Below are 55,450 nucleotides of genomic sequence, written 5' to 3'. Positions count from 1 at the left end.
AAGGTAATCGGCGAGGCCATCGCTGCGCACCTGGGCGCGGCGGTAATCGCCGGCCATGCCCAGCTGTTCCAGCCAATAGCTGTGGATCACCGGACTTTTGGACTGGGCAATCGGATCACCGATCACCTCGGCATAGGGGAGTGGCGCCTGGCTCATTCCGGCAGTTCCCCGGCGGTGCGCAACGCGGCGAGCAGCGCCAGCAGCGGCATGCCCAGCACGGTGAAGTGGCTGCCCTCGATGCTCTCGAACAGCTGCACGCCCAGCGCCTCGATCCGGAACACGCCGACGCAGCCCGAAACCGCCGGCCATTCCTTGTGGAGATAGCTGTCGATAAAGCTGTCGGAAAGCCGGCGAACCTTGAGCCTGGCCGTTTCGCAATGGCGCCAGGTCACCTGGCCATCGCGCATCAGCACGGCGGCGCTGTGCAACTGCATGGTCTGTCCGGAAAAGAACCGCAGGTGTTCGGCCGCCTGCTCGCGGCTTTGCGGCTTGTCGAACGAACGGCCGCACACCTCCACCAGCGAATCCCCGCCCAGCACCAGCCGGCCCGGCATGGCGGCAGACACCGGCATCGCCTTGGCCTCGGCAAGGATCTGCGCCACCTGGCAGCCCGGCACGCCGATCAGCTCGCGCTTGATCTCGCCTTCGTCCACATCGGAACTGCGCGCTTCAAACGGCACGCCAGCGGCATCGAGCATGGCCTTGCGCGAGGCGCTTTGCGAAGCAAGTACGATCATAGAGCCTTCATTCCCGGATTGGCGTCCCCGGCGACCTTGCGCTCGTTGTAGAGCGTGATCACCGCTGCGGCCGTCTCCTCGATGGATCGGCGCGAAACGTCAATCACCGGCCAGCCATTGTCGGCAAACATCCGCCGCGCATATTGCACCTCGCGCGCCACGTGCTCGCTGTCGACATAGGCGGTCTCGGGTGCCTGGTTGAGCGAGAGCAGGCGGTTGCGGCGCACCGCGATCAGGCGTTCGGGGCTGGTCGTCAGCCCCACGATCAGCGGCCGCCGCACGGTATAGAGCGTGGGCGGTGGCGGGCTTTCCACCACGATCGGGATATTCGCCACCTTATAGCCACGGTTGGCAAGATAGATTGAGGTGGGCGTCTTGGAACTGCGCGAGACACCGGCCAGCAGGATATCGGCCTCTTCCCAGTTTTCCCAGCCGACGCCATCGTCATGGGCAATGGTGAACTGGATGGCATCGACGCGCTGGAAATAGGCCTCGTCCATCATGTGCTGGCGGCCCGGCCGGCCCCGCGCTTCCTGGCCCAATTGCTGTTCCAGCGCATTGGTCACGGCATCGAGCGCGGCCACGCAGGGCAGGCCCAGCGTGGCGCAGCGCTGCTCCAGCCGATCGCGCGTTTCGGTGTTGACCAGCGTAAACAGCACCAGGCCAGGGTTAGCGGAAATTTCACCCAGGATGCGGTCAAGATGCTGCTGCGAACGGACCATCGGCCAGAAATGCCGCACAACATCGGCATCCTCGAACTGGGCAAGGGCCGCTTTGGCAATCATTTCAAGGGTTTCGCCTGTTGAATCTGACAGCAGGTGAAGGTGCAGACGCGGCATGGGAACCCTTTGTGAACAAGCCGGCGCACCGCGTTGCAGGGCCGCCGGGGTAACCCTGTGGAAAGCGCTAGGATAAACCACGGGATGAAACTGGCGACAAGTTTCGCCCCCGATTTCACCCCCGAAGCGAGTCATCCACTGGCCGTTTCATCCCCATGGGGACAGCCTTACCCACAGCCTGTGGGTAACGGGCACAAGTTTGTCTTGCATCGGGAGTCATCGGGATTCGCACCACGCGAATTTTGTGGAGCATCCGGGACAAATCGGGCAGAGCTTGGCTATCCCCGGTTTCCACAGGGCCAACTACCTTCATCATCCCATTTAATAAGATTCTATTTTTTTGATTGGATTGGAAAAACAAGAACGATGCCCGGTCCCATTCTCGAAACGCTCAGCGGCCAGAACCTTTCCCGCCGACCGATCTGGCTGATGCGCCAGGCGGGGCGCTACCTGCCGGAATATCGCGCCTTGCGGGCCGAAAAGGGCGGGTTCCTGGAACTGGTCTATGATACCGAGGCTGCCGCCGAGATCACGCTGCAGCCGATCCGCCGCTTCGGGTTTGACGGGGCGATCCTGTTTTCCGACATCCTGATCGTGCCCTATGCCATGGGCCAGGATCTGACCTTCACTGCCGGCGAAGGACCGCGCCTCGCCCCTCGGCTTGTGGATACCGCGCTCAGTGCCCTCCAGGCCGTGCCAGAGCGTCTTGCGCCGATCTACGCTACCGTGGGCAGGGTCAAGGCAGCCTTGGGCCCACAGACCACCCTGCTGGGCTTTGCTGGCAGTCCCTGGACCGTGGCGACCTACATGGTGGCGGGCGAGGGCAGCCGTGATCATCACGAGACGCGCAGCTATGCCTATCGCGATCCGCAGGCGTTCCAGGCGATCATCGATGCCATCGTCGAGGTGACGATCGAATACCTCGCCGGCCAGGTCGAGGCCGGCGCCGAAGGCTTGCAGCTGTTCGACAGCTGGGCCGGCAGCCTGGCACCCGCCGAATTCGAACGCTGGGTGATCGCGCCCAATGCCCGTATCGCCGCGGCGATCCAGGCGCGCTATCCCCACGTTCCGGTGATCGGTTTTCCAAAGGGCGCGGGCGAAAAGCTGGCCGCCTATGCCCGCGAAACCGGGGTCAACGCGGTGGGCGTGGATGAAACCATCGATCCGCTGTGGGCCGCGCGCGAATTGCCGGCGGGCATGCCGGTGCAGGGCAATCTCGATCCGCTGCTGCTACTGGCCGGCGGGGCCGAGCTGGACCGCCAGGCCCGGCGCGTGCTCGATGCCTTTGCCGATCGGCCGCATGTGTTCAACCTGGGCCACGGCATCGGCCAGTTCACCCCGATCGCCCATGTCGAACAGCTGCTGGCGACGGTCAAGGGTTGGCAGCGCCCGTGAAGCGGGGGGCGCTGGTCCTGGCCTTGGCGGTGGCCGCGCTGGGTGGCGCAGCCACGGCACAGGCCGCGCCCGATCGCTTGCCACCTTTGGCCACCACCACGCTGGATGGCGCGCCGTTTGCGATCAATCCGGCCGCGCATGACGTGGTGGTGGTGCATTTCTGGGCCACCTGGTGCGCGCCGTGCCGGCATGACATGCCGATCCTCGATGCCGCGTGGCAGCGATATCACGCCCAAGGCGGCAGCGGCCAAGGCCTGCGCATGGTCGGCATCGCGCTCGATACCGCCGCCAGCCGCAGCCGCATCCTGGCGGCGGGCATGGGCGTGCATTTTCCCCTGATCCGCGCCACCGATACCCATGTGCGGCCGCGCGACTTGCCCACTGCCTTGCCCGAAACCCGCATCTATGGGCGCGATGGCACGATCGTGGCGCGTTTTGGGCCGCTCGATGCCGCGCGGTTCGACCAGGCGCTGGCCAAGGCGCTGGCCGGCTAGCGCGGCCAGCTGAGGCGCCTGCTGCATCGTTCCCTCTTGCGCTGGGCCGGGGGCAGGGTACCCATGCGGCCCATGAACAAGCTCACCCACACGCTTTCGCTTGCCGCACTGGCCCTTGGCGCGGCCCCTCTCGCCCTGGCAGCGGCGCCCGCTCCGGCCGTGGCATCCGCATCGGCCGCCGCCGCACCGGCGATGACCGCGCAGGATCTCGTCACGCTGCCGCGCCTGGGCAGCTTTGCTGTGTCGCCCGACGGGCGCCTGGCGGCCTACACCGTCACCACCACCGATCCGCACAGCTACAACCGCAGCACCGCGCTGTGGCTGCTGCCGCTGGGTGGCAAGGGCGCCACGCCGGTCAAGCTGGCCTGGCAGGGCAGCATCAGCGATCCCGCCTTTGCCCCCGATGGGCGGCTGTGGTTCCTGTCTGACAAGGATAGCAAGACCGCGCAGGTCTGGTCGGTCCTGCCTGGTGCCGATGGCAGTGCCGGTGGGCCGATCAGGGTTACCGATCTGGCTGCCGAGGTGGCCGGGTTCAAGCTTTCGCCCGATGGCACGCGGCTGGCAGTGTGGGGCGATGTCGCCCGCGCCTGTCCCACGTTTGGCGGTTGCGCCGATCTGCCCCATGGCGATGGCAACACCGGCCTGCCCGGGCCGGGCAGCGGGCGCCTCTATCGCGATGGCGCCGGCTTCGTGCGCCATTGGGATACCTGGGAAACGCCGGGCATCCACAGCCGCATCTTTGCCTTCGCGCTCAAGGGCGGGCAGGTCGATCCGGCATCCGGCCACGCGCTCGATGGCGATCCGGCCAAGGGCGGCCTGGTCGGCGACGCGCCGAGCAAGCCGTTCGGTGATGGCGGCGAACTGACCTGGAGCGCGGATTCCAGCGCGGTGATCTATGCCGCGCGCCAGGCCGATCGCGACGAGCCGCGCTCGACCAATCTCGATCTGTGGTGGGCACCTGTCGATGGCAGCGCGCCGCGCAACCTGACGGCCAGCAACCGTGGCACCGATACCACCCCGGCGGTATCGCCCGATGGCCACTGGCTGGCCTGGGCGGCAATGGCGCGCCCGGGGTACGAGGCCGATCGTCTGGTGATCCAGTTGATGGACCTCAAGACCGGGCAGAGCCGTGCGTTGACCCAAGGCTGGGATCGCTCCGCCGGCTCGCTGGCCTTCACGCCTGACAGCAAGGCCCTGATCGTCACGGCGCAGGACCTGCTCGATACGCCGGCCTTCCGCGTCGATCTCGCCACGGGCAAACCCACGCGCCTGGCCTTCCAGAAGGGCCGCGAAGGCCACGTTTCGCAGATTGCGATGCTCAAGGGCGGGGCGTTCCTGCTCAAGCGCGATGCCATCGATGCCACGCCCGAACTCTATCTGGGCAAGCCCGGCCAGCAGGCCACGCGGCTGACCGATCTGGGCACCACCGCGCTGGCCGGCATGGCCCCGGTGGCGGTGGAGCGCTTTGCGTTCGCCGGGGCCAATGGCGATACGGTGTGGGGCCAGATCCTCAAGCCGGCAGGTGCCGTGGGCAAGCTGCCGACTGTGCTGCTGGTTCATGGCGGGCCGCAGGGCTCGTTCAGCGATGGCTGGTCCACCCGCTGGAACCCGCGCCTGTGGGCAGCGCAGGGCTATGCCGCGATCACCATCGATTTCCACGGATCGACCGGTTACGGCCAGGCCTTTACCGACAGCATCAACCAGGATTGGGGTGGCAAGCCGCTGCAGGACCTCAAGCTCGGCATGGTGGCGGCCGCGGCCAAGGATGGCGCGGTCGATCCCGGCAATGCCTGTGCGGCCGGTGGCAGCTATGGCGGCTACATGATGAACTGGATCGAGGGGCAGTGGCCCGATGGCTTCAAGTGCATCATCCAGCACGATGGCGTGTTTGATGCGCGCGCCATGGCCTATGAAACCGACGAGCTGTGGTTCGACGAATGGGAACACGGTGGGCACCCTTACTACGAGGCGCCCGAAGCCTTTGAAAAGTGGAACCCGGTCAACCACGTGGCGCAGTGGAAGACGCCGATGCTGGTGATCACCAGCGAGAACGACTTCCGCATTCCCTATACCCAGGGCTTGGCCAGCTTTGCCGCGCTGCAACGGCGGGGCATCCCGTCCGAACTGCTGGTCTTCCCCGATGAAAACCATTGGGTGCTCAAGGCCAAGAACTCGCTGCAGTGGCACCAGACCATCTTTGGCTGGATGGCCCGCTGGCTCAAGCCGGCGCAGTGACCCCGGTGTCCCGGTGGCGCCCCATGGCCGCCACCGGAAACCCGTTCAGAACCGCGCGGTAAGCCCTGCAGCCAGGTTGACGCGGGGTGCCAGCTGCCAGCCCACCACGCGCTGGTATAGCGGCAGCTGGACATGGGCAAAGGCAGAAACCCGCGCCGCCAGGGGCATGCTCAGCCCCGGCGCAAGATAGACCTGCTCGCCTCCGCTGTTTTCGACGTCGGCATTGAGGCCGCTGTCCTGCACGTTGATCCGCGCATTGATCTGCAACTGCGGCACCACGCGGCCCAGGCCCATCCACTGCACCGCCAGCGAGGCTTCACCGATCGTACCGGGGCGATAGTCCTGCCGCGCATTGAGCGCGATCTGCGCCTGGGCCTGCACCATCAGCGCCCAGTCCCGGCCCAACCGGCGATAGTGATAGGCGCCGATCACCGCCTGAGTGGTGCCGGTGCCCGGCTGCAACCCGCGATCCACTTCCTCGCCCTGTGCCGGGCCGCTGCGGAACGTCTGGTGAAAGCCGCCGGTGGGCAGGATGAGCCCGAACTGCAGCCCGGTCACGCCGCTGGGTGTCGACAGGCCCTGCCAGCGCGCCGTCACCCGGATATCGCCCAGGCCATGGGTGCGGGAGCGGCTTTCTCCGTCGGTATCTTCGGCGATCGTCGCATGGGGGCGGATGATCAGCGGCACGGCCACGTTGATGCCCCAGTCGCTGGCAAACTGCCGGTCATAGCTGGCGGTGACATAGACATTGTCGGTCCAGCGTTCGATCTCGCGATCGTTGGGGATGGTCAACTGGCTGGTATCGACCTTGCTGGTGCCGGTGCGCAGCTGGCTTTGCGGCACATAGTCCACCCGCAGCGTGGCGGCCTGGCCAGGCTGGGTGACCAGGCCCTGGTTGAGCCAGTCAGAGGTGAACGTGCAGCCGCAGCTGGCACAGGCCAGCGCTGGGGTGGACGACAGCGCAAGGGCAAGGGGCGCAGCCGCAAGGGCGCGCGAAAACAGGCGTGGCATGGATCGGATATCCCGACAGGCGGCTCCGCCACTGTTGCAGCGCGGGCCGGAAAAACAAAAATGCTCGGTGTGCTTGGCTTAGCCGAAGGCGCTTTGCGGTGGCGCACGTGCCGGCGGCCGCGTGCGGGCAATCGCCGCCAGCATCAGGGCCGCCACCAGTGCCGGCGCGATGGGTGCCATCAGCGAGGGCGCCAGGGGCAGGGCGGGGGCCTCTCCACCCCCCATCATGGCATTGGCCAGCACGCCGAAGGCGCAGGGACCGGGATTGGCCGTGCCGTCGGTCTTGCCGGGATGGCTGGTGGGCAGAATGATCGTGCGCCGGTTCGCTTTGCTCACGTCAGCGCCAAGTGGGCCGCTGCCATCACACAGCGCCACGACGATGCCGCGCGCGCCGTTGGGCACCGGCATCATCCCCGGCGGGATCAGCACGCGCAGGCCGAGCACCAGCGCCAGGATCATCAGACCCAGGCGCGGATGGCGCATCAGCAATCGGCGGCCTGCCTGCAACACGTGGCGTCCCCCTCATTGGCTCGCCTGCTTGCGCCCCTCCTACCCGAGCGGGCAAGGTTCTTGCAATCATCGCCGCAAAGGCCGAGATGCGGTGGAGCCGTTCGGCGTGCCGCACGTTGCCCGTCGAAAGGCCCGTTCCCGTCCCCCTCGCGCAACGCTAGAAGACCCTCATGCTCCAGGTGCTCTCGATGCTCTATCTCTGGCTCAAGGCTGGCCACGTCATCTTCGTGATCTTCTGGATGGCCGGGCTGTTCATGCTGCCCCGCCTGTTCGTCTATCACCAGGAAACGCCGGTCAATTCTCCCGAAAACGCGGTGTGGACCGATCGCGAGCGCAAGCTGATGAAGATCATCATGGCGCCCAGCGTGGCGGTGGTGTGGATTCTCGGGCTTGCTATGGCGATCACCGGCGGCTGGTTCACCCAGGGTTGGCTCCATGCCAAGCTGCTGCTGGTGGTGGCGCTGACTGGCTATCACATCTGGCTCGCCCGTTATCACCGCGCCCTGGCGCGGGGCGAACGTCGGCTTACCGGCAAGCAGCTGCGCCTGCTCAATGAAGTGCCCGGCGTGCTCGGCGCGATCATCGTCATCCTGGTGATCATCAAGCCGTTCTGAGCGACGGCGTACATGGCGGCGGCCAGGCCCAGCGCTGGCCGCAAGCCCCGCACCCTTCACCAATCCTCAATTGACGCCGGGCTTTTCCCGGCATAACGCACATCTCGACCGGCACATACCCGGGCGCGCACTGGCGCGCTCACGGCCTGCTTTCTCCAAGCCCATCGGCCCGCCGGCCATTTTTCCAGCCTATTTCCGCTGACGGAACACACGCAATGCATCTGAAAGAACTCAAAAAGAAAACCCCCGCCGAGCTGGTCGAAATGGCCGAAGAGCTGGGCGTGGAAGGCGCCAGCACGATGCGCCGCCAGGATCTGATGTTCGCCATCCTCAAGGAAGTGGCCGAAGACGGCGAGGAAATCCTCGGCATCGGCACGATCGAGGTTCTGCCCGACGGCTTCGGCTTCCTGCGCAGCCCGGAAGCCAACTATCTCGCTGGCCCGGACGACATCTATGTCTCGCCCAACCAGGTCCGCAAATGGGGCCTGCGCACGGGTGATACCGTGGAAGGCGAAATCCGCGCGCCCAAGGATGGCGAGCGCTATTTCGCCATCACCCGCCTGATGAAGGTGAACTTCGACGAGCCGGAGGCCGTGCGCCACCGCGTCAACTTCGACAACCTCACGCCGCTTTATCCCAACGAGCGCCTCAAGCTCGATACGCTCGATCCCACGGTCAAGGACAAGTCCGCCCGCGTGATCGACCTGGTCAGCCCACAGGGCAAGGGCCAGCGCGCGCTGATCGTGGCGCCGCCGCGCACCGGCAAGACCGTGCTGCTGCAGAACATGGCCAAGGCGATCACCGACAACCACCCGGAAGTGTTCCTGCTCGTCCTGCTGGTCGACGAACGCCCCGAAGAAGTGACCGACATGCAGCGCTCGGTGAAGGGCGAGGTCATCTCCTCGACCTTCGACGAACCGGCCACGCGCCACGTGCAGGTTGCCGAAATGGTCATCGAAAAGGCCAAGCGTCTGGTCGAACACAAGCGCGACGTGGTGATCCTGCTCGACTCGATCACGCGTCTTGGTCGTGCCTACAACACCGTCGTTCCTTCGTCGGGCAAGGTGCTGACCGGCGGTGTTGATGCCAACGCCCTGCAGCGCCCCAAGCGCTTCTTCGGCGCCGCGCGCAACATCGAGGAAGGCGGCTCGCTTTCGATCATCGCCACCGCGCTGATCGACACCGGCAGCCGCATGGACGAAGTGATCTTTGAAGAGTTCAAGGGCACCGGCAACTCGGAAATCGTGCTCGACCGCAAGGTCGCCGACAAGCGCATCTTCCCCGCGCTCGACGTGGGCAAGAGCGGCACGCGCAAGGAAGAACTCCTGGTGCCGCGCGACCAGCTCAGCAAGATGTGGGTGCTGCGCCGCATCCTCATGCAGATGGGCACGGTCGACGCGATGGAATTCCTGCTCGACAAGATGAAGGATTCCAAGACCAACGAAGACTTCTTCGCCACGATGAACCAGTAATCCCGCCAAGGGTTTGCTGCGCAAAAAAGGGGTGGGAGGCAGCCAGGCCTTCCACCCCTTTTTGCGTCCGCCTGGCGATGGGGTGAGGGCTTCGACAAGCTCAGCCCGAACGGCAATAGCAGCCGCCGTTCCCCAACGCTCCGTTCGCCCTGAGCCTGTCGAAGGGCGCTGGCACAAACGCCCCGATCATTCTCAACCGTCTTCCAGCGCCTCGGCCATCTTGCGCCACAGCAGGTCTGCCGCAGCAAACGGACGCACCATCACTTTGGCATCGACGATCCGCCCTTCCAGATCGAAGCGCAGCAGGTGCACGCCGTTCACCGCCACACCATCGAGCGTCGCCTCGAACTCCAGCGCCGCTTCCGGGCCATCGGCCAGTTCGCGCACATAGGCAAAGCGTCCCAAGGCCAGGATGCGGCAGGCGGCCGACAGGTGCAGTGCCACCGCCTCGCGGCCCACCTGCGGGGTGTGCAGCACCGGCGAGTGAAACACGGCATCGTCAGCCAGGAGTTCGGTGAGCAGGTCTTCGGGGCATCCCGCAAGCATGGCGCGGTGCCAGGCGGCCAATCCAAGCTGCATGATACGTCTCCCAGCCAAGGGCGCGCGACTGCCGGCACCCGGCATGTTCCACGTGAAACAACGCGTGGCCGGGCGCATTGATCCGGCGCAACGCGGCATGGGCAAGCCTGCAGCGGTTGATCGTTCGCGATACCGTTTCGGTCGATCATGGGCTTGGCGTGCCTGGCCGACTGTGACACCTTCCGTGCCGCAAGCCACGACAAATTCCCGGGAGCAGGCCATGAAAGTGAATGTCGAGATCGAATGCAGCCCGGAAGAGGCCCGCCGTTTTCTCGGCTTGCCAGACGTTTCCAAAGCCAATGACGTCTATGTCGATGCCGTGGCCAAGGCGATGCAGGGCGTAAGCAGCGTGGACCAACTCCAGGGCTATGCCAAGCAACTGGCGCCGATGGGCGAAATCGGCCTCAAGCTGTTCCAGCAGTTCATGGAGCAGGGCGCCGGGGCGGCCATGGCTGGCTTCAAGGCCGGCATGGGCGGCGACAAGAAGTAGGCACCGCCGAGATGTAGGCACTAAGCCCGCCGCGTGATAAGCGGTGCGGCATGAGCGACAACCCGACGATCTTCGCCCTCAGTTCCGGGGCGCCGCCGGCCGGCATTGCCGTGGTGCGGATCAGTGGCCCGGATGCTGGCACGGCCCTGTCGGCTCTGGCTGGCAGCTTGCCCCCGCCACGCCGCGCCACGTTTCGCCGGCTGGTCGATCCGGCCGATGGCGCCTTGCTCGATGCCACGATGGTGTTGTGGTTGCCCGGCCCGCACACCGCCACCGGCGAAGACAGTGCCGAGCTTCATCTCCACGGCGGGCGTGCCGTGGTTCAGGCCGTGCTTGCCGCGCTCGCTCGTTTGCCTGGCCTTCGCGCGGCCGAGGCGGGGGAGTTCACCCGCCGTGCGTTCCTCAATGGCCGCATCGATCTCAACGAGGCCGAAGGTCTCGCCGATCTGCTCAATGCCGAAACCGAATTGCAGCGGCGCAGTGCTCTGGCGATGGCCGATGGCGCGCTGTCCCGTCAGGTCGAGGATTGGCGCCAGGGTGTCTTGATGCTTTCTGCCCAGCTTGAGGCACTGCTCGACTTTTCCGATGAGGATGACGTTGGTGAAGGCGTGGCCTTGCTGCCGCCCGGCTTTGCCGATCAGGCCGCAACGCAGGCGGCGCAGGTGGCCGCGTGGCTAGACCGCCCACGTGCAGAGCCGTTGCGCGAAGGGTTTCGCGTGGTGCTGGCCGGCCCGCCCAATGCCGGAAAGTCCACGCTGTTCAACGCGCTGGTCGAGGCAGAGGCCGCCATCACTGCGGCGGAGCCCGGCACCACGCGCGATGTTCTGACGCGCAGCGTGGCAATCGATGGTGTGCCTTTCACCTTTGCCGATACCGCCGGGCTGCGTGACGAGGGTGCCGGCGAGATCGAGCGGATCGGTATTGCCCGTGCACGCGCCGAGGCTGCGCGGGCCGACCTGATCCTCTGGCTCGGCCCTGAGGGGGAAGGGCCGGCTGACGCTACCGTGCCGCTGTGGGAACTGGCTGCGCGCGCCGACGATCCGGCCGCCCCGGCCAAGGCTGCGCCCCGCCATCGTCTCTCAGTTCATGCCGGCGAAGGGCTCGATGCCTTGCGTCGCGATCTCGTCAGCCATGCCCGGGCTAGCTTGCCAGGGCCGGGTGAGGCGGCGCTCAATGCCCGCCAGCATGCACTTCTTTCGCAGGTGCACAACAACCTTGCGGCAGCGACGCTGGAGTTCGACCCGCTGCTGGCGGCCGAGCACTTGCGCCTGGCCCGCCGCGCGCTGGATGGGTTGACGGGCCGTGCTGGCACCGAAGACATGCTCGATGCGCTGTTCGGGCGCTTCTGCATCGGCAAATAGGCGAACGGGTTTTTCACGCGGCGCAAATCTCCCCTCCGCATGTTTCACGTGAAACACAAGTTTGACCCAAGGCGCGCAGAGCGATAGGGCAGAGCGCATGCATTCCTTCGACATCATTGTGGTCGGCGGCGGCCATGCCGGCGTCGAGGCGGCCTGCGTGGCGGCGCGCATGGGGGCGCGCACCGCGCTGGTCAGCTTCGATCCCGACAAGATCGGCGCGATGAGCTGCAACCCGGCGATCGGTGGCTTGGGCAAGGGACACCTCGTGCGCGAGGTTGATGCCTTTGATGGCGTCATCGCGCGGGCGGCCGATGCTGGCGCTATTCATTACCGCATGCTCAACCGCTCGAAAGGCAGTGCGGTGCAGGGACCGCGTGTCCAGGCTGATCGCAAGCGATTCAAGGCGGCGGTCCAGGCGGTGGTGAACAGCCAGCCTGGCCTTACCGTCGTGCCGGGGGAAGCAGCCGCGCTGCGCCTGGCAGGTGGCCGTGTCGTCGGCATCGAGCTGGCCGATGGATCCATTTTGGAGGGATCGGCCGTGGTGCTGTGCACCGGCACGTTCCTGGGCGCGCGCCTGTTCCGTGGCGAAGAGCGGATGGAAGGTGGCCGCATCGGCGAAGACGCCGCCCATCGTCTGGCGGCCCAGCTGCGCGATGCCGCCCTGCCGATGGCCCGGCTCAAGACCGGCACACCGCCGCGCCTGGATGGCCGCACCATCGATTGGGCCCGGCTGGAAGAGCAGCACAGCGATACCGATCCATGGACGATGTCGCCGCTCACGCGCGCGCGCCCGCTGCCGCAGATCTTTTGCGGGATCAGCCGCACCAATGCGCAGACCCACGATATAATCCGCAGCGGCCTGGATCGCTCGCCGCTGTTCACCGGCGCGATCGGCGCGCGCGGTCCGCGCTATTGCCCGTCGATCGAAGACAAGATTCACCGCTTTGCCGATCGCGACAGCCATCAGGTCTTCCTCGAACCCGAGGGGCTGGACGATCATCTGGTCTATCCCAATGGTCTGTCGACCTCGTTGCCTGCCGATGTGCAACTGGCGATGATGCGTTCGATGGAAGGCCTGGAGCAGGTGGCCATCGTCGTGCCCGGCTATGCCGTGGAGTACGATCATATCGATCCGCGAGCGCTGCGTCCCAGCCTGGAAGTGCGCGCCATGCCTGGCCTCTATTGCGCCGGGCAGATCAACGGCACCACCGGCTATGAAGAGGCCGCCGCGCAGGGACTGGTCGCGGGCATGCATGCCGCTGCCGCCGTGCTGAGCACCGCGCCCGCAGCGCTCGATCGCGGATCGAGCTATATGGCGGTGATGATCGATGACCTGACGCTGCATGGGGTGAGCGAGCCCTATCGCATGCTCACCGCGCGGGCCGAATATCGCCTGCGCCTGCGCGCCAACAATGCCACCACCCGGCTGACGCCATTGGCCATCGCGGCGGGCTGTGTCGGCGATGAGCGCCGCGCCTGGTTCGAACGCCGGCTCGACGCGCGGGCCCGGCTGGAAGAGGGACTGGCCCAGGAAACCACGCCGAGCGAGATGGCACGCGCTGGCCTGGCGGTTCGCGCCGATGGTGCGCGGCGCAGCCTGATGGAGTGGTTGCGCTTCCCCGAAGTGACGCTGGCCGGGCTGGCGCCTTGGCTTGCCGAGGCCATGCCCGACGACGCCTTGCTGGTCGAGGAAGTGGAAGAGGACGCTGCCTATGCGCCCTACCTCGCGCGGCAGGAAGCGGAGCTGCGTGACCTGCGCGCCAACGAGACCGTGCCGCTGGGCGAGGATTTTCCCTATAACCGCGTGCCCGGGCTTTCCGCCGAAATGGTCGAACGCCTGAGCGCGGCCCGGCCGGAAACCTTGGCAGCCGCCGGCCGTTTGGCGGGGATCACCCCGGCCGCGCTGGCCAGCCTGCTCGTCCATGCCCGTCGCCGCATGGTGGCAGCATGACCACCATGATCGAAAGCGAGGCGCAAGCGCAGGACTGGTTGCGCCAGACGCTCGGCACCGATGACGCCACGATGGCGCGCCTGGACCGGTTGGTTGAGCTGCTGGTGGTGGAGAACGAGCGTCAGAACCTGATCGCGCGCGGCACCATTCCCATGGTGTGGCAGCGGCATATTGTCGACAGCGCCCAGCTGCTCACTGTTCCACGTGAAACATTGCCCAACGGCGCATGGCTCGATCTGGGCACCGGGGCCGGGTTTCCTGGCCTGGTGATTGCCGCGCTGCAACCACAGCGGTCGGTTACCCTGGTCGATTCGCGCCGACTGCGAACCGAATGGTTGGCGCGCGCGGCGGCGGAGCTTGGGTTGTCGCACGTCAACGTCGTGCTTTCACGCGTCGAAGACTTGCCCGATCAGACCTATGCAGTGCTTTCCGCGCGCGCATTTGCGCCGCTCGACAAGTTGCTGAAGATTTCTTCGCGTTTTTCCACACCGGAAACGATGTGGTTGCTGCCAAAAGGGGCGAAGGCAGCGCAAGAAGTGGCTATACTGCCTGAAACCTGGCGCCACGTGTTTCACGTGGAACAATCGCTGACCGATCCCGCCGCTGGTGTGATCGCCGGTCGCTTGCTGGGTGGCCATCCCCCGAAGCCTGCCCGCCAGTCGGGCGCAGCTTCCCAACGAGGCTCCCGTCGATGATCACCATCGCCATTGCGAATCAGAAGGGCGGCGTGGGCAAGACCACCACCGCTATCAATATCGCGACTGCGCTTGCCGCTACTGGCTGGAAAGTGCTGCTGGTTGACCTTGACCCGCAAGGCAATGCCTCCACCGGGATCGGCCTCAACGCCGCCGATCGCGAGCGGTCTTCTTATGACATGCTGATCGACGGGGCAGGGGTGGCGGAATGCGCCGTTCCCACCCGCATTCCCGGCCTCGATATCATCCCCGCCACGGTGGACCTGTCCGGCGCCGAGGTGGAGCTTGTCAGCGTGGATGATCGCACCGGCCGTCTGCGTGCTGCACTGCACCGTGACACGACGCACGAAATCTGCCTGATCGATTGCCCGCCCAGCCTGGGCCTGCTGACCCTCAATGCCATGGCCGCAGCCGATAGCCTGATGGTTCCGCTGCAGTGCGAATTCTTTGCGCTGGAAGGGCTTAGCCAGCTTTTGCAGACGGTGGAGCGGGTGCAGGAGCGCTTCAATCCCGATCTGGGCATCCTGGGCATCGTGCTGACGATGTACGATCGCCGCAACCGGTTGACCGACCAGGTGGCCGACGATGTGCGGTCGTGCCTGCGCGATCTCGTGTTCGAATCGGTGATCCCGCGCAACGTGCGCCTGTCCGAGGCGCCCAGCCACGGGCTGCCGGCGCTGATCTATGACCATGCCTGCTCGGGATCGCAGGCCTACATGAAACTGGCGCGCGAGCTGATCGGGCGCCTGCCGGAACGGAGGAAGGCGGCATGAGCGGCGAAGACGGCGTCAAGGCACCGGTAAAGCGCGCCGCACTGGGCCGGGGGCTGGGCGCCTTGCTGGGCGAGACCCGGCGCGAGGAATCGCTGGTCCGTCCGGCGCCCGCCGCAACCGGTGGTACGCCTGCGGCCGCAGCCCCGGCGCGGGCCACCACCGGCGTCGCGCTGCTGTCGGTGGCCGAGATCGAGCCGCACCCGGATCAGCCGCGCCGCCATTTCGATGAAGAGGCGCTGGACGAACTGGCCCAGTCGATCGCCGCGCGCGGCGTGATCCAGCCGGTGATCGTCCGCCCTATGGCCGGTGGCCGCTATCAGCTGGTGGCGGGCGAACGCCGCTGGCGTGCGGCGCAGCGTGCCCGCGTGCACGAAATCCCCGCGATCGTCCGCCAGCTCGATGAGCGCGAGGTGACGGCGCTCGCCCTCATCGAGAACCTGCAGCGCGAAGATCTCAACCCCGTGGAAGAGGCCCGCGCCTATCAGCGCCTGTCCGACAACGACGGGCTGACCCAGCAGGAAATCGCCCGCTTTGTTGACAAGTCGCGCAGCCATGTCGCCAATCTCATGCGGCTGCTCTCGCTGCCTGAGGAAGTGCTGGACATGGTCCAGCGCGATGACCTGTCGATGGGCCATGCCCGTGCCTTGGCGGTCGTGCCCGATCCACTGCCGCTGGCGCAGGAAATCATCGCCAAGGGCCTTTCGGTGCGCGATGCCGAGCGCATGGCCAAGCGCGCGACCAAGCCGGAAAGTGGCCCGCGCCGCGCCCGCGCCGAACGCGATCCGTCAGACAGCGCCGATATCGCCGCCGTGCAGGCCCATGTGGAGGAATTCCTCGGCCTCAAGGTGACGATCAATGCCGATGCCGATCCACGCACCGGCAATGTCGTGATCCGCTACAAGACGCTCGACCAGCTTGACCTGATCTGCCAGCGGCTGACTGGCGGCGCGATTTAAACCGCGCCGGCCAGCACGGCCGCCAAGGCCTCGATCCCGCGCGCGTCTTCCTCGTCGAACCGCGCCACGGTCGGGCTGTCGAGGTCGATCACCGCGATCACCACGCCATCGCGCTTGATCGGCACGACCAGTTCAGAGGCGCTGGCCGCGTCGCAGGCGATATGGCCGGGGAAGGCGTGGACATCGCGCACCAGCTGCGTTTCGCCGGTAGCCGCGGCGGTGCCACACACGCCCTGGCCCAGTGGAATGCGGATGCAGGCGGGCTTGCCGGCAAACGGGCCCAGCACCAGGGTATCGCCGATCAGGCGATAGAACCCGGTCCAGTTGCAATCGGGCAGGGCCAGCGCCAGCAGCGCGGCGACATTGGCCATGTTGGCCACGCCATCGTTTTCACCATGGATTAGCCCGCGCACGGCCGCGACGAGATCGGCATAGAGGGTGGGCTTGTCAGCGCTATCGAATTGAAAATCGTACATGGCGGTGGGGCTTAGCGCATTTCCCGCAAGCTGTCATTGCAGCGAAGCCCTGGCCGCCCTAGTTTGCCCGGCATGAGCACCCTCAAGAAGTTCCTCATCGCCCTTGGCCTGCTGGTGATCGCGATTGGCGCGTTCCTGGTCTGGGCCATCCGTGGCCCGGCCGGCCAATACACCACCGACGAAACCTCGGGCCCCCATCCCAAGATGGCCGAGCCTTCGCCGCAGACCATTCCCGGCGTCGGCATTGCCAAGCCGATCGGTTGGCAGGCGGGCGAAGCGCCGGTGGCCGCGCAGGGGCTGGTCGTCACCCGATTTGCCGATGGTCTGGACCACCCGCGCACACTGGCGGTCCTGCCCAATGGCGACGTGCTGACCGCCGAAACCAATGCGCCCGCAGGTGATCATGGTGGTGGCGGCCTCACCGGGCTGGTGGCAGGCTTCCTGTTCAGCCAGGCCGGTGCGGGTGAACCCTCGCCCAACAAGATCGTGGTGCTGCGCGATAACGGCAGCGGCAAGGCGAGCCAGCGCTTTGTCATGGAAAATCCGGCGCTGGATTCGCCGTTCGGCATGGTGTGGCGCGAGGGGCGGCTCTATGTTGCCAACCACAATGGCGTGGTGTCTTGGCCGTTCCAGCCGGGGCAGACCACCCTGCCGGGCAAGCCGGAAAAGCTGATGGATCTGCCGCCGGCCGGCATGCACTGGGCGCGCAACCTGGCGCTCAGCCCCGATGGCCAGCGGCTCTACATCTCGGTCGGTTCGGGCAGCAATATCGCTGAAAACGGCATCGATGCCGAGGCGCAGCGTGCCGCGATCTTCGAATATGATTTCGACAAGCACCGCGTGCGCCAGTTTGCCGGCGGGATGCGCAATCCCAACGGGATGGATTTCAATCCCTACACCGGCGAACTCTGGGCCGTGGTGAACGAGCGCGACATGCTCGGTCCCGATCTCGTGCCCGATTACCTCACCAACGTGCCGCTCGGCGCGCAGTATGGCTGGCCCTGGGTGTACTGGAAGAAGTACATCGACTGGCGCGTAAACGAGCCGATGCCCGAGTACCTGATGGAATACGTGCGCAAGCCAGAATACGGCCTGGGCGCCCATGTCGCGCCGCTCGGCCTGGCCTTCGCGCGCGGCGGCAATACCATGGGCGATCGCTTTGCCGGGGGCGCCTTCATCGCCCGTCACGGTTCGTGGAACCGTCGCCCACTCGCTGGCTATGACGTGGTCTTCGTGCGGTTCGACAGCCACGGCAATGTGCTGCCGGCCCCGCCTGCGCCTGTGCTCACCGGCTTCCTCACCAAGGACAACAAGTCCCATGGCCGTCCCACCTGGGTGGCCTTTGCCAAGGACGGCGCTCTGCTGGTCAGCGACGATGTGGGCGGCGTGATCTGGCGCGTCACCGCGCCGGGCGCCAAGCCGGCCCCGGCGATTACCCAGATCGCCGATACCCCGCTGCCGCCCAAGCCGCCGATGGGCAAGATCCGCATCCAGGAAAACCCGGATTCGGTGCTCAACAAGCCGCAGCCGTAAGCCACGCTTCCCTCTATAGCCCCCCTCCCGCGAGCGGGAGGGGTTGGGGGAGGGCGTGTTGTTTTTTCAGAACGCGGGTTGGCAGGGCCAAACATTCCCTCCCCCAGCCCCTCCCGCTTGCGGGAGGGGAGCAAGAAAAAGGGGGCGGTGCCGCATTGGCACCGCCCCCTTTTTTCGTTCCGAAATCCGCGATCAGTGGCGGAAGTGGCGCATCCCGGTAAAGACCATGGCCAGGCCCGCTTCGTCGGCGGCCTTGATCACGTCTTCGTCGCGGATCGAGCCGCCCGGCTGGATCACCATCGTCGCACCCGCTTCCACCGCGGCCATCAGGCCATCGGCAAAGGGGAAGAACGCGTCAGAGGCCACCGCTGCGCCCACCGTGCGGGCTTCGCTCCAGCCATGGGTCTGGGCGGCTTCCTGGGCCTTGGCGGCGGCAATGCGGCTGCTGTCGCGGCGGTTCATCTGACCCGCGCCGATGCCGGCGGTCACGCCATCCTTGGCATAGACGATGGCGTTGGACTTCACGTGCTTGGCCACGGTCCAGGCGAACAGCGCGTCCTTGAGTTCCTGTTCGGTCGGCGCGCGCTGCGTCACGACCTTGAGGTCGTCAGCCGTGATCGCGCCATTGTCGCGGTCCTGCACCAGCAGGCCGCCGGCGATTGGCACGGTCACCAGGCCGGCGCGATGCGCGTCGGGCAGTTCGCTGACCAGCAGCAGGCGCAGGTTCTTCTTGCGGGCAAACGCCTCGCGCGCGGCGGCATCGGCACCGGGGGCCACGACCACTTCGGTGAAGATTTCGCAGATCGCGTTGGCGGTGGGGCCATCGAGCGGCTGGTTGACCGCCACGATGCCGCCAAAGGCCGAAACGCTGTCACACGCCAGGGCAGCCTGCCAGGCGTCGAGCAGCGTATCCGCGCTGGCGACGCCGCAGGGGTTGGCGTGCTTGACGATCACCACGGTCGGCTTGTCGGTGGCAAATTCGGCCACCAGTTCAAGCGCGGCGTTGGCATCGTTATAATTGTTGTACGACAGTTCCTTGCCCTGGATCTGCTCGGCCTGGGGCAGGCCAGGAACCGTGGCGCGGCGCGGCACATAGAGCGCGGCGGACTGGTGCGGGTTTTCGCCATAGCGCAGCGTCGTCACCAGGCTGTGCGCGCTGGCCAGTGTGGCGGGGAAATGCTGCTGCTGGTCCACGGTGGCAAACCAGGTGGCAATCGCCGAATCATAGGCGGCCGTAGTGGCATAGGCCTTGGCCGCCATCGCGCGGCGGAACGGCAGGGTGGTCTTGCCGCCGGTCTGCGCCAGTTCGGTCATGACCGTGGCATAATCGGCCGGATCGGTCAGGATCGTGACGTAATCGTGGTTCTTGGCCGCCGAACGCACCATCGAGGGGCCGCCGATGTCGATGTTCTCGATCACTTCGTCGCGGTCCGCGCCCTTGGCCACGGTCGCTTCGAACGGATAGAGGTTCACGACGACAAGGTCGATCGCGCCGATTTCGTGTTCGGCCATGCTGGCCGCATGCTCGGCATTGTCGCGCACGGCCAGAAGGCCGCCGTGCACCTTGGGGTGCAGCGTCTTGACGCGGCCATCCATCATTTCGGGAAAGCCGGTCAGTTCCGAAATGTCCTTCACCGCCAGGCCCGCCTCGCGCAGCGCCTTGGCCGTGCCGCCGGTGGAAACCAGTTCCACGCCGTGTGCGGCCAGTGCCTGGCCCAGGTCAACCAGGCCGGTCTTGTCAGACACCGAAAGCAGCGCCCGCCGGATCGTCACATCGCTCACGTTGAAAATTCCTATCTCATCTTCTTGAGCAGCCAGGAGAAACTCTCTCCGCTGCGCGGGATCTTGGCCGTGATGACAAGCTGGCGCGTGCCCAGCGGGCGGCCCAACCCATCGGCCCAGAGCGATTCCTCGATCGTCACCGGCTCACGCCCCGAACGGAACTGCCACAGGCCGCCATCGGGCAGGGCAAGGGTAACGCCAAGGCCGTCCTGGCCCTGCGCCAGCTCGATATGCGGGCCAAGGTGGAAGCGCAAGGCAACACCGATCATGCCACGCTTGCCTTTCTTGCCGTGCGGCACCAGCAGGTCTTCACCGCGCAGTTCGGTGCCATCATCGCGCAGGATCAGGATGCGCTGGTGCATCAGGCCATAGCGGCTGACATAGCCGTTGTGGCTCGCCTCGATCCGGGTGGCAGACTGGCCCATCGGGCCGGGCGCCGTGGCGGCATAGCTGCCATCGGCCTGCAGCGTGCGGCGGTCCACTTCCACTTCGGAAACGCCGCTGCCCAGCTTGCCGTTGATCAGCACGGCAGTGGAATTGAAATCGTCGATCGTCAGCGTGGAATGGGCCGCCGTGGCGCGCAGGCCCTGCGCGAGGCGCAGCGGGATCAGCCCGCCGGCAAAGGCCGCGCCGCCGCAATTGACGATCAGTCGCTCGGCGCCATGGCTGAATTCGAACGCCAGGGTAGAGGCACAGCCTTCGCGCGCGTGGCGGGCGATCGGCGGCGGCGCGGCATCGAGCAGCAGGACCGACTTGCCCGCCGTAATGCGCTGGTAGCCCCATTGCCGGGCATCGCGCAGCGGCCGGGTGCGCACGCCACTGGCCTTGATCAGCGTGGCGATATGGTCGGCTTGTACCGCGCCCGCGCCCTGCCAGCTGCCCAGCGCGCCATCGCCATGCAGCAGCGCGAGCAGCGGCGGGACCAGCAGCGACAGGATCGTTTCAATCTGCTGGGGCGGATCGCGGCGCACGGCGGCATAGCAGGCCTTGAGCCGCACCAGGATGGTAATCGCCTCGATCTGGCCCAGCGGGCTGCGCGACAGCACGCCGCCATCATCGCCCACCATGTCACCAAGTGCGCGGATCAGCCCGGCCTCGCCAAACAGGCGGCGCGGGCCACCATCGGCCATCAGCAGCCCGGCGGCGGTGATCGCCGCCCAGCCGGCCACTTCGCCCAGCTTGTCATCCGCACGGGTGACATGGCGATCGAGCCAGCGGGCGGTTTCGGCCATGGCGTGCAGCACACGGCTGCGAAACTTCTTGTCGTTGCCCGACAGCAGCAGCGGCGCGTGGATCAGCCAGGTGAGCAGGCGGTGGCCGGTATGCCCCACATCCCACGCCGGGCTGGCATTGGGCTGGGGATTGGCATTGAGCCACATGCCCAGCACGCGTTCGGCCACGGGGGTGCATTGCGCGCGTGGTCCACTGGCCTCCAGATCGGGCAGCCAGGCAAAGCCATGCACCATCCGCTCGAACGGCGGCGGCAGGCGTGGCCCGGTGAACTCAGTATCGGCAATCGGGGTCTTCATGCCGTGGACCAGGAAATGCCCCGCGCGCAATGCCTTGCCTGCGCAGGAATCGCCCGGAAGCGGGTTGCTGACCGTCGCCGTCAGGCGCGGGCGAGAACGCTTGCGAAAGGGTTGCAGCGCGGCGGCCGGCAGCCCCAGGCGATAGGCAAAACGCATGAAGCGTTCACCCGCGCTGACCGGGGGCGGCGAAAAATCCGCCAGCGCCAGGGCGCGGCCGGGCTCCACCACTTCGGGGCGCAGCGGCATGTCTTCGTCGGCGGGCATCGGCGGCAGGGGGCGGACCACAGCAGCGGCGGCGGCCGCATCGCGCCGCAAGGGTTCGTTTTCCAGCCCCAGGGGCAGGGCGGGGCTGGCTTCGTCCGCCGAAATGGCCTTGCCCTTGGCGGGCTGGCCGGGTGCGATGGAGAAGCCTGGTTCGCCCACGGGGTCAGTCGATCCTTTTCAGCGCGGCGATATTCGCGGCATAGTGATCGGGCCCACCCTTGAAGGTCGCGGTGCCGGCGACCAGGGCATCGGCGCCGGCGGCCACGCACAGCGGCGCGGTTTTGGCATCCACCCCGCCATCCACTTCCAGGTGGATCGGCCGGCCGGTCTTGTCGATCATCTTGCGCACCGCCTCGATCTTGCGCAGCTGGCTGGAAATAAAGCTTTGCCCACCAAACCCGGGGTTCACGCTCATGATCAGCACCAGGTCGATATCGTCGATCAGGTAATCGAGCATCTTGGCTGGCGTTGCGGGGTTGAGCGCGATCCCGGCCTTCTTGCCCAGCGCCTTGATCGCTTGCACGGTGCGGTGGATATGCGGCCCGGCTTCGGGATGCACGGTGATGATATCGGCCCCGGCGTTGGCAAACGCCTCAAGGTAGAGATCGACCGGGCTGATCATCAGGTGCACGTCGAACGGCTTGGTGGTGTGGGGGCGCAGCGCCTTGACCACGGCCGGCCCGATCGTGATGTTGGGCACGAAGTGGCCATCCATCACGTCCACATGGATCCAGTCAGCCCCGGCGGCATCGATCGCGCGGATTTCCTCGCCCAGCCGGGAAAAATCGGCGGATAGGATCGACGGGGAAATTATCGGCAAGGCAGTCATCGACAACGGGTCCGATCGCAATTCTGGGCAAGAAATAGCCCGGCCCGGCCAAATCGCCAAGCGGGCGCCGTTCGGCGCTTAACCGCGCCGAATCGGGGCCACAAGCGCTCTTTGCAGTATTTTCCACACGCGTTGTGCAGTTTCGGGCCGGTCTGGCGCGGGTTTGCTCCGAAAGCGCGCGGATTTGTCCAGGCCGGCGATCAACCCATGCAGCAATGCCACGGTCGCGCCGCGAACGCGCCCTGCGGCCTTGCGCCCCCTTGCCATTGGCGGCCGGGCTTGTCATCGAAGATGGGGTGAAGACGCTGATCGAATCCCTCAAGACCACGCTTGGCGCCTTGGCGCTGGGTGCAACGCTGGCCCTGCTGCCGGGCACCGCGATGGCGGCCAAGCATGGCGTGCATCTGCCGCCGCTCGGCTGCGCCGGCCCGCCCAGCGATACCTGGCTCAATGTCACGATCGACAAGGTGCGATCCGATCGCGGCGTGATTGCGCTCACCGTCTATCCCGATGACCAGCGCAAGTTCCTGATCGATGGTGGCTCGCTCTATGTTGCGCGCGTGCCGGCCCGTGCGGAAAAGACGCATATGTGCCTGTTCCTGCCGCAGCCGGGCATCTATGCTCTGGCCGTCTATCATGACGAGGACAATTCCGGCTCGCTCAACCGCATCGGGCCGATGGGCCTGCCGGCCGAAGGCTTTGGCTTTTCAGGCAATCCCGGCTCGATCGAAAGCCTGCTGGAATTCCGCGCGGTGCGCCTTTCCGTGCCGCGCACCAACCTGTCGACGCGCATTCGCCTGCGCTATCCTTGAGCGATTGCCGGGATGAAGGGCTGACTTTTCAACCGTTCGCGCGCTAACATGCGCGGCATGACCAAACCTGCCGTCCTCGCCGCCGCGCCCTTTCCGCCGTTCACCATGCAGCCGCTGGAAGCGGCCTTTGCCGTGCACCGCCTGTGGGACGGGCTGGACGATGCCGCCGCCGGATCGATCCGCGCCCTGGCGACCAACACCCTGTTCGGCCGCCTGGGGGCAGAGGTGATGAACCGCCTGCCGGCGCTGGAAATCATCGCCAACTTTGGCGTGGGCTATGACAATATTGACGTGGCTGCGGCCGCCTCGCGCGGCGTAATGGTGACCAACACCCCCGGCGTGCTCGACGAGGAAGTCGCCGATCTGACCCTCGGCCTGCTGCTATCCACGATCCGCCGCCTGCCCCAGGCCGAGCGGCACCTGCGCGCCGGGCTGTGGGAACAGGGCGCCTTTCCGCTTTCGCCCACGCTGCGCGGGCGGCGCGTGGGCATCCTGGGGCTGGGGGCGATCGGCAAGGCGGTGGCGCGCCGCCTGGAAGGCTTTGGCGTGGCAATCGCCTATCATGGCCGCACGCGGCAGGAGGGCGTGGCTTATCCCTGGTATCCCACGGCGCTCGCCCTGGCCGAGGCGGTCGATGTGCTGGTGGTGGTGGTGCCCGGCGGTGCTGCCACGGCGGGGCTGGTCGATGCCGCCGTGCTGCGCGCGCTGGGGCCGCAGGGCGTGCTGATCAACGTATCGCGTGGCAGCGTGGTGGATGAAGCAGCGCTGATCGCGGCCTTGCAGGATGGCACGATCCTGGCGGCCGGGCTCGATGTCTTTGCCCGCGAACCCCATGTGCCTGCCGACCTTGTCGCGCAGGATAACGCGGTGTTGCTGCCCCATGTCGGCTCTGGCTCGGTCGCCACGCGCACGGCCATGGGGCAACTGATGATCGACAACCTTTCCGCATGGTTTGCCACGGGCCGGGCGTTGACCCCGGTGGCCGAAACCCGCCATCTGCAAGGGTAAACAGGGCGTTTCACAGGGTGTCTGTCCGATAACGGTTCGTCGCATCGCGCTGGGCCTTGCGGCGAACGCTTGCAATAGTGCCACGGATTTGCAACTTGCGCGGTTCACGCACCAAGATAGGGATGCCTGTCCATAATGAATTCGACCCAGGCGGCGCGCGCTCCTTTGCATCAGCGGGTCCGGCGCAAGGCGGAACGGATGTTCGGTCCGGCAGGCATTTTCTTCAAGGGCTTCATCAAGCACCCGGTGATGGTCGGCGCGATCGTGCCGTCCTCGCGCCGCACGATCGCGCGCGTGCTGTCCAAGGTGGATTGGGAAAACTGCGATCTGTTCGTGGAATATGGCCCCGGCGTGGGCACGTTCTGCCAGCCGGTGCTCGATCGCCTGCGCCGTGACGCGCGGCTGATCGTGATCGACACCAACCCCGATTTCATCAACTACTTGGCCCGCACCATCGGCGACAGCCGCTTCATCGCGGTGCACGGCTCTGCGGCCGAGGTGGAAAGCATCGTGCGCCAGCATGGCTTTGACCATGCCGACTATGTGCTGTCGGGCCTGCCGTTCACCACGCTGCCCGAAGGCGTGGGGCCGGCGATCATGGCCGCGACGCAGCGCGTGCTGCGCCCGGGCGGGGCGTTCCTGGTCTATCAGTACACAGCCCGCGCCCGCGCGCTGATGAGCCGCTATTTCCACCGCATCGACAAGGGTTTCGAGCCGATCAACGTGCCGCCCTGCGTGATCTCGTGGGGCTGGAAAGACTGACCACCCGGCGCGCCCTTTCCACAATGGAACGGGCGCGTTTCATTTTCTGAGTTACAGAAACGGGCGGGGCAGATCGGCAGTCAGCTGCCCGTGAATGCCAGCCAGCATGGCCACGAAATAGGTATAGCCCACCGAATAGAGCAGCGCGGAGATCGCTTCGTTGATCAGGCGCGCGCTTTCGTTTTCGGCGCCAAGCAGCTGCGTGGTGATCAGGCCCACCACCATCATCACCACGCTCATCGCCACCAGGAACACCACCATGGCCAGGCCCAGAAACGCCAGGATGCGCGCAGTATTGCCCCGCGTCAGTGCCACGCTGGCGCGGATCGCCATGATCGGGTTGTGGGTGCGCCCCACGCCCAGCACCGGGCCGACCATGATCGTGCGCAGCAGCGGATAGACCACGGCTGCCAGCCCGGCGCCGGCGGCCAGCGGCGCCGGCACGCGCAGGCCCAGCAGCACGCCGCTGACCACCATCATCAGCAAGAGCGCGAAGAGGCCGATCAGCACTTGCGCCAGGAAATAGGCGGGCACCCGCGCCGCGCAGTTGCGCAGCGCCTGGCCCACCGTGGGGCGCGAGCGATCGAGCACGCAGACCAGCATGGTGATGAAGCCGACGATCTGGAACAGCGACAGCGGCAGCAGGTAGGGCAGGTTGCGCGTGTAATAATCCTGCATCACCTGCGCGAGTTGCTGCTGCGTCACCTGCGGGGGAATCACCGGCGGCGCGATGAACACCGCGCCAACCAGCAGCGGCAGCAGGAAAAACACCCCGGCAATCGCGATCAGCAGATCGGCATTGGCCGAAACGATGCGCGTGGCGCCCTGCCAGGCGGCCATGCTGTCCAATGGGGCGATCAACGGTTTGGTCACGTATAGTCCTCGGGGCTTGTTATCTTTTGTTCCTAGCAAAGCCTGCGGCCCGGCGCACCTCCCTTCCCGGTGTCTTGCCCCCTTGCTTCGGGCGGCATTCGGGGCCAAGTCGCAAGGCATCATGACTGCGCCCGATACCATCGAGATCGTCCGTGAAACCGCCCCGGTGCCCTATCGCTCCGCGCTGGAGGCGATGGCTGCCCGCAACGCCGCGATCGCCGATCGCACCGCATCAGACATGCTGTGGCTGCTCGAACATCCGCCGGTCTATACCGCCGGCACTAGCGCCGATCGGTCCGAATTGCTCGATCCCCGGTTCGAAGTGGTCGAGGCCGGGCGCGGCGGGCGTTATACCTATCACGGGCCGGGCCAGCGCATCGGCTATGTCATGCTCGATCTGCGCAAACGCGCGCGCGACGTGCGCGGATTTGTCCATGCCGTGGAAGGCTGGGTGATCGATACGCTGGGCGATTTCGGCGTGGAAGCCTGGCGGGCAGAGGGCCGCATCGGCATCTGGTGCGCGGGGGCCGATGGGCGCGAAGCCAAGATCGGCGCGATCGGCGTGCGCATTCGCCGCTGGGTGACGATGCATGGCTTTTCGGTGAACCTGTCGCCCGATCTTTCGCATTTCGGCGGGATCGTGCCGTGCGGGATCGAGGAGTTCGGCGTCACCAGCCTGAAAGACCTCGGCCGATCGGTCAGCAGCGCGCAATGGGACGATGCGTTGCTGGCGCGCCTGCCGGCGTTCCTGTCCAAGCTCGACGTGCCATGCCCTCCGGTGGAGATGGAGCCATGAAGACCCTGCTTTCCCTATCGGCGGTCGCCCTGCTGCTTGCCCTGGGCGGGTGCCAGAAGGGCAGCGAACCGGAAAAGGGCGCGGCCAAGGCCACCGGTGGCGAGGTTCTGCCCGGCAGTGTCAGCGATGCGATGATCGATCTTGATGGCGCCACTGGCACTCCGCCGTTGCAACCCGCGCCCAAGGCCAAGGCCAGCGGCGCTGCGCCACAGGCAGCATCGAGCGATGCGGCCGAAAGCGCCACGCCCGATGCTGCAGGGGCTGCAGGCGGCACAGCCGCGCCCGCAGCACCTGCCCCCGCTGCCCAGAGCCAGGCACCGGCGCAATAACGCGCCGATCCTGGCCGCTGGGTGATTGGCGCGTCAGACGGTTTCTTCGGCCAGCGTGGGATAGTCGGCATAGCCTTCGGGCACGGGGAAGTACCACGATTCGGGCACGTTGCGGTTGGGCGCCAGCGGGGCGTCCTTGGCGATGCGCGCGGGCAGGTCCGGGTTGGAAATGAACGGGCGGCCAAAGCTGATCGCATCGGCCCGGCCCGAGGCAATGTCGGCCGCGGCAGACTGCGGAGTGTAATCGCTGTTGAGCACCAGCGGGCCGGTATAGATCTTGCGGATCAGGCCATCCTGCTGCGGCACGTCGGTGGCGCCAAAGGTGCCATTCGGGCCGGGCTGGCGCAGTTCCACAAACGCCGGCTTGAGCGTTTCGAGAACCTGGGCGGCCAGGCCGAACACGGCCTCGGGGTTGCTGTCATCCACCCCTTGCGAATCGCCGTTGGGCGAAAGGCGCACGCCGACGCGCTCTGCCCCCCACACGCCGATCAGGCGTTCCATCACTTCGCGCAGCAGGCGCACGCGGTTTTCCGGGCTGCCGCCATATTCGTCGGTGCGCAGGTTGGCCGAATCGCGCAGGAACTGGTCGATCAGATAGCCATTGGCGGCGTGCAGCTGCACCCCGTCGAACCCGGCCTTCTTGGCGTTTTCGGCCGCGCGGGCATAGTCATCGAGCAGGCGCGGCATTTCATCGAGGCGCAGCGGGCGCGCTTCGACCGCGTCCTTGCGGCCTTCGAAGGTATGGACATGGCCCGGCACGCGCGTGGCCGAGGCAGAGACCGGCGGCTGGCCATCGTTGAGATCGGGATGGCTGACGCGGCCCATGTGCCACAGCTGCGCGACGATGCGTCCGCCGGCTTCGTGCACGGCTTCGGTCACCGGCTTCCACGCTTCGACCTGGGCGTCAGTCCACAGGCCGGGGGCATAGGGCCAGCCCAGGCCTTCACGGCTGATGCCGGTGGCTTCGGAAATGATTAGGCCGGCGCTGGCGCGCTGGCGATAATACGTGGCCATGATCGGCGTGGGCACTCCATCGCGCCCGGCGCGGCCGCGGGTGAGCGGGGCCATGAGAATGCGGTTCGGCGCATGGATCGCGCCCAGATCGATCGGCTGGAACAGCGCGGCGTGGTGGGGCTGGCTGGAAGTCTCGGTCATGCAGGCCTCTTGCTGGAAATGCATTATGGGTTTTTCTTTGCAACGTATATTGGCCGCGACCGTTCCGCCGCGCAAGGGGGCACGGGCAGGGCGGCGGCAGGTTTTCTTGAAACCGGCAAAGAAAAAGCCCGGAAGGCCATAAAGGCTCCCGGGCTTTCGCGGATCAGCAGGTCAAGGCGTGCGCCCGGCAGGCTCAAACCCCGCTCAAGGCCGGCCCAGATCGCCCTGGCCCACGGTGCCGCTGGCCATCGCCAGCATGGCATCCAGGCTCTTCTTGGCATCAAGTCGCAGGGTTTCCTCGATTTCCACCCGTGGCGTCAGATCGCGCAGCGCCAGGTAGAGCTTTTCCAGCGTGTTGAGCGCCATGTAGGGGCAGATGTTGCAGTTGCAGTTGCCATCGGCACCGGGCGCACCGATGAATGTCTTGCCGGGCATGGCCAACTGCATCTGGTGGATGATGTGCGGCTCGGTCGCCACGATCAGCGTGTCGCCGGTCATGGCCTTGGCATAGTTCAGGATGCCGCTGGTCGACCCGACATAATCGGCATGATCGACGATGTGCGCCGGGCATTCCGGGTGCGCGGCGATCGGCGCATCGGGATGCTGCGCCTTGAGCTTGAGCAGTTCGGTTTCGCTGAAGGCTTCGTGCACGATGCACACGCCGGGCCACAGCAGCATGTCGCGCCCGAACTTGCGGTTGAGATAGCCGCCCAGGTGGCGGTCGGGGCCGAAGATGATCTTCTGTTCGGGCGGGATCTTGGCGAGGATCGTCTCGGCGCTCGATGACGTCACGATCACGTCCGACAGGGCTTTCACCTCGGTCGAGCAGTTGATGTAGGTGAGCGCGATATGATCGGGATGCTGCGCGCGGAATGCGGCAAACTGATCGGGCGGGCAGGAATCTTCAAGGCTGCACCCGGCGTCCATATCGGGCAGCACCACGATCTTTTCGGGGCTGAGGATCTTGGCGGTTTCGGCCATGAAGCGCACGCCGCAAAAGGCGATGACCTCGGCATCGGTGGCTGCTGCCTTGCGCGACAGTTCCAGCGAATCGCCCACGAAATCGGCCAGGTCCTGGATTTCCGGCTTCTGGTAATAGTGCGCCAGGATCACGGCCTTGCGTTCGATGCGCAGGCGATCGATTTCCGCGCGCAGGTCAAGGCCTGACAAGTTGGTGGGCTGGGCCGTCATGGGATGCTCCTGCTTCCGGGCAATGCGGCACGCCCGGATTCCTTGCGCCGCGACTTAGGGGCGCGGGCGCGTGTTGCCAAGCCAGGATTGGGGGAATGCCCCTCCGTCAGGCCTGCGGCCTGCCACCTCCCCATCGGGGATGGGGAGGATCTTGCCGAGGGGCCTTAGCGGGCATCCCCATCGATCGTCACGTTGACGGTGACTTTGCCATAGCCGGCTACCTGCAGCGGAATGGCCAGGTTTTGGCGCACGGCATCCTTGGCGGCACTGCGGGCCAGGCCCATCAGCACGGGATTGGCGGCCTGGTTGGTGGCAAGCTGTTCGGCCAGGCGGGTGTTGTCGCGCGTCAGCTTGTCTTGCGCAGCGCGGGTGATCCACACGCCTTCGCGCAAGTATTGCGCGCGCGCCTCGTCCAGGTTGGGACGGCTGAGCCGCAGGGGCGGCAGGCGCACCGACAGCGTCTGCGTCTGCGCGTTCCACGCCATGCGATCGCGGTTCATCTGCGCCAGGTCGATGGTGTAATCCACCCGCGCCGGGATCACTGCCACCTGCTTGGACTGGACCAGGCCGAACAGGCGGCTGTCATCGCTCGACACCACCGGGGCCAGTTCTGCGCTGAAAACCGTCAGGCTGTTCTGCCGCTCGAACGCCACCAGGCTGGTGGCGAGCGGATCGCCGATGTCCTGCGGTTTCCACAGGAGCCAGGCAAACAGCCCGGCCAGCGCCAGTGCCGCCACGAACAGCAGCCAAGGCAGAGCGCTGCGCCGCGCCACCACTACCGTGGGCGCGGGTTGGGGAGAGTTCCCTGACAAGGGCGGGCTATTCAGCGTGCTGTCGTCCATTGTTCCCCCGAACGAACAACCCGGCCCTGGCGTTCCAGATCGAGCAGATGCGCCAATACCGAGCGGCCCGCGGCACCGGTCAGGCGCGGGTCGAGCCCCTTGTACATCTGCGCCACCATGGCGGGAATATCGTGCAGCCCGCCTTCCAGCACGCGCAGCACCTGGCGCTCGCGCTGGCGGCGATGGCCCAGCATGCCACGCACGAACTGGTGCGGATTGTCGATCGGATCACCGTGCGCGGGATAATAGACGCGGTCCTGCGGCCGATCGTACAGCTTTTGCAGCGAGGCCATGTAGGCGGCCATGTCGCCATCAGGCGGCGAGACCACGCTGGTTGACCAGCCCATGACATGATCGCCGGTGAACAGCGCGCCGCTTTCCACCAAGGCCAGGCACAGGTGGTTGCTGGTGTGGCCGGGCGTGGCCACGGCCTGCAGGGTCCAGCCATCGCCGCGCAGTTCCTCGCCATCGGCCAGCACGCGGGCCGGGCGATAGTCGGGGTCGAACGCCGCATCGGCGCGCGGGCCATCGTCGTCCAGGGCCAGCGGTGCGCAGCCGATGATGGGGGCGCCGGTCAATGCCGCCAATGGGCGCGAGGCAGGGCTGTGGTCGCGGTGGGTATGGGTGCACACGATCGCGGCGATGCGGGCGCCGCCCACCGCCGCCACGATTGCCGCCACATGGCCTTCGCCGTTGGTATCGGCATGTCCGGCTGCGCCAGTGCCATCGGGGCCGGGATCGATCACGGCCACATCGTTTCCGGCGCCGACGATATAGGTCTGCGTGCCGGTGTAGGTGTACGGCGATGGATTGGGTGCCAGCACCCGCCGCACCAGCGGTTCAAGCTGGGCGGCCATGCCGGTGTTCCACGTGGAACGATCGGGAAGGGAGGAACTGGCCATGCCCCGTGCTATGGGGACGGCCGCCCCCATGCGCAAGGCACGACGTGGCGCGTCGGTTCGCCCGCCTCGGCCAGCGCCAGGCCCAACCGCTCGCGCAGGTGGATCAGGGCCATAGGCAGTGGGTCGGTCTGGGGATCGTGCGGTGCGGCGTTGGCCATGCCCTGGCTTTGCCAGGCCTGTTCCAGCCGGGTGATGCGCTGATAAAGCCGTTCGCTCTCGTGCACCACCGCCTGTGCTGCCAAGGTCAGGTGGATGATGCAGGCCGGGTCGCTGGCCGGGAAATGGGCGATCAGGCGGCCGTGGCGGCGCAGTTGCAGCTCGGTCAGTTCGCCGGCGAACCAGGCGCGGTGGTTTAGCAGCCAGGCCAGGCAATGCATGATCCGCGTGGTGGTGCGCAGCGCCTCGCAGCTCGCCTGGACATGCGCCAGGTCTTCGTCCGCGCCGAGGCTGCCGCCGGCTGGCGGTGCCGCATCGTTGGCCGGCTGGCGGCGCAAGGCCTCGAACGCATCGCGCGCGCGATCGGCCAGGGCCAGCGCCTCTGCATAGAGCGCTTCGATGATGCGCGGATTGGCGCTGGGCGTGACGGGCATGGTGGCGATCGGAATGGGCGGCCTGCTGGGTACGACATGCCCGGGCGGATGCGCCGGCCATGGATCAAAGCCGGCTTTAAGGCCGATCGCCCCGCCGGCTCAATGCCCCGGCGGTGGCCAAGTGCCACCGCTTTGCCGCTGTCTCGATACGGAACGCTTTGCACGGCAGGCGGAATCGGTAAATACAGTATGCAATCGTTTGAAATCAGGCGATAATATCAGGGATAAGATAGTCTTCGAGCATGCTGATCTGATCGCGCAGCAGCAATTTGCGCTTTTTCAGGCGCGCCACCTGCAGCTGGTCGGCCACGCCATTGGCGCTCAGCGCATCGATCGCCACGTCAAGGTCGCGATGCTCGAGCCGCAGCGCTTCGAGCCGCTTGCGCATTTCCTCTTCGGTCACACCAACCACTCCCCGAAACCGACCTTGCTACCCCAAGCTGCCACATCGCCTCCCATCTGTACCTGGCGTTGTTCAGGTTGCCGACTCACGCTGGCGACCACGCACCGGCCAACGGCGCGCGGGGCCGCTGGAAAACCCGTTGACCGTTGATGGTGCACATTTCGTCATCGCCCTCTACACATGAACGCGATGCCGGTGCGACCCGGCGCGGTTCCACTTGCAAGATACGGCGAATGTGGGAGCATGACAACGCACCGACTGTCAGCGACTCGCAGAACAGAAGCATCGGAGCCGCAGACACCGGAGCCAGCCGCGCGGGAATGTCTCTCGCACGGGTTTTGACCGGGCAGCGCGCCTATCCCGGCCCGCGCCCCTCAGGAGGTCAACGCATGGAAACGACGCACATCAACGCCTTGCAGACAAAGCACGCCGGCCTGGAACGCCGGATTTCCGAGGAAATGGCACGGCCAGCCCCCGATGTGGCCCTGCTCATGCAGCTCAAGCGGCGCAAGTTGCGCATCAAGGAAGAACTGGCGCTGATTCACTGATCCCTTTGCGCCGGAACCAACCAACCAAGCGAACATAACCTGAAAACGATCAATACCCCTGGATTGTAACAGGCGTGAGCGGCCGATTGCGGCGGCCACGCCTGACAAACACGGCCGGTTCCCCCACGGGGACCGGCCTTTTGCCCAGAGCGCCGCTGGCGGCCGCGGCACAGTTGCATACGAATATTTCCGCAATGGCGGCAGGCCCCGTTTGCAAACGGCATGGGCTGCGCTAGGCCTTTGGTCATGTTGACTGCCGTCGCCTCTGCCCGCGCGATCCTCACCTCGCTGCACGAGGTCATGGCCTCGCGATCCGGCGCGCAGGCCAAGCTCAACCGCATCGTCGATGTAATCGGCGAAAACCTCAACAGCGAGGTCTGCTCGATCTATTTGCTGCGCGAGGGGATGCTGGAACTGTTCGCCACGCGCGGGCTGGAACAGGCGGCGGTTCACGTCACGCGGCTGGCCGTGGGCGAGGGCCTGGTCGGCACGATCGCCCAGAACATCGAGACGCTCAACCTGGCCGAGGCAGCCGCGCATCCCGACTTTGCCTTCCGCCCGGAAACCGGGGAAGAACGCTTCCACTCGTTTGCCGGCGTGCCGATCGTGCGCCGCCAGCGCGCCGTGGGCGTGGTGGCCGTGCAGCATGTCGATCCGCGCCGCTATGAAGAGGTGGAGATCGAGGCGCTGCAGACCGTCGCGATGGTCCTGGCCGAGCTGATCGCCAATGCCGAACTGATCGACGATGAAGACGTGGCCGGCGTGCCCGACCACCTGACCGGGCCCGATCGCCTCAAGGGCCAGACCCTGGTGAAGGGCCTGGCGGTGGGCCAGGCCGTGTTCCACCAGCCACGCGTGACGATCGAGCATGTCGTGGCCGAAGATACCGAGGCCGAGCGCCAGCGGGTCTATCGCGCGTTCGACAAGATGCGCGAGCAGATCGACCGCATGGCCAGCCAGGCCGAATTCGGCGTGGGCGGAGAGCATGAGGAGGTGCTCGAGACCTATCGCATGTTCGCCTATGACGAAGGCTGGAGCCGCCGCATCAACGAGGCGATCGATTCCGGCCTGACCGCCGAAGCCGCGATCGAGCGCGTGCAGCAGCGCACCCGCATGCGCATGCGCCAGATCGACGATCCCCTGCTGGCCGACCGGATGCACGATCTGGAAGACCTGTCGAACCGCCTGTTGCGGATCGTATCGGGGCAACTGGGCACCGCCGCCAGCCTGGGGCTGAAAGGCGATGCGATCCTGATCGCGCGCAACTTGGGCCCGGCCGAACTGCTGGAATACGATCGCCGCCGCTTGAAGGGCGTGATCCTGGAGGAAGGTTCGCTCACCGCGCACGTGGTGATCGTGGCGCGGGCCATGGGCATTCCCGTGGTCGGCCGCGTGCGCGCGCTGCGCGGCAAGGTGCGCGACGGCGATACCCTGCTGGTCGATGGCGATCAGGGCGTGATCGACGTGCGCCCGGCGCCCAGCCTGGTCGAGGCGTTCGAGGCGCGCTTTGCCAAGAATCGCGAGCGGCAGGCCCACTATGCCACGATGCGCGACGTGGAGCCGATCACGCGCGACGGACAGCGCATCACGGTGATGATCAACGCCGGCCTGCGCGATGACATGCCGATGCTGCCGCTGACCGGTGCTGATGGTATCGGCCTGTTCCGCACCGAGTTCCAGTTCCTGGTTTCCGCGACGATGCCCCAGCGCGAGCGGCAGCAGCGGCTCTATCGCGACGTACTCGATGCCGCCGGCGATCGCCCGGTGGTGTTCCGCACGGTGGATATCGGCGGGGACAAGGTCCTGCCCTATCTGCGCCACAACGATGGCGAGACCGAGGAAAACCCGGCGATGGGCTGGCGCGCGCTGCGCGTGGCCTTGGAACGCGACGGGCTGCTCAAGGTCCAGGCGCGCGCGCTGATCGAGGCGGCGGCCGGGCGCACGCTCAACGTGATGTTCCCGATGGTGACCGAACCGTGGGAATTCGATGCGGCCAAGGCCGTGTTCGAAAGCCAGGTGGCGTTCCTGCGCAAGCAGAAGAAAGTGCTGCCCGAGGCGATCCGCTATGGCGCCATGCTGGAAGTGCCGGCGCTGGCCGAATGCCTCGATATGCTGGCGCCGCGCCTGTCGTTCCTGTCGATCGGCACCAACGATCTTACACAGTTCCTGTTTGCCGCCGATCGGGCCCATCCCAAGCTGGCCGAACGCTATGACTGGCTCAGCCCCGCGATCCTGCGCTTCCTGGCGCGGGTGGTGCGCGATGTGGCGCCCCATGGCACGGCCTTGACGGTGTGCGGCGAAATGGGCGGCCGGCGGCTGGAAGCCCTGGCCCTGCTGGGCCTGGGCATCACCCGCCTGTCGATCACGCCGGCGGCAGTCGGGCCGATCAAGGAACTGATCCGCACGATCGACCTGGGCGAGATCCGCAACGCCATGGCCGGCTGGCTGCGCGAGCCGCATGCCGACATGCGCAGCGTCGTGGCGCAGTGGGCCAGCGCGCAGGGCATCGATTGCGACTGATCGGGTTCGCATGACCGTTTTGGCCGGTTGCGCGCCGCAAAACGGTTGACTTTCGCGCAATTGCAACGATCCCCTTTTACCGGCTTTTCATCAAGCCACCGGGTTGCAAAACAAGCAGAGAAGACGGGAGCCGCGCCTTGGCCGACTCGATCGGGTCAGATTTTCATTCCCCCCAGCCGGACGCCGCCGCCCCGGCGGGCGTGGGCCCCACCTTGCGCGCCGCGCGCGAGGCGCAGGGCCTTTCGCTGAAAGATATTGCCGCGCGCACCCGCATCACTGCCCGCCATGTCGAGGCGCTGGAGGCGGGCGATTATGACAGCCTGCCCGGTCGCCCCTATGCCCTGGGATTTGCGCGCAGCTATGCCAAGGCCGTGGGCCTGGACGAGGCGCCGATCGCCGAAGCGGTGCGGCGCGAGCTGAGCGCGCGCGCGCCTGCGCCCGAAACCCGCGTGATCCATCAGTTCGAAGCGGGCGATCCGGCCAAGACCCCCTCGCGCCTGATCAGCTGGCTGGCCGGCCTGCTGGTGGTGGCAGTGCTGGGCCTGGGGGTGGTGTTCTGGCGCAGCTATTACTGGCCCTCGGCCGAGCTGCCGGCGCTGGTCGGCCCCGAACAGCCCAAGCCGGCCGTAGCCAAGCCGGCGTCGCAGCAGCCCAGCGCGCCGGCGGCCCCTGCGCGGCCCAATGGCCCGGTGGTGTTCACCGCGCAGGAAGACCGCATCTGGGTCAAGTTCTATGACGGCAGCGGCAAGCAGCTGGTGCAAAAGCTGATGGCCAAGGGCGAAACCTATACTGTGCCCGATGGCGTGACCGATCCCAAGCTGTGGACGGGCCGGCCCGATGCGCTGACGATCACCATCGGCGGCCAGGCCGTGCCGCGCATTGCCGACAAGCAGGGCATCGTCAAGGACGTGGCGGTCAGCGGCCCGGCGCTGTGGGCGCGGGCCGATCATGCCGCCGCCCCGCCGCCAAGTGATCGGGCAGCCGATCAGGCCAGCGCCACGCCTGCTGCCGGCCCGGCCCATCGCCTGGTGCGGCGCACGGCGGCGCGCTCCGCCCCGGCGGGCGCGCCCGATGGCGGTGACGCTGCGGTGCAGCCGGCCGCGGCGCCCACGGTGGCCGCTACGGCGCCTGCCGTGGTGAACTGAGCGCGCGATTGGCGAAAGGCTTTGCGGGCAAAGGCGTGGGCGGGGCAAAGTCCTTGCAACAAGGCTCGACTTCGCGCGCGCGGTGCGGCACTTTGCGGCCATTGCACCACACGCCCTGATACCGGACCCGAAACGCGCAGAACGGGCCGATGCATATAGCTTTTCAGGAACGGACATGCGCTGGGGGGCGGATGTTGCCGTGGGGCGGCAGATGATCGAGACGGGAGTTACCATGAAGACCTTGTTCCGCCGGGCCAGCCCCGCGTTGTTTTCCGCCCTGGGCATGGCCCTGGCCGTGGCGCCGGTGGTGCCACAGGTAGCGCATGCCCAGGCCGCTGGCGAAACCACCGAAGCCCGGCTGCGCCGGCTGGAGGCAGAAATCCGCGCCTTGCAGCGCAAGGTGTTTCCCGATGGCGCCGGCCGCGCCTTTGGCCCGGAAATCACGCCCACGGCGCCGGCCCCCACGCCGGCTGTGCCCACGGTGGCGACGACCCCGCTCACCGATGTGCTGTCCCGCCTCGACGCGGTGGAAGCGCAACTGCGCCAGGTGACCGCCGCGACCGAGGAAAACCAGAACCACCTGAGCAAGCTGGACACCCGCGTGTCTGCCCTGGAAACCGCCGCGGCCCCCCCGGCGGCGGCAACCGATCCGGCTGGCGCCAATTCTTCGGGCATTACGCCCGCACCGGCTGCCGGCAGCGGCCTGGCGCCGCGCCCGGCCGCTGGCCCGGCACAGCCGCCGGCCAAGGCACCGGCCGCCACGCCCGCATCGGCCAAGGCCTCTGCCGACCGGGTGGCCGCGGTTGCCGCGATCGAGATGCCCTCGACCGGCGACAAGCAGGCCGATGAATATACCTATGGCTATCGGCTCTATGACGCCAAGTTCTATCCCGAGGCGCAGGTCCAGCTGAACAAGTTCGTGACGGCCTATCCCAAGGCCAAGCAGATCAGCCTGGCGCGCAACCTGCTCGGCCGCGCCTATCTCGAAGATGGCAAGCCCGGCACGGCGGCGCAGTGGTTCCTGCAGAACTACCTGGGCGACAAGAAGGGCGAACGTGCGCCCGATAGCCTGCTCTACCTGGGCGTGGCGATGACGCGCATCAACGATACCAAGCGGGCCTGCGGCGCCTTTGCCGAACTGCGCGATGCCTATCCCGACCAGATCGCCGGGCGCCTCAAGGGGCAATATGAAAACGCGATCAAAGGGGTGAAGTGCGATTGAGCCGGCGCCCGGCCCAATCCCCGAAGCCGCGCTGACCCGCTTTGCCGGGGACTGGGCCGCGCTGAACCTGCCGGAGACAGACCGGGTGGGCCTAGCGGTTTCCGGCGGGCCTGACAGCTGTGCCTTGCTGGTGTTGGCCGCTGCTCATGCGCCGGGGCAGATCGCCGTGGCCACCGTCGATCACGGCCTGCGCGCGCAGGCGGCGGATGAGGCGCGCGCGGTGGCGGCGCTGTGTGCTGATCTGTGCGTGCCGCATCACACCCTGCGCATCGATCTGGGCGAGGGCAGCGCGATCCAGGCCCGCGCCCGTGCCGCGCGCTACGCCGCGCTGGCCGGCTGGGCGCGGGGGCAGGGGCTCGCCGCGCTGGCCACTGCCCACCATATGGATGACCAGGCCGAAACCCTGGCCATGCGCCTCAACCGCGGGGCGGGGGTGCGCGGGCTGGCCGGCATGCGCGCGCGGGCGGGGGTGCCGGGCGATCCCGCGCTGCCACTGCTGCGCCCGCTGCTTGGTTGGCGCCGGGCGGAACTGGCCGACGTGGTGGCAGCGGCGGGCGTTGTTGCGGCGGATGATCCTTCCAATCAGGACACCCGGTTTGAGCGGGTGCGCGTGCGCGCCGGGCTGGCCAGCGCCGATTGGCTCGACCCGGCCGGCTGGGCAGCTAGCGCGCAGCATCTGGCCCAAGCCGATGCCGCGCTGGACTGGGCGGCGCAGCGCCTGTTTGTGCAAGGCTGGGATGATCAGCAAGGCCGCTTGGCCGTGCCCGATGGCCTGCCGCAGGCACTGGCCCTGCGCGTGCTGGAGCTGGTGCTGAACGCCATGGGGGCCACGCTTATGCCGCGCGGCGCCGAACTGGCGCGCTGGCATGCCGCGCTGGTGACGGGCCAAGTGGCGACGCTGGCCGGCCTGCGTGGGGAGGGGAAGGGGGCAACGTGGCACTTTTTGCGGGTGCCACCCCATCGCGCGGGGTGAAAAGCGCCGCTTTTGTGCCGTTATTGCCACCTTGGGCAGCCTGGGTTCGATTCGGCAACTTGCCATTCAGCGGATCGCACCTACCTTCCCTGTCTGAAAGGATTGCGTGACGCCCATGAACGATGACCAGCCGCAGGGTAATCCCTGGATCAAGAGTCTACTGGTGTGGGGAGGCATCTTCCTTGCGCTATTGCTGGTGGTCTCGATGTTCGGGGCGCGCGGCGATGCTTCGGGCACGCAGATCGGCTACTCCGATTTCCGCGCCCGCGTGGCCGAAGGCGCCGTTCGCGACGTGCAGATCGGCGCGGACAAGATCACCGGCACCCTGAAGAACGACCAGACCTTCACCACCACCCCGGTGGATGGTGACAAGGATCTGCTGCCCAAGTTGTTGCAGGACAACAACGTGCCCTACACCGGCAAGGCGCAGGAAGAACCCAACATGCTGGTCTGGGTGCTGGCGCAGTCGCTGCCGTTCCTGCTGATCCTGGGCGTGGCGTTCTTCGCCCTGCGCCAGGTGCAGAAGGGTGGCGGTTCGGGCGCGATGGGCTTTGGCAAATCCAAGGCCAAGCTTTTGACCGAACGTTCGGGCCGGGTGACGTTCGATGACGTGGCCGGCATCGATGAAGCGCGCGAGGAACTGCAGGAAATCGTGGAATTCCTGCGCGATCCCAGCCGCTTTTCCAAGCTCGGTGGGCAGATTCCCAAGGGCGCGCTGCTGGTCGGTTCACCCGGCACCGGCAAGACCCTGCTGGCCCGCGCCATCGCGGGTGAAGCAGGCGTGCCGTTCTTCACCATTTCGGGTTCGGACTTTGTCGAAATGTTCGTCGGCGTTGGCGCCAGCCGCGTGCGCGACATGTTCGAGCAGGCCAAGAAGAACGCGCCGTGCATCGTCTTCATCGATGAAATCGACGCGGTCGGCCGCCATCGTGGCCATGGCCTGGGCAATTCGAACGATGAGCGCGAGCAGACGTTGAACCAGCTGCTGGTGGAAATGGATGGGTTCGAGGCCAACGAAGGCATCATCATCATCGCCGCCACCAACCGCCCCGACGTGCTCGATCCCGCGCTGCTGCGTCCCGGCCGGTTTGACCGCCAAGTGGTGGTGCCGGTTCCCGATATCGAGGGCCGCGAAAAGATCCTGGGCGTGCACATGAAGAAGGTGCCGCTGGCGCCCGACGTGAACCCCCGCGTGATCGCGCGCGGCACGCCCGGCTTTTCGGGTGCGGACCTGGCCAACCTGGTCAACGAAGCCGCCCTGCTGGCCGCGCGCCGCAACAAGCGCCTGGTGGCCATGCAGGAGTTCGAAGACGCCAAGGACAAGGTGATGATGGGCGCGGAACGCCGCTCCATGGTAATGACCGAAGACGAAAAGAAGATGACCGCCTATCACGAGGCGGGCCATGCCATCGTCTCGGTGTTCGAACCGGCGTCTGACCCGATTCACAAGGCCACGATCATCCCGCGCGGTCGCGCGCTGGGCATGGTCATGCGCCTGCCCGAGCGGGACAGCTATTCCTATCACCGCGACAAGATGCACGCGAACCTGTCGGTTTCGATGGGCGGGCGCGTGGCCGAGGAAATCATCTTTGGCCATGACAAGGTCTCTTCGGGCGCATCGGGCGATATCCAGTATGCCACGGGCCTGGCGCGTTCGATGGTGACCAAGTGGGGTATGTCTGAAAAGCTTGGGCCGCTGCAGTATGAAGACCAGCAGGAAGGCTATCTCGGCATGGGTGGTTCGGCCCGCATGATGGCCTCGGAAGAAACCAACAAGCTGATCGACAGCGAAATCCGTGCGCTGGTCGACCAGGGCTATGCTCGCGCTGTCGACATCCTGCGCGCCAATGAAGACAAGCTGCACGTGCTGGCCCAGGCGCTGCTGGAATATGAAACGCTGACTGGTGACGAGATCAAGATTCTCGTCGATGGCGGCCAACTGGAACGCCCGGAAACCTTTGGTGGCCCGGCGCGGCCGATTGCCGCACCCGGTGCCACGGTGCCGCGTGCCGGCCGCCGCTTCCTGGGCGGTGGCAGCAATGGCGGGCTGCAGCCGCAGGGCGCCTGAGCGCGTAGGATCCTCCCCGCCTCGCGGGGAGGTGGCGGGCCGCAAGGCCCGACGGAGGGGCGGGCTTGGCGTTCGCCCATTCCTTTCTTCCTGGCCCCTCCACCACCCGCTGCGCGGGCGGTCCCCCTCCCCATCGGTGATGGGGAGGATTTTTTGGTCCTCCCCGCCTCGCGGGGAGGTGGCAGGCCGAAGGCCTGAAGGAGGGGCCCGAACCTCGCCCCAACGCCCATCTGGAACCCAACCGGCAGGCGGGCCATTGTGATGGCACATGCCCATCGATCTTGCCTGGATTCGCCCCGAGCCGCAGGGCATCTATCTGCCCCCCGCCGATGCCTGGATCGATCCAGCCCATGCGGTGCCGCGAGCCTTGGTCACGCATGGCCATTCCGACCATGCGCGGGGTGGCCATGGCCAGACCGTGGCCACGGCGGCAACCTTGGCGATCATGGGCCTGCGCTATGGCGTGATGCCGGAAGGCGCGCAGGCGGTGGACTATGGCGAGAGCATCGCTTTGCCCGGCGGCATCCGTGCCACGTTCGTGCCGGCGGGCCACGTGCTGGGATCGGCGCAGATCCTGCTGGAGCGCGACGGGCAGCGCGTGGTGGTGACCGGCGATTACAAGCGCAGCCCCGATCCGACGTGCGCCCCGTTCGAGCCGGTGCCGTGCGACGTGTTCATTACCGAGGCGACGTTTGGCCTGCCGGTGTTTCGCCACCCGCCGATCGCCGAGGAGATCGCGCGGCTGCGCGAGACGCAGGCGGCCAATCCGCAGCGCTGCGTGCTGGTGGGTGCCTATGCCCTGGGCAAGGCGCAGCGGCTGATTGCCGAACTGCGCCAGGCCGGGCACGATGCGCCGATCTTTCTGCATGGCGCGATGGAGCGGATGTGTACGCTCTATCGCGAATGGGGCATCGATCTGGGCGAATTGCGCCCGGCAGCCGGCGTGGCCAAGGCGGAACTGGCCGGGCACATTGTGGTCTGCCCGCCATCGGCGCTCAACGACCGCTGGAGCCGCCGCCTGCCCGATCCGATCACTGCCATGGCATCGGGCTGGATGCGGGTGCGGCAGCGGGCGCGGCAGCGCAATGTGGAACTGCCGCTGGTGATTTCCGACCATGCCGATTGGGACGAACTGACCACGACGATTGCTGAGGTAAATCCGGCCGAAACCTGGATCACCCATGGCCGCGAGGAAGCACTGCTGCGCTGGTGCGCGTTGCACCAGCGCAAGGCCCGTGCGCTGGCCATGGTCGGCTATGAAGACGAGGACGATTGAGCGATGGAACGCTTTGCCGCCCTAGTCGATGGCCTGGTCTATACCCGATCGCGCAATGGCAAGCTGGCGCTGTTGGCGCAGTATCTGCGCGATACTCCCGATCCCGATCGCGGCTGGGCCTTGGCGGCGCTGACCGATGGGCTGAATTTTCCAGCGGTAAAGGCGGGCACAATACGCGCGCTGCTCGATGCGCGGGTGGACGAGGTGCTGTGGCGCCTGTCGCGCGATTATGTGGGCGATACGGCGGAAACCGCCAGCCTGCTGTGGCCCGAACCCCAGACACCGCAGCTGCCCCCGCCCAGCGTGAGCGAAGCGGTGGAGGTTCTGGCAGGCGCCACCCGCGCCACAGCGGCGGAGCGGCTGGCCGGATTGCTCGACCGGCTCGATGCCAATGGCCGCTATGCCCTGCTCAAGCTGGCGACCGGGGCGATGCGCATCGGCCTGTCGACGCGGCTGGCAAAGGTGGCGTTTGCCCAGGCGTTTGGCGTGGATGTGGAGCAGGTGGAAGAGCTGTGGCACGGCCAGGCGCCGCCCTATGCCGATCTGTTTGCCTGGGCCGCCGATGGCGCGCCGCCGCCCGATGCGCAAAGTCTGCCGCTGTTCCGCCCGTTCATGCTGGCCCAGCCGCTGGAAGATACAGTGGTGGACTTGGCTGCGTTTGCAGCGGAATGGAAATGGGACGGCATCCGTGTGCAACTGGTGCATGTGGCTGGGCAAACCCGGCTCTATTCGCGCGGTGGGGATGATATTTCCGCCAGCTTTCCCGAATTGATCGGGGCCTTGCAGGTGCCGGCGGTGCTGGATGGCGAACTGCTGGTGCGCGGCAGCCACCAGGGCGGCGAAGCGGGCGGGGCGGCGAGCTTCAACGCGCTGCAACAGCGGCTGGGGCGCAAGAGTGTAAGCAAGGCCATGCTCGCCGATTATCCGGCGTTCGTGCGGCTTTATGACGTGCTCCAGCTTGAGGGTCAGGACCTGCGGCCGCTGGGCTGGGCCGCGCGGCGCGCCCGGCTGGAGGCATTGATGCCGCAGCTCGATCCGCAGCGCTTTGACATTTCGGCGGTGATCGAGGCCGACAACCTGGACCAGCTGGCCGAAATTCGCGCCCGTGCACGGGATGACGCGATCGAGGGGGTGATGCTCAAGCGGCGCGATGCGCCCTATGTGTCCGGGCGCCGCGCCGGGCTGTGGTACAAGTGGAAGCGCGATCCGCTGCTGATCGATTGCGTGCTGATGTATGCCCAGCGCGGCAGCGGCAAGCGATCCTCGTTCTATTCCGATTTCACGTTCGGTTGCTGGGATGGCGATCCTGATGCCGGGGCCGACCTGCTGCCGGTGGGCAAGGCCTATTTCGGCTTTACCGACGAGGAACTGAAGTGGCTCGATCGCCATGTGCGCCAGCACACGGTCAACCGCTTTGGCCCGGTGCGCGAGGTTGATCGCCAGCTGGTGCTGGAGGTGGCATTCGATTCGGTCCATGCCAGCAAGCGGCACAAATCGGGCCTGGCCATGCGTTTCCCGCGCATCCACCGCATCCGCAGCGACAAGCCCGCGCACGAGGCCGACCGGCTGGACACCTTGCGCGCGATGGTGGCGGATTGATGAGGGTCAAGGTGGCTGGGGGCAGGGGCGGTTAGGGGGAAGCATCCCCTCCCTCGCGCGAAAGGCCTGCCATGGCAGCGACTGCCGAATCCGTTGAAACGCCATTTGCCCGCATCGGCGGCCACGCCACGCTGCGCGCGATCACCGAGCGGTTCTATGACCTCATGGAAAGCGACCCGGCCTATGCCGCGCTGCGGGCGATGCATGCGGCAGACCTGGCACCGATGCGCGCATCCCTGCCCAGTTTCCTGGCGGGATGGTGCGGTGGGCCGCGTGACTGGTGGGACAGCAATCCCGGCAAGTGCATGATGTCGATGCACAAGCCGTTTCCGATCGATCGCGAAACGGCGGCTCAATGGGCCGAAGCGATGCGCCGCGCGATTGCCGAGGTGGCGCCGGCCGATGCCGAGGTGGCCCAAGCCATGGGCGATGCGCTGGAACGCATGGCGCTGGGCATGGCGCGCGGCTGACGTGAAAACGCCGCGCCTCAGTCGCCGGCCACGCTCATGCCATCGATGCGCAGGGTCGGCACGTCGATCCCCCGTTCGATCTTGAGATCGCTGGCCGGGATCATCGCGGCAAACATGGCCAACAGGTTGCCGGCCACGGTAAACTCCGCGATCGGGCCGGCGATTTCGCCGTTGACGATGCGAAAGCCGGCGGCGCCGCGGCTGTAATCGCCGGTCACGCCGTTGACGCCGCTGCCGATCAGTTCGGTGACATAGACGCCATCGGCAATATCGGCGATCAGCTGCGCGCGGGTGAGCGTGCCCGGCTCGATCACCACATTGCCGGCGGTGACATGCGGCGCGCCCGATCCCCCGCGTGAGGCATGGCCGGTGGGCACGGCGCCCAGCTGGCGCGCGGCGGCGCTGTCCATCAGCCAGCCGGTCAGGCGCCCGGCATCGACCAGCTTGCGCGGGGCGGTGGGCAGCCCTTCGCCATCGAACGGGCGCGAGCGCAGGCCACGGCGGCGCAGCGGATCGTCGGTGATGGTCACGCTGCTGTCAAAGATCTGGGCGCCGTCGTGGTCGAGCAGGAAGCTGGAACGGCGGGCGATCGACGAACCCGAGATGGCGCCGAGCAGATGGCCGACAAGCGAGCCGCCCACGCGCGGATCGAACACCACCGGCATCGCCCCGCTTTTCACCCGGCCGGGGTTAAGCCGCGCCACGGCGCGTTCGCCCGCCTCGCGCCCGATCTGGGCAGGTGGGGGCAGGTCGGCGGCAAAGCGGGTGCTGGCCCAGGCATAGTCGCGCTGCAACGCGCCACCTTCGCCGGCGATCACGCTGGCCGAAACCGAATGGCTGCTGGCGGCATAGGCGCCGGAAAAGCCATGGCTGGTGGCCAGTGCCACCACGCCGCGCCCGGTGCTGGCGCTGCCGCCCTCGCTGTTGGTCACGCCTTGGACGGCGCGCGCGGCATCCTCGGCTTCCTCGGCCAGGCGGCGCAGCTCTTGCGGGGCGGGCTCGGCCGGATCGTCGAGGTCGAGATCGGGGAAGGGGCCGCGCGCCAGAAGATGTTCGTCGGCCAGGCCGGCAAAGCGATCGGCTGGTGCGGCGCGCGCCATGGCCACGGCGCGGCTGGCCAGTTCATCGAGCGCGGCATCGGCAAGGTCGGTCGATCCGATCGAGGCCGATGCGCCGCCAACGAACACGCGCAGGCCGATATGCTCGGATTCGGAGCGTTCCACGTCTTCCAGCGCGCCCAGGCGCACGCTCACGCTTTCCGCGCCGCTGGCGAGATAGACTGCATCGCCCGCCTCTGCCCCGGTGCGCCGGGCGCGTTCGATCAGGGCGTGGCAGCGTTCCTGGGCCTGGGCGGGGGTCAACATCGGGGGCGCACTCCAAACCTGAAACACCGGGGGCCAGCCACACCGGGCTGGCGTGCGCTGCTCCTAGCCGCTGGGACGCGAAGCGGCAATCAGGGTGCAATCAGGCGGCCATCAGTGGGCGAACAGCGCGATCAGCCCTTCGATCAGCACGGTCACCAGCAGCGGCAGCCCGATCGATACCGCCCACACCGTCAGCCGCGCGCGGTTGAGCGCGGTGGCGAGCGCTGGCGGATCATCGGCCAGGCGGGCGGCGGTGGCGTCCCAGCGCTTTTCCATGCGGCGATAGAGCGGGATGATCGCACCGACCAGCACGACCAGCGCGATCATCGGCAGCAGCGTGTTGTCGGCCTCTTCCAAAGCGCGCATCGTCAGGAAGATCTGCAGCGCGGTATAGACCATCAGGCCATAGGCAACCGCATTGCTGACCCGCTTGTGCGCGCTTTCCAGCCGGGCGGCGCGATCGGCCACGCTTGGCTCCATGGCCATGAATGGCCTGTTCGCTGTCATGATCACCTCTCCCCCGGCATAACGCCGCCAGCATAACACCATGGCCGTGCGCGTGGTGCAAGCGTGTCCACGCGGCCGTGCCATGCACCAATCGCGCCAATCCTGCCGCGTTGGGGTTTGCCGTGGCGCCGGTCCGGGCTATGAGCAGGGAATGACTGGCTCTTCCTCCGCGCTCGCGTCTGAACCCGCCACCGGTGCCGCCGTGCCGATTCCCCAAGGGGGATTGGAAGTGGTGTCCATCGCCAAGTCTTACGACAAGCGGGCAGTGCTGACCGATATCTCGCTGTCGGTGGGCAAGGGGGAAGTGCTGGGCCTGCTTGGCCCCAACGGCGCGGGCAAGACCACCTGCTTCTATTCGATCATGGGCCTGGTGCGGCCGGATTCGGGCCGCATCCTGCTCGATGGCGTGGATATCACCAAGCTGCCGATGTATCGCCGCTCGGTCTTGGGGCTGGGCTACCTGCCGCAGGAAACCTCGATCTTTCGCGGCATGACGGTGGAACAGAACATCGCCACGGTGCTGGAACTGGTGGAGCCCGACAAGGCCACGCGCGCGGCCGAACTGGATCGGCTGCTCGACGAATTCGGCCTCACCCGCTTGCGCGCCAGCCCGGCCATGGCGCTTTCGGGTGGGGAGCGGCGGCGCTGCGAAATCGCCCGCGCGCTGGCCGCGCGCCCGTCGATCGTCCTGCTCGACGAACCGTTCGCCGGGATCGATCCGCTGTCGATCAGCGACATCCGCGATCTGGTCAAGGATCTCAAGAAGCGCGGCATCGGTGTGCTGATCACCGACCACAACGTGCGCGAAACGCTCGATATCGTCGATCGCGCCTGCATCATCTATGGCGGCCAGGTGCTGTTTGCCGGCAGCCCCGAGGCGCTGGTGGCCGATCCCAATGTGCGGCGGCTCTATCTGGGCGAGGGCTTTACGTTGTGAAGCCGCACGGCTTTCGCATTCTGTTTACCATAGGCGGCTGATACCCGCCGCCATGGCTCTTGGTCCACGCCTCGATATCCGCCAGTCGCAATCGCTGGTGATGACGCCGCAGCTGCAGCAGGCGATCAAGCTGCTGGCGCTGTCCAACCTTGAGGTGGAAACCTTCATCGGCGAGGCGCTGGACGCCAATCCCCTGCTGGAAATGGGCGATGCCGCGCCAGCAGCGGGCGGCGAGGAAGCACCGGGCGAAGACCTGCGGCGCACCCATCTCGAATCGAGCCCGGTCGACCAATTGGTAGGCGAGGGCCGCGCCGCCGAGGACCGCCCGCTCGATATCGATTCGTCTGCGCTCGATCTTGATCGCGATACCGGCGATGGCGCCATGGCGCTGGCCGATCTGGCCAGTAGTGGGTTGCGCGAAGGGACGATCGGCGCCGACGGTGGCGGCAGCAGCGGCGGCGAAGGGCCGGATATCGATGAGCGCGGCGCGAGTGCTGCCTCGCTGGCCGAGCATCTTCATGGCCAGATCGGCGCCACGACATCCGATGCCCAGCTGTTGTTCGTGGGGCGCTGGCTGATCGATCAGCTGGACGAGACCGGCTACTTGCGCATGACTCTGCCCGAAGTGGCCGAGGCGCTGGGCCTGCCGCTGAGCCGGGTGGAAGCGGCGCTGGCGCTGGTGCAGACGCTCGATCCCACCGGGGTGGGCGCGCGCACGCTGGGCGAATGCCTGGCGCTCCAGGCGCGTGAGGCGGACCGCTATGACCCGCTGATGGCGCGGCTGCTCGACAATCTCGATCTGCTGGGCCGGGGCGAACTGGCCCGGCTGCGCCGCCTGTGCGGGGTGGACGAGGAAGACTTTGCCGACATGCTGGCCGAATTGCGTGGCTATGATCCCAAGCCAGGCCTGCGCATCGGCAGCGGCCCGGCCGAGGCGATCAGCCCGGATATCCTGGTGCAGCCGGCGCGTGGCGAGGGCGATCCGGCCGACGATGCCGGAGCGGAGGTGCCCGGCTGGGCGATCAGCCTGAACCCTGCCACGCTGCCGCGCGTGCTGGTCAACCGCAGCTATTACGTGGAAATGCGCCGCTCTTGCGTGGACAAGACGGCGCGGGCCTGGCTGGGCGAGCGGCTGGCCGATGCCAACTGGCTGGTCAAGGCGCTGGACCAGCGGCAGAAAACCATTCTCAAGGTGGCGGCCGAGATCGTGAAGCAGCAGGAAGGCTTCTTTCGCCACGGCGTGTCGCACCTGCGCCCGATGACGCTGCGCACCGTGGCCGAAGCGGTCAAGATGCACGAGAGCACGATCAGCCGCGTGACCTCGAACAAATACCTGCATTGCCTGCGCGGCACGTTCGAACTGAAGTATTTCTTCACCTCGGGTGTGGCGGGCACCGATGGCGAGGGGGTTTCGGCCGAGGCGGTGAAAGCGGCGATCCGCCAGTTGATCGATGGCGAGGATCCCAAGGCGATCCTGTCGGACGATGCGCTGGTCGATCTGCTCAAAGCGCGCGGCTTTGACCTGGCGCGGCGCACGGTGGCCAAGTACCGCGAGGCGATTGGCCTGGGCAGCTCGGTCCAGCGGCGCCGGCAAAAGGCGCTGGCCGGGGTGCGTTGACCGCACCGGGCGGCGCGGGATAATGCGGCGCCGCACGGGTGCCGGGCGAAATCGGGCCGCCCTGGTGCGGCATGAGGGAAGATGTGATGAACGAAGCCGACCACAGTTCTGCCGCTGGCGGGCCCAAGCCCCCGGTCTGGCGCGGTGTGGCGGTGGGCGTGCTGACGGTGGCGGCGATCATCGGCGGCGGCATCGGCATCTATCGCCTGGAGCGTCCGGCCGAACTGGTCGAGGCCGCCGGCCAGCCCGAGCGGCCGGAAGTGACGCCGGTGGTGCTCGACAGTGCAGTGCCCGCGCCGCTGCCCGATGCCAGTGCGCCTGCCGCCGACGCCTCGAACGCGGCGCCCGATGCCGAGCCGAGCCCGGAACCCTCGCCCGTGGTCGATGATACGATCACGCGGATGGAACAGCGCCTGAAGGACGAGCCCGAAGACGTGCAGGGCTGGCGCATGCTGGGCTGGGCCTATTTCCAGAACGCCCGCTACAAGGACGCGGCGCGCGCGTTGCGCAAGGCCACGGCGCTCGATCCCGATCATGCCGAAAGCTTTTCGTTCCTGGGCGAGGCGCTGGTCATGGCTTCGCGCCGCGAAGGGCAGATGCCGCGCGGGGCGCGAATCGCCTTTGACAAGGCCTTGGCGATCGATCCCAAGAATGCGCGTGCGCGCTATTTCAAGGCGCTGTCGCTCGATCTGGCCGGCCAGCACCGCCGTGCCCTGCGCGCATGGTTTGCGCAGCTGAGCGAAACGGCGCCCGACGCGCCCTATGCCAGCGATATCCGCAGCGTGATCCGCAGCGTGGGCAAGCGCCACCATATCGAGGTGGAAAAGCGCCTGGCGATTGCCGATGCCCAGGCCCGCCTGCCCAAGGTGGACAAGGACAAGACCAAGGAAAAGGGCAAGGGCAAGGATGCCGAGCGCCGCAAAGGCGCGCTGCCGGGGCCGGCCCATGCCGAGCTGAAAACCGCGTCGGGCGCGCAGACCGGCGGCGTGGACAGCGGCACGCGTGCGGCGATGGAGCGCGGCATGGTCGATGGGTTGGAAGCGCGGCTGGCGCGCAACCCCGGCAACGTCGATGGCTGGATTCTGTTGATTCGCAGTCGTGTGCAGCAGGACCGGCGCGATGACGCAGCCAAGGCGCTGGCCAAGGGGCTGGCGGCGTTCAAGACCCAGCCTGCCAATGCGCAAAAGCTGCGTGATGCCGCCGCGCGCCTGGGCATTGCCGCCGATTGAGCGTTTTCGCGTCGCGAATCCTCGCCTGCCATTGCCGTTCTTCCCGATGGCGCATGGAAAAGCACGTTAACCGTGTGGGCTTACGATTGGTCTTCGCAAGCCTTGCCGTTGTCGCTTTGGGGGAAGCGGCGCGGTAAGGATTTGCGGGAATGCGACGAGGGCGGGGTTTGCAGCGATGATTGCTGGCAAATGGCTGCCGACACCGGACCTGTGCTTACGTTAAATTAACCTTTCATGTTCATAGGTCATATGGTTAATGATGGGCATGCGCCTCAGTAGGGGGCTGTGCCGGGGAATGGCAAGAAGGGGCTGATCCATGCGCGTGCTGCTGATCGAGGACGAGCCGGCAACGGCCAAGGCTATCGAATTGATGCTGACGGCCGAAGGGTTCAACGTCTACTCCACCGACCTGGGGGAGGAAGGCCTCGATCTCGGCAAGCTGTATGATTACGACATCATCCTGCTCGACCTGAACCTGCCCGACATGCACGGGTATGACGTGCTGAAAAAGCTGCGCGTCGCCAAGGTGCAGACGCCGGTGCTGATCCTTTCGGGCATTTCCGAAATGGATTCCAAGGTCCGCTCGTTCGGCTTTGGTGCCGATGACTATGTGACCAAGCCATTCCACCGCGAAGAACTGATCGCCCGCATCCATGCCGTGGTGCGCCGGTCCAAGGGCCATTCGCAGTCGGTCATCCGTACCGGCAAGCTTTCGGTCAACCTCGACGCCAAGACCGTGGAAGTGGACGCCGCGCGCGTGCATCTGACCGGCAAGGAATACGCGATGCTGGAACTGCTCTCGCTGCGCAAGGGCACCACGCTGACCAAGGAAATGTTCCTCAACCATCTCTATGGCGGGATGGACGAGCCCGAACTCAAGATCATCGACGTGTTCATCTGCAAGCTGCGCAAGAAGCTGGCCCATGCCTGCGGCGGCGAGAACTACATCGAAACCGTGTGGGGCCGCGGCTATGTGCTGCGCGACCCGGACGACATGACGGCAATCGAAGCGGCCTGATCCTCTTTTCCTGCGCACAATCCCGAAGCGGCCCGTTCCCACGACGGGCCGTTTTCGTTTGGTGTTTCACGTGTAACATTGGGTGTGCGGGCGAGCGTCGAGCGGATGAATCTACGGCCGTGCTGCCGGGCGGATGTGTCGTGTTTTGGTGGCTGGCTGCCTTTGCGCGGTGATTGCAGGCATGGTGCACGTTATCAAGCTGGACCCCGGATCAAGTCCGGGGTGACGGAAAATATAATTGAAATAAAAACTTATCACCCCGGACTTGATCCGGGGTCCAGCTGTTCTGCTTGTGCAAAACGCCAGTATGTCCTCAAATGGGCGCGAGTAGCCGATCTGGCCATCTCCCGGTCCTCCGCCACGATCGCCATAATAGCCGACGTTCGGGCGCCTCAGTTGGCGCGTCGGAAGCGGTCATTTGTTTATCGATGTCGCTTGCGCCAGGAATCGCCTAGGTCGGAGGGAAGCGGACATTGAGCATCGGCACTCTTGCGCGTAAATGTCTTTTATGGACCAGAGAGCTTTTGTAGACCTGCTCCAGCTAGTTGTGCTGGATAGACTATCTGTCGAGCTTGTGAAAACTTGGCAAAATCCGCCGGGACGACTTCGTTCGGAGGAGAGGTCGCGGCGTTCCGGATGGATGAAAAACCTTAGCGGCCCCGAGCGCGCCCTCGTCGAAGAGTTCGGCCAAGACGCGGCGAGGGCGGCTGTCTTCGGAGTGCTGTGCGTGCTCGACGGCGTCCGGAAGATCGAGGATCGCGAAAACGGCCACATTGAACTTCATCATGTCAAAAATGGTCGCTCTGAGCTTTTAGCTTCTAGCGGAAACGACATGACACTGGACTTCTTACACGATTTACTGCCGTAGATGTCCACATTTGGGCGCTTTCGGACATGCACACTATACCGCAATATTTGGGTTTGACCCAATCTGATTCGCGCAGAGGCGCGGAGATTCCATTTTCTCTGCGCCTCCGCGCCTCTGCGCGAAATACTATTCTTCTTCTTCAATTCTGAAAATCTGCAATCAGTCTGCGGTCAAACGCCTAGCGGAACTTCTCCAGCAGCAGAAACCAGCGCATGCCCAGCATCAGCAGCGGGTTGCCCAGCCAGTCGCCCAGCGGCACGCGCACCGGCTTGAGCGCGGCGAAAATGTCGAAGCGTTCCAGGGTGCCGGCGATGGCCTCGGCCATGACTTCGGCCACGACGTGGCTGGTGGCGACGCCGTGGCCGGAATAGCCTTGGGCATACCACACGTTATTGGCCAGCTTGCCCAGCTGCGGCGCGCGGTTGATGACGATGCCCATGGCGCAGGACCAGGCATGCTCGATCTTCACGCCCTTCAGCCGCGGAAACGTTGCCTCGATCGCCGGGCGCAATTCATCGGCGAACGAACGCGATTCGCGGCCGGAATAGTTGGCGCCGCCGCCAAACAGCAGGCGCCCATCGGCGGTGAGGCGATAGTAATCGAGCACGAAGCGGCAATCATAGACCGCCAGGTCGTGTGGATTGATCGCGCGCGCCGCATCGCCCAGCGGTTCGGTGGTGACGATCCCGCCCACCGCCGGAAAGATCAGCCCGCCCAGGCGCTTGCGTTCCAGCTTGTGATAGACATCGCCAGCGATCATCACCTGCGCGGCGCTGATGCTGCCCTGGGCGGTGACCACGCGGGGGCGCGGCCCGTGGACGATGTCGACAACCGGCGAGCCCTCGAACAGGCGCACGCCGAGCTGCGCGGCGGCCTTGGCCTCTCCCAGGCACAGCTTGAGCGGATGCAGGTGCATGTTGCGGCTGTTGAGCAGGCCGCCGCAATAGCGCGGGCTTTCCAGGTGATCGCGCATGCCGGCCGCATCGAGCAGCACGACATCATCGCCCATGCCGCGCGCGCAGGCCTGGGCAAAGGTCTCTTCCAACTCGGCCATGTGCGAAGGCTTCATCGCGGCGTGGATGTGCCCGTGCTTGAGGTCACACGCGATACCATAGCGGGCAACGCGCGCGGCGATCACGTCTTGCCCGTGCCAGCGCAGCCACCAGAGAAAATCGTCAAGTTCTGCGCCCAGGCGGCGTTGCCACTGCTTGCGCAGTTCGCCTTCGCCCGAAAGGCTGCCGGTTACCTGGCCGCCGTTGCGCCCGCTTTGGCCCCAGCCGATGCGGTTGGCTTCGACCAGGACCACCGACAGCCCGCGTTCGGCCAGTTCCAGCGCGGTGTTGACGCCGGTAAAGCCGCCACCGATCACCACCACATCGGCACTGTGATCACCTTGCAGCGCCGGCCAGGCAGTATCGTCGCCCAGGCTGGCGGAATAGTAGGTGTGGGGGCGATCGATCAGCGGTGCGGTGGCCATGGCCGATCATTGCCAAGATCGATCACAGATCAAGCGAAACCGTGCGGTATGTGCGCCGGGCATTGACCGCAACGCGCGCCCCTGCCATCGGCTGCCCCCCATGACGGCATACAAATCCGGCGATCCGACCACGCTCAACCGCCTCTATGGCCGCGCCAAGGGCAAGCCCCTGCGCCAGGGCCAGCAGGCCCTGGTCGATACCCTGCTGCCCCGCATCGCGGTGCCGGCGCAAGGCCCGGTCACGGCCCAGGCGCTGTTCGGGCACGATTGCCCGCTGCATTTCGAGATCGGCTTTGGCGGCGGCGAGCACATGGCCTATCGCGCCGACCTGCTGCCCGACCATGGCTTTATCGGCGCCGAGCCGTTTTTGAACGGTGTGGCGCAAGCACTGACCCATGTGGATGGCGACAATGGCGCCCATCCGCCGCTGGGCAATGTGCGCATCCACCACGGCGATGCGCTGGAAGTGCTGGAACGCGTGCCCGATGGCGCGCTGTCGTTCCTCTACCTGCTGCACCCCGATCCCTGGCCCAAGGCGCGCCATGCCAAGCGGCGCATGATGAACGATGGCCCGGTCGATCTGTTCGCGCGCAAGCTCAAGCCGGGCGGCGAATTCCGCTTTGGCACCGACCATCCGATCTATCTGCGCCACGCGCTGATGGTGATGCGCCGCCACACCGACCAGTTCCGCTGGCAGGCGCAGACCGCGCAGGATTTCCAGCAGCGCCCGGGCGGCTGGCCGGAAACCCGCTATGCCGCCAAGGCCCGCGCCCAAGGCCATGAAATCTGGTACTTCCGGTACACCCGCAGCTGAGTCAGGGTGCCGCGGGCTTTGGTGCAGTTTGCCATAAGCGGTGGGCGGGGCCCGTGCGCATGGGCTGATTAATGGCGCGATAACTATCGAGGCGTAGCGTTTGCCCTATCGGCGGGACAGGTGCGAACGGCACGGACCGCCGCATCGGAGCGCGCCATGTCTCACCACCAGACTGCCACCCAGCTGCTGAACGAACTGCGCGAATTTGCCAGTTTTCCGGCCGCGACCCAGCGCTATATCCGGCGCAGCCTGGATATCGGGCTGGGCCGGCGCGATGCTTTCCAGATCTGGGCGCGCACGGCGGCCGAAACCGCGGCGATCCGCACGCAATACGTGGTCTACCAGGATCTCAAGCTGCTGCGCACGATGCTGCCCGAAGGCCCAGCGGCCGAAGGCATCGAGCGGTTCATGGGGGCGCTGATCCGCCTGAGCGCATTCGATCTGGGCCAGGACCGGCTCGACGGGTTTTCCGCCTATCGCTTTCTTTATGAGCGCCTGCTGGGCGCAGAGGTGCGGCCCTGGCTGCCGGCCGCATTTTGCGGCGCGGCTGCCCTGCCGCAAATCCGCCCGTTGCGGCGCAAGGACCTGCTGCAATCGATCAGCGAGGCAGCGGCCACGGCGCCAGGCTGGTCCACCCGCGCGCCGACGTTCTATCCCGATTTCGTGCCGCTGGAAGAAGCGGCCTGAGCCACGGCCCGTGCGCGCTGCGCACTGGTGGCGGCGGTGCCGGCCGAGGCCAGCACGATCAGGCCGATCGCCAGCCACTGATCCGGGGTGAGCCTTTCGCCCAGCAAGGCCCAGCCGGTTAGCGCGGCCACGGCCGGCGCGCCGCTGAGCAGCATGCCGAAGACACCTGCGGGCAGGCGGCGCATTGCCTCGATCTCAAGCCCATAAGGCAGCGCGCTGGACAAGATGGCGATGGCCACGCCCATGGCCAGGGCGTGGGGCATGAGCAGCGCCGGGCTGCCGCTCAGCAGCGCCAGCACCGGCACGACGACCACGGCGGCCACGGCCATGCCCCAGGCCACCGCATCGGTGCCCAGTGCCGCCGCCACGTGCCGTCCGGTGAGGATATAGCTGGCCCAGCACACCGCCGCGCCGCCCGCCAACAGCAGCCCGCGCGGGTCCAGTGTCTGGCCGGGGTGCCAGGGCAGCAACAGCGCCAGGCCAGCTACCGCGCAGGCCAGCCACAGGAAATCATGCGGGCGGCGCGAGGCAGCCAGCACGATGGCGAGCGGCCCCATGACCTCTACCCCCACGGCAATGCCGATCGGGATGTGCGAAAACGCCTGGTAGATCAGGACGTTCATGATCCCCAGGATCGCGCCATAGGCGGCCAGGCCCGGCCACAACGCGCGCGACACCGGGCGCCGCCACGGCCGCCGCCAGGCCAGCAGTACCAAGGCCGCCAGCGCCACGCGCAGCAGCGTGGCGCCACCCGCGCCGACCAGGGGAAACAGCTGCTTGGCAAAACCGGCGCCAAGGTTGCCCGAAACCTGCGCGGCCAGCGTGGCACAGGCACCGGCCAGCGTGGCACGGGAAGTGGTGCGAGACATCGGCTTCCCTTAGCGCCTGCGCGCCGGTCTGCCAGTCTTATCCCTTGTACAGC

The 55,450-nt window shown here is 66.6% G+C and carries 55 protein-coding genes (2 of these 55 only partly in view); 33 read left to right on the top strand and 22 right to left on the bottom strand.

Translation table 11 applies throughout. The features are described 5' to 3' along the window. The 3 genes in view from C8K14_RS08435 to C8K14_RS08425 are tightly spaced (each overlapping or abutting the next) and all read right to left on the bottom strand, a layout consistent with a single transcriptional unit that may run on beyond the window. Positions 1-156 carry the start of a shikimate dehydrogenase gene (locus tag C8K14_RS08435; protein ID WP_107716365.1) on the bottom strand. Its footprint begins 723 nt before the window's first position, so the window shows 156 of its 879 coding nt (coding positions 1-156); its start codon is at positions 154-156; its stop codon lies off the left edge, out of view. Further along, positions 153-737, bottom strand: a complete 585-nt coding sequence (locus tag C8K14_RS08430) for a nucleoside triphosphate pyrophosphatase (RefSeq protein WP_107716364.1) — start codon at positions 735-737, stop codon at positions 153-155. The genes C8K14_RS08435 and C8K14_RS08430 overlap by 4 nt, the downstream gene beginning before the upstream one ends. Then, complete coding sequence (locus C8K14_RS08425) at positions 734-1,576, bottom strand: pyruvate, water dikinase regulatory protein (RefSeq protein WP_022676468.1); 843 nt, start codon at positions 1,574-1,576, stop codon at positions 734-736. Before C8K14_RS08425 ends, C8K14_RS08430 begins: the two co-directional genes overlap by 4 nt. Positions 1,577-1,942: 366 nt before the next feature. On the opposite strand from C8K14_RS08425, the gene hemE reads away from it, so the two are divergent. The 3 genes from hemE (at position 1,943) to C8K14_RS08410 (ending at position 5,700) form a co-directional block, all read left to right on the top strand. Further along, entirely contained in the window at positions 1,943-2,971 is a 1,029-nt protein-coding gene (gene hemE / locus C8K14_RS08420; protein ID WP_107716363.1) for a uroporphyrinogen decarboxylase, read from the top strand. Then, the gene (locus C8K14_RS08415; protein ID WP_233250977.1) at positions 2,968-3,465 is read left to right on the top strand and encodes a TlpA disulfide reductase family protein; all 498 of its coding nucleotides are present in this window, start codon (positions 2,968-2,970) and stop codon (positions 3,463-3,465) included. The genes hemE and C8K14_RS08415 overlap by 4 nt, the downstream gene beginning before the upstream one ends. 72 nt (positions 3,466-3,537) lie before the next feature. Then, on the top strand, positions 3,538-5,700 hold the full coding sequence (locus C8K14_RS08410) for a S9 family peptidase (protein ID WP_107716361.1): 2,163 nt from the start codon (positions 3,538-3,540) through the stop codon (positions 5,698-5,700). Positions 5,701-5,745: 45 nt separating this feature from the next. On the opposite strand, the gene C8K14_RS08405 is transcribed toward C8K14_RS08410, so the two are convergent. Both C8K14_RS08405 and C8K14_RS08400 read right to left on the bottom strand, forming a co-directional pair. Further along, positions 5,746-6,711 (bottom strand): hypothetical protein, encoded by a 966-nt coding sequence (locus C8K14_RS08405; protein WP_107716360.1) that lies wholly within the window; start codon positions 6,709-6,711, stop codon positions 5,746-5,748. A gap of 78 nt (positions 6,712-6,789) precedes the next feature. Next, positions 6,790-7,194: a hypothetical protein gene (locus C8K14_RS08400; RefSeq protein ID WP_107716359.1), complete on the bottom strand. Its 405-nt coding sequence runs from the start codon at positions 7,192-7,194 to the stop codon at positions 6,790-6,792. Between the two features lie 197 nt (positions 7,195-7,391). On the opposite strand from C8K14_RS08400, the gene C8K14_RS08395 reads away from it, so the two are divergent. Then, a complete protein-coding gene (locus C8K14_RS08395; protein ID WP_107716358.1) occupies positions 7,392-7,835 on the top strand; it encodes a CopD family protein in 444 nt (147 codons plus the stop codon). Between the two features lie 215 nt (positions 7,836-8,050). Then, a complete protein-coding gene (gene rho, locus C8K14_RS08390) occupies positions 8,051-9,307 on the top strand; it encodes a transcription termination factor Rho (protein ID WP_022676461.1) in 1,257 nt (418 codons plus the stop codon). A 192-nt stretch (positions 9,308-9,499) separates the two neighbouring features. Here the strand turns inward: rho and C8K14_RS08385 are convergent, their stop codons facing one another. Continuing rightward, positions 9,500-9,886, bottom strand: coding sequence for a nuclear transport factor 2 family protein (locus C8K14_RS08385; RefSeq protein ID WP_022676460.1), 387 nt, complete (start codon positions 9,884-9,886; stop codon positions 9,500-9,502). A gap of 220 nt (positions 9,887-10,106) precedes the next feature. Between C8K14_RS08385 and C8K14_RS08380 the strand changes: the two genes are divergently transcribed. The 6 genes from C8K14_RS08380 (at position 10,107) to C8K14_RS08355 (ending at position 16,112) form a co-directional block, all read left to right on the top strand. Continuing rightward, positions 10,107-10,376: a DUF6489 family protein gene (locus C8K14_RS08380; protein WP_022676459.1), complete on the top strand. Its 270-nt coding sequence runs from the start codon at positions 10,107-10,109 to the stop codon at positions 10,374-10,376. A 50-nt stretch (positions 10,377-10,426) separates the two neighbouring features. Continuing rightward, a complete protein-coding gene (gene mnmE / locus C8K14_RS08375) occupies positions 10,427-11,737 on the top strand; it encodes a tRNA uridine-5-carboxymethylaminomethyl(34) synthesis GTPase MnmE (protein WP_107716357.1) in 1,311 nt (436 codons plus the stop codon). A gap of 97 nt (positions 11,738-11,834) precedes the next feature. Then, positions 11,835-13,688 carry a tRNA uridine-5-carboxymethylaminomethyl(34) synthesis enzyme MnmG gene (gene mnmG / locus C8K14_RS08370; protein ID WP_022676457.1) on the top strand — a complete coding sequence of 618 codons (1,854 nt, stop codon included), beginning with the start codon at positions 11,835-11,837 and terminating at the stop codon, positions 13,686-13,688. After that, positions 13,685-14,383 carry a 16S rRNA (guanine(527)-N(7))-methyltransferase RsmG gene (gene rsmG, locus C8K14_RS08365; RefSeq protein ID WP_107716356.1) on the top strand — a complete coding sequence of 233 codons (699 nt, stop codon included), beginning with the start codon at positions 13,685-13,687 and terminating at the stop codon, positions 14,381-14,383. The genes mnmG and rsmG overlap by 4 nt, the downstream gene beginning before the upstream one ends. Continuing rightward, positions 14,380-15,156, top strand: a complete 777-nt coding sequence (locus C8K14_RS08360) for a ParA family protein (RefSeq protein WP_022676455.1) — start codon at positions 14,380-14,382, stop codon at positions 15,154-15,156. Before rsmG ends, C8K14_RS08360 begins: the two co-directional genes overlap by 4 nt. Beyond that, on the top strand, positions 15,153-16,112 hold the full coding sequence (locus tag C8K14_RS08355) for a ParB/RepB/Spo0J family partition protein (protein ID WP_107716355.1): 960 nt from the start codon (positions 15,153-15,155) through the stop codon (positions 16,110-16,112). The genes C8K14_RS08360 and C8K14_RS08355 overlap by 4 nt, the downstream gene beginning before the upstream one ends. Here the strand turns inward: C8K14_RS08355 and C8K14_RS08350 are convergent. Beyond that, a complete protein-coding gene (locus tag C8K14_RS08350) occupies positions 16,109-16,588 on the bottom strand; it encodes a GAF domain-containing protein (protein ID WP_022676454.1) in 480 nt (159 codons plus the stop codon). The two genes, C8K14_RS08355 and C8K14_RS08350, sit on opposite strands and share 4 nt — an antisense overlap. A gap of 72 nt (positions 16,589-16,660) precedes the next feature. On the opposite strand from C8K14_RS08350, the gene C8K14_RS08345 reads away from it, so the two are divergent. Beyond that, entirely contained in the window at positions 16,661-18,121 is a 1,461-nt protein-coding gene (locus tag C8K14_RS08345) for a sorbosone dehydrogenase family protein (RefSeq protein WP_107716354.1), read from the top strand. A gap of 192 nt (positions 18,122-18,313) precedes the next feature. On the opposite strand, the gene purH is transcribed toward C8K14_RS08345, so the two are convergent. The 3 genes from purH to rpe are packed head-to-tail and all read right to left on the bottom strand — an operon-like array spanning position 18,314 to position 22,525. Beyond that, entirely contained in the window at positions 18,314-19,903 is a 1,590-nt protein-coding gene (gene purH / locus C8K14_RS08340) for a bifunctional phosphoribosylaminoimidazolecarboxamide formyltransferase/IMP cyclohydrolase (protein WP_107716353.1), read from the bottom strand. Positions 19,904-19,914: 11 nt separating this feature from the next. Further along, a complete protein-coding gene (locus tag C8K14_RS08335; protein WP_233250976.1) occupies positions 19,915-21,855 on the bottom strand; it encodes a heparinase II/III family protein in 1,941 nt (646 codons plus the stop codon). A 4-nt stretch (positions 21,856-21,859) separates the two neighbouring features. Next, the gene (rpe, locus tag C8K14_RS08330; protein ID WP_022676450.1) at positions 21,860-22,525 is read right to left on the bottom strand and encodes a ribulose-phosphate 3-epimerase; all 666 of its coding nucleotides are present in this window, start codon (positions 22,523-22,525) and stop codon (positions 21,860-21,862) included. Between the two features lie 296 nt (positions 22,526-22,821). Between rpe and C8K14_RS08325 the strand changes: the two genes are divergently transcribed. From C8K14_RS08325 to C8K14_RS08315, 3 genes are all read left to right on the top strand, one after another. Then, positions 22,822-23,337, top strand: a complete 516-nt coding sequence (locus C8K14_RS08325) for a DUF2141 domain-containing protein (protein WP_233250975.1) — start codon at positions 22,822-22,824, stop codon at positions 23,335-23,337. 57 nt (positions 23,338-23,394) lie between these two features. After that, complete coding sequence (locus tag C8K14_RS08320; protein WP_233250974.1) at positions 23,395-24,345, top strand: 2-hydroxyacid dehydrogenase; 951 nt, start codon at positions 23,395-23,397, stop codon at positions 24,343-24,345. Between the two features lie 135 nt (positions 24,346-24,480). Then, the gene (locus C8K14_RS08315; RefSeq protein ID WP_022676447.1) at positions 24,481-25,107 is read left to right on the top strand and encodes a class I SAM-dependent methyltransferase; all 627 of its coding nucleotides are present in this window, start codon (positions 24,481-24,483) and stop codon (positions 25,105-25,107) included. Positions 25,108-25,158: 51 nt separating this feature from the next. On the opposite strand, the gene C8K14_RS08310 is transcribed toward C8K14_RS08315, so the two are convergent. Then, positions 25,159-25,980 carry a hypothetical protein gene (locus C8K14_RS08310; protein ID WP_133726781.1) on the bottom strand — a complete coding sequence of 274 codons (822 nt, stop codon included), beginning with the start codon at positions 25,978-25,980 and terminating at the stop codon, positions 25,159-25,161. Positions 25,981-26,101: 121 nt separating this feature from the next. Between C8K14_RS08310 and lipB the strand changes: the two genes are divergently transcribed. Together lipB and C8K14_RS08300 are read left to right on the top strand one after the other, a co-directional pair. Further along, a complete protein-coding gene (gene lipB / locus C8K14_RS08305) occupies positions 26,102-26,776 on the top strand; it encodes a lipoyl(octanoyl) transferase LipB (protein ID WP_107716509.1) in 675 nt (224 codons plus the stop codon). Next, complete coding sequence (locus tag C8K14_RS08300; protein WP_107716351.1) at positions 26,773-27,105, top strand: hypothetical protein; 333 nt, start codon at positions 26,773-26,775, stop codon at positions 27,103-27,105. The genes lipB and C8K14_RS08300 overlap by 4 nt, the downstream gene beginning before the upstream one ends. Positions 27,106-27,138: 33 nt before the next feature. Here C8K14_RS08300 and C8K14_RS08295 read toward each other — a convergent pair whose 3' ends face one another. From C8K14_RS08295 to C8K14_RS08270, 6 genes are all read right to left on the bottom strand, one after another. Next, positions 27,139-28,260 (bottom strand): alkene reductase, encoded by a 1,122-nt coding sequence (locus C8K14_RS08295; protein WP_107716350.1) that lies wholly within the window; start codon positions 28,258-28,260, stop codon positions 27,139-27,141. Positions 28,261-28,464: 204 nt separating this feature from the next. Continuing rightward, entirely contained in the window at positions 28,465-29,451 is a 987-nt protein-coding gene (nadA, locus tag C8K14_RS08290) for a quinolinate synthase NadA (RefSeq protein ID WP_062783199.1), read from the bottom strand. Between the two features lie 164 nt (positions 29,452-29,615). Then, positions 29,616-30,293: a DUF4230 domain-containing protein gene (locus C8K14_RS08285; protein ID WP_107716349.1), complete on the bottom strand. Its 678-nt coding sequence runs from the start codon at positions 30,291-30,293 to the stop codon at positions 29,616-29,618. Then, the gene (locus C8K14_RS08280; protein ID WP_107716348.1) at positions 30,275-31,195 is read right to left on the bottom strand and encodes an MBL fold metallo-hydrolase; all 921 of its coding nucleotides are present in this window, start codon (positions 31,193-31,195) and stop codon (positions 30,275-30,277) included. Before C8K14_RS08280 ends, C8K14_RS08285 begins: the two co-directional genes overlap by 19 nt. A gap of 8 nt (positions 31,196-31,203) precedes the next feature. Beyond that, on the bottom strand, positions 31,204-31,785 hold the full coding sequence (locus C8K14_RS08275; protein ID WP_107716347.1) for a DUF1465 family protein: 582 nt from the start codon (positions 31,783-31,785) through the stop codon (positions 31,204-31,206). 205 nt (positions 31,786-31,990) lie between these two features. Next, complete coding sequence (locus C8K14_RS08270) at positions 31,991-32,188, bottom strand: YdcH family protein (protein ID WP_022676439.1); 198 nt, start codon at positions 32,186-32,188, stop codon at positions 31,991-31,993. Between the two features lie 389 nt (positions 32,189-32,577). Between C8K14_RS08270 and C8K14_RS08265 the strand changes: the two genes are divergently transcribed. The 9 genes from C8K14_RS08265 (at position 32,578) to C8K14_RS08225 (ending at position 44,009) form a co-directional block, all read left to right on the top strand. Next, positions 32,578-32,736 carry a YdcH family protein gene (locus C8K14_RS08265; protein WP_022676438.1) on the top strand — a complete coding sequence of 53 codons (159 nt, stop codon included), beginning with the start codon at positions 32,578-32,580 and terminating at the stop codon, positions 32,734-32,736. Positions 32,737-32,982: 246 nt separating this feature from the next. Beyond that, the gene (gene ptsP, locus C8K14_RS08260) at positions 32,983-35,256 is read left to right on the top strand and encodes a phosphoenolpyruvate--protein phosphotransferase (RefSeq protein ID WP_231627644.1); all 2,274 of its coding nucleotides are present in this window, start codon (positions 32,983-32,985) and stop codon (positions 35,254-35,256) included. Between the two features lie 137 nt (positions 35,257-35,393). After that, entirely contained in the window at positions 35,394-36,401 is a 1,008-nt protein-coding gene (locus C8K14_RS08255; RefSeq protein ID WP_107716346.1) for a helix-turn-helix domain-containing protein, read from the top strand. 232 nt (positions 36,402-36,633) lie between these two features. Next, the gene (locus tag C8K14_RS08250) at positions 36,634-37,623 is read left to right on the top strand and encodes a tol-pal system YbgF family protein (RefSeq protein WP_107716508.1); all 990 of its coding nucleotides are present in this window, start codon (positions 36,634-36,636) and stop codon (positions 37,621-37,623) included. Positions 37,624-37,708: 85 nt separating this feature from the next. Beyond that, complete coding sequence (gene tilS / locus C8K14_RS08245) at positions 37,709-38,596, top strand: tRNA lysidine(34) synthetase TilS (protein WP_107716345.1); 888 nt, start codon at positions 37,709-37,711, stop codon at positions 38,594-38,596. Positions 38,597-38,711: 115 nt separating this feature from the next. Continuing rightward, positions 38,712-40,664, top strand: coding sequence for an ATP-dependent zinc metalloprotease FtsH (ftsH, locus tag C8K14_RS08240; RefSeq protein WP_022677261.1), 1,953 nt, complete (start codon positions 38,712-38,714; stop codon positions 40,662-40,664). A 268-nt stretch (positions 40,665-40,932) separates the two neighbouring features. Further along, positions 40,933-41,940 carry a ligase-associated DNA damage response exonuclease gene (locus tag C8K14_RS08235; protein WP_107716344.1) on the top strand — a complete coding sequence of 336 codons (1,008 nt, stop codon included), beginning with the start codon at positions 40,933-40,935 and terminating at the stop codon, positions 41,938-41,940. 3 nt (positions 41,941-41,943) lie between these two features. Further along, entirely contained in the window at positions 41,944-43,539 is a 1,596-nt protein-coding gene (locus C8K14_RS08230; RefSeq protein WP_107716343.1) for a cisplatin damage response ATP-dependent DNA ligase, read from the top strand. 71 nt (positions 43,540-43,610) lie between these two features. Continuing rightward, positions 43,611-44,009: a group II truncated hemoglobin gene (locus C8K14_RS08225; RefSeq protein ID WP_062783177.1), complete on the top strand. Its 399-nt coding sequence runs from the start codon at positions 43,611-43,613 to the stop codon at positions 44,007-44,009. Positions 44,010-44,026: 17 nt separating this feature from the next. On the opposite strand, the gene C8K14_RS08220 is transcribed toward C8K14_RS08225, so the two are convergent. Further along, positions 44,027-45,373, bottom strand: a complete 1,347-nt coding sequence (locus tag C8K14_RS08220) for a TldD/PmbA family protein (RefSeq protein WP_107716342.1) — start codon at positions 45,371-45,373, stop codon at positions 44,027-44,029. Between the two features lie 111 nt (positions 45,374-45,484). After that, on the bottom strand, positions 45,485-45,880 hold the full coding sequence (locus tag C8K14_RS08215; protein WP_133726780.1) for a hypothetical protein: 396 nt from the start codon (positions 45,878-45,880) through the stop codon (positions 45,485-45,487). Positions 45,881-46,031: 151 nt separating this feature from the next. On the opposite strand from C8K14_RS08215, the gene lptB reads away from it, so the two are divergent. From lptB to C8K14_RS08190, 5 genes are all read left to right on the top strand, one after another. Next, positions 46,032-46,817 (top strand): LPS export ABC transporter ATP-binding protein, encoded by a 786-nt coding sequence (gene lptB / locus C8K14_RS08210; protein ID WP_022675897.1) that lies wholly within the window; start codon positions 46,032-46,034, stop codon positions 46,815-46,817. A 52-nt stretch (positions 46,818-46,869) separates the two neighbouring features. Beyond that, positions 46,870-48,435, top strand: coding sequence for an RNA polymerase factor sigma-54 (gene rpoN, locus C8K14_RS08205; RefSeq protein WP_107716340.1), 1,566 nt, complete (start codon positions 46,870-46,872; stop codon positions 48,433-48,435). A gap of 86 nt (positions 48,436-48,521) precedes the next feature. Next, complete coding sequence (locus tag C8K14_RS08200) at positions 48,522-49,664, top strand: tetratricopeptide repeat protein (protein ID WP_107716507.1); 1,143 nt, start codon at positions 48,522-48,524, stop codon at positions 49,662-49,664. Between the two features lie 316 nt (positions 49,665-49,980). Continuing rightward, complete coding sequence (ctrA, locus tag C8K14_RS08195) at positions 49,981-50,682, top strand: response regulator transcription factor CtrA (protein WP_022675302.1); 702 nt, start codon at positions 49,981-49,983, stop codon at positions 50,680-50,682. A gap of 499 nt (positions 50,683-51,181) precedes the next feature. Beyond that, complete coding sequence (locus C8K14_RS08190; protein ID WP_028657592.1) at positions 51,182-51,550, top strand: hypothetical protein; 369 nt, start codon at positions 51,182-51,184, stop codon at positions 51,548-51,550. 178 nt (positions 51,551-51,728) lie between these two features. Here the strand turns inward: C8K14_RS08190 and C8K14_RS08185 are convergent, their stop codons facing one another. Next, entirely contained in the window at positions 51,729-53,027 is a 1,299-nt protein-coding gene (locus C8K14_RS08185; RefSeq protein WP_107716339.1) for an FAD-binding oxidoreductase, read from the bottom strand. 100 nt (positions 53,028-53,127) lie between these two features. Between C8K14_RS08185 and C8K14_RS08180 the strand changes: the two genes are divergently transcribed. Continuing rightward, complete coding sequence (locus C8K14_RS08180) at positions 53,128-53,841, top strand: tRNA (guanosine(46)-N(7))-methyltransferase TrmB (RefSeq protein ID WP_107716338.1); 714 nt, start codon at positions 53,128-53,130, stop codon at positions 53,839-53,841. A gap of 156 nt (positions 53,842-53,997) precedes the next feature. After that, a complete protein-coding gene (locus C8K14_RS08175; RefSeq protein ID WP_022675298.1) occupies positions 53,998-54,528 on the top strand; it encodes a hypothetical protein in 531 nt (176 codons plus the stop codon). Here the strand turns inward: C8K14_RS08175 and C8K14_RS08170 are convergent. Beyond that, positions 54,492-55,397: a DMT family transporter gene (locus C8K14_RS08170; RefSeq protein WP_107716337.1), complete on the bottom strand. Its 906-nt coding sequence runs from the start codon at positions 55,395-55,397 to the stop codon at positions 54,492-54,494. The genes C8K14_RS08175 and C8K14_RS08170 overlap by 37 nt on opposite strands. Positions 55,398-55,434: 37 nt before the next feature. Beyond that, positions 55,435-55,450: the 3' end of a long-chain fatty acid--CoA ligase gene (locus C8K14_RS08165; protein ID WP_107716506.1), read on the bottom strand. 1,766 nt of this gene lie beyond the right edge of the window; the window shows 16 of its 1,782 coding nt (coding positions 1,767-1,782); its start codon lies beyond the right edge, outside the window — the gene reads right to left on this strand; its stop codon occupies positions 55,435-55,437.

The organism is Novosphingobium sp. GV079 (genome assembly GCF_003058045.1).
GTDB lineage: Bacteria > Pseudomonadota > Alphaproteobacteria > Sphingomonadales > Sphingomonadaceae > Novosphingobium > Novosphingobium capsulatum.
The sequence above is the reverse complement of the archived record's forward strand: the minus strand, read 5'-3'. Positions and strand labels throughout refer to the sequence as shown.

What these genes read in the sequence shown, in the direction of transcription:
- lipB (WP_107716509.1), top strand. Translation starts at nt 26,102, where the DNA reads ATGACTGCGCCCGATACCATCGAGATCGTCCGTGAAACCGCCCCGGTG.
- mnmG (WP_022676457.1), top strand. Translation starts at nt 11,835, where the DNA reads ATGCATTCCTTCGACATCATTGTGGTCGGCGGCGGCCATGCCGGCGTC.
- C8K14_RS08265 (WP_022676438.1), top strand. Translation starts at nt 32,578, where the DNA reads ATGGAAACGACGCACATCAACGCCTTGCAGACAAAGCACGCCGGCCTG.
- C8K14_RS08405 (WP_107716360.1), bottom strand. Translation starts at nt 6,711, where the DNA reads ATGCCACGCCTGTTTTCGCGCGCCCTTGCGGCTGCGCCCCTTGCCCTT.
- C8K14_RS08230 (WP_107716343.1), top strand. Translation starts at nt 41,944, where the DNA reads ATGGAACGCTTTGCCGCCCTAGTCGATGGCCTGGTCTATACCCGATCG.
- C8K14_RS08190 (WP_028657592.1), top strand. Translation starts at nt 51,182, where the DNA reads ATGTCTTTTATGGACCAGAGAGCTTTTGTAGACCTGCTCCAGCTAGTT.
- rpoN (WP_107716340.1), top strand. Translation starts at nt 46,870, where the DNA reads ATGGCTCTTGGTCCACGCCTCGATATCCGCCAGTCGCAATCGCTGGTG.
- C8K14_RS08200 (WP_107716507.1), top strand. Translation starts at nt 48,522, where the DNA reads ATGAACGAAGCCGACCACAGTTCTGCCGCTGGCGGGCCCAAGCCCCCG.
- C8K14_RS08225 (WP_062783177.1), top strand. Translation starts at nt 43,611, where the DNA reads ATGGCAGCGACTGCCGAATCCGTTGAAACGCCATTTGCCCGCATCGGC.
- C8K14_RS08430 (WP_107716364.1), bottom strand. Translation starts at nt 737, where the DNA reads ATGATCGTACTTGCTTCGCAAAGCGCCTCGCGCAAGGCCATGCTCGAT.
- C8K14_RS08315 (WP_022676447.1), top strand. Translation starts at nt 24,481, where the DNA reads ATGAATTCGACCCAGGCGGCGCGCGCTCCTTTGCATCAGCGGGTCCGG.
- hemE (WP_107716363.1), top strand. Translation starts at nt 1,943, where the DNA reads ATGCCCGGTCCCATTCTCGAAACGCTCAGCGGCCAGAACCTTTCCCGC.
- C8K14_RS08180 (WP_107716338.1), top strand. Translation starts at nt 53,128, where the DNA reads ATGACGGCATACAAATCCGGCGATCCGACCACGCTCAACCGCCTCTAT.
- C8K14_RS08360 (WP_022676455.1), top strand. Translation starts at nt 14,380, where the DNA reads ATGATCACCATCGCCATTGCGAATCAGAAGGGCGGCGTGGGCAAGACC.
- C8K14_RS08395 (WP_107716358.1), top strand. Translation starts at nt 7,392, where the DNA reads ATGCTCCAGGTGCTCTCGATGCTCTATCTCTGGCTCAAGGCTGGCCAC.
- C8K14_RS08425 (WP_022676468.1), bottom strand. Translation starts at nt 1,576, where the DNA reads ATGCCGCGTCTGCACCTTCACCTGCTGTCAGATTCAACAGGCGAAACC.
- ftsH (WP_022677261.1), top strand. Translation starts at nt 38,712, where the DNA reads ATGAACGATGACCAGCCGCAGGGTAATCCCTGGATCAAGAGTCTACTG.
- C8K14_RS08275 (WP_107716347.1), bottom strand. Translation starts at nt 31,785, where the DNA reads ATGCCCGTCACGCCCAGCGCCAATCCGCGCATCATCGAAGCGCTCTAT.
- C8K14_RS08350 (WP_022676454.1), bottom strand. Translation starts at nt 16,588, where the DNA reads ATGTACGATTTTCAATTCGATAGCGCTGACAAGCCCACCCTCTATGCC.
- C8K14_RS08400 (WP_107716359.1), bottom strand. Translation starts at nt 7,194, where the DNA reads ATGCGCCATCCGCGCCTGGGTCTGATGATCCTGGCGCTGGTGCTCGGC.
- C8K14_RS08175 (WP_022675298.1), top strand. Translation starts at nt 53,998, where the DNA reads ATGTCTCACCACCAGACTGCCACCCAGCTGCTGAACGAACTGCGCGAA.
- rpe (WP_022676450.1), bottom strand. Translation starts at nt 22,525, where the DNA reads ATGACTGCCTTGCCGATAATTTCCCCGTCGATCCTATCCGCCGATTTT.
- lptB (WP_022675897.1), top strand. Translation starts at nt 46,032, where the DNA reads ATGACTGGCTCTTCCTCCGCGCTCGCGTCTGAACCCGCCACCGGTGCC.
- C8K14_RS08380 (WP_022676459.1), top strand. Translation starts at nt 10,107, where the DNA reads ATGAAAGTGAATGTCGAGATCGAATGCAGCCCGGAAGAGGCCCGCCGT.
- ctrA (WP_022675302.1), top strand. Translation starts at nt 49,981, where the DNA reads ATGCGCGTGCTGCTGATCGAGGACGAGCCGGCAACGGCCAAGGCTATC.
- nadA (WP_062783199.1), bottom strand. Translation starts at nt 29,451, where the DNA reads ATGACGGCCCAGCCCACCAACTTGTCAGGCCTTGACCTGCGCGCGGAA.
- C8K14_RS08295 (WP_107716350.1), bottom strand. Translation starts at nt 28,260, where the DNA reads ATGACCGAGACTTCCAGCCAGCCCCACCACGCCGCGCTGTTCCAGCCG.
- C8K14_RS08250 (WP_107716508.1), top strand. Translation starts at nt 36,634, where the DNA reads ATGAAGACCTTGTTCCGCCGGGCCAGCCCCGCGTTGTTTTCCGCCCTG.
- C8K14_RS08320 (WP_233250974.1), top strand. Translation starts at nt 23,395, where the DNA reads ATGACCAAACCTGCCGTCCTCGCCGCCGCGCCCTTTCCGCCGTTCACC.
- C8K14_RS08280 (WP_107716348.1), bottom strand. Translation starts at nt 31,195, where the DNA reads ATGGCCAGTTCCTCCCTTCCCGATCGTTCCACGTGGAACACCGGCATG.
- ptsP (WP_231627644.1), top strand. Translation starts at nt 32,983, where the DNA reads ATGTTGACTGCCGTCGCCTCTGCCCGCGCGATCCTCACCTCGCTGCAC.
- rho (WP_022676461.1), top strand. Translation starts at nt 8,051, where the DNA reads ATGCATCTGAAAGAACTCAAAAAGAAAACCCCCGCCGAGCTGGTCGAA.
- C8K14_RS08385 (WP_022676460.1), bottom strand. Translation starts at nt 9,886, where the DNA reads ATGCAGCTTGGATTGGCCGCCTGGCACCGCGCCATGCTTGCGGGATGC.
- C8K14_RS08410 (WP_107716361.1), top strand. Translation starts at nt 3,538, where the DNA reads ATGAACAAGCTCACCCACACGCTTTCGCTTGCCGCACTGGCCCTTGGC.
- C8K14_RS08185 (WP_107716339.1), bottom strand. Translation starts at nt 53,027, where the DNA reads ATGGCCACCGCACCGCTGATCGATCGCCCCCACACCTACTATTCCGCC.
- rsmG (WP_107716356.1), top strand. Translation starts at nt 13,685, where the DNA reads ATGACCACCATGATCGAAAGCGAGGCGCAAGCGCAGGACTGGTTGCGC.
- C8K14_RS08170 (WP_107716337.1), bottom strand. Translation starts at nt 55,397, where the DNA reads ATGTCTCGCACCACTTCCCGTGCCACGCTGGCCGGTGCCTGTGCCACG.
- C8K14_RS08285 (WP_107716349.1), bottom strand. Translation starts at nt 30,293, where the DNA reads ATGGACGACAGCACGCTGAATAGCCCGCCCTTGTCAGGGAACTCTCCC.
- C8K14_RS08215 (WP_133726780.1), bottom strand. Translation starts at nt 45,880, where the DNA reads ATGACAGCGAACAGGCCATTCATGGCCATGGAGCCAAGCGTGGCCGAT.
- C8K14_RS08300 (WP_107716351.1), top strand. Translation starts at nt 26,773, where the DNA reads ATGAAGACCCTGCTTTCCCTATCGGCGGTCGCCCTGCTGCTTGCCCTG.
- C8K14_RS08345 (WP_107716354.1), top strand. Translation starts at nt 16,661, where the DNA reads ATGAGCACCCTCAAGAAGTTCCTCATCGCCCTTGGCCTGCTGGTGATC.
- mnmE (WP_107716357.1), top strand. Translation starts at nt 10,427, where the DNA reads ATGAGCGACAACCCGACGATCTTCGCCCTCAGTTCCGGGGCGCCGCCG.
- C8K14_RS08235 (WP_107716344.1), top strand. Translation starts at nt 40,933, where the DNA reads ATGCCCATCGATCTTGCCTGGATTCGCCCCGAGCCGCAGGGCATCTAT.
- C8K14_RS08220 (WP_107716342.1), bottom strand. Translation starts at nt 45,373, where the DNA reads ATGTTGACCCCCGCCCAGGCCCAGGAACGCTGCCACGCCCTGATCGAA.
- C8K14_RS08355 (WP_107716355.1), top strand. Translation starts at nt 15,153, where the DNA reads ATGAGCGGCGAAGACGGCGTCAAGGCACCGGTAAAGCGCGCCGCACTG.